At 43.8% G+C, this 57,671-nt stretch carries 52 protein-coding genes and 4 tRNA genes (2 of these 56 cut by a window edge); 23 read left to right on the top strand and 33 right to left on the bottom strand.

From position 1 onward, the window contains the following. Positions 1-899, top strand: the 3' portion of a protein-coding gene (gene lplT, locus ACO0KW_RS04350) for a lysophospholipid transporter LplT (RefSeq protein ID WP_423050992.1). The gene continues 364 nt to the left of window position 1, outside the view; the window shows 899 of its 1,263 coding nt (coding positions 365-1,263); its start codon lies off the left edge, out of view; it ends in the stop codon at positions 897-899. Positions 900-950: 51 nt separating this feature from the next. On the opposite strand, the gene ACO0KW_RS04345 is transcribed toward lplT, so the two are convergent. The 4 genes from ACO0KW_RS04345 to tsaB are packed head-to-tail and all read right to left on the bottom strand — an operon-like array spanning position 951 to position 3,866. Then, positions 951-1,913: a DUF1853 family protein gene (locus tag ACO0KW_RS04345; protein ID WP_423050990.1), complete on the bottom strand. Its 963-nt coding sequence runs from the start codon at positions 1,911-1,913 to the stop codon at positions 951-953. An 11-nt stretch (positions 1,914-1,924) separates the two neighbouring features. Next, positions 1,925-2,662 (bottom strand): uracil-DNA glycosylase family protein, encoded by a 738-nt coding sequence (locus ACO0KW_RS04340; protein WP_423050988.1) that lies wholly within the window; start codon positions 2,660-2,662, stop codon positions 1,925-1,927. Between the two features lie 28 nt (positions 2,663-2,690). Then, on the bottom strand, positions 2,691-3,176 hold the full coding sequence (gene rimI / locus ACO0KW_RS04335; RefSeq protein WP_423050986.1) for a ribosomal protein S18-alanine N-acetyltransferase: 486 nt from the start codon (positions 3,174-3,176) through the stop codon (positions 2,691-2,693). A gap of 3 nt (positions 3,177-3,179) precedes the next feature. Further along, on the bottom strand, positions 3,180-3,866 hold the full coding sequence (gene tsaB / locus ACO0KW_RS04330; RefSeq protein ID WP_423050984.1) for a tRNA (adenosine(37)-N6)-threonylcarbamoyltransferase complex dimerization subunit type 1 TsaB: 687 nt from the start codon (positions 3,864-3,866) through the stop codon (positions 3,180-3,182). A 113-nt stretch (positions 3,867-3,979) separates the two neighbouring features. Between tsaB and ACO0KW_RS04325 the strand changes: the two genes are divergently transcribed. Further along, the gene (locus ACO0KW_RS04325) at positions 3,980-4,399 is read left to right on the top strand and encodes a thioredoxin family protein (protein WP_423050982.1); all 420 of its coding nucleotides are present in this window, start codon (positions 3,980-3,982) and stop codon (positions 4,397-4,399) included. A 104-nt stretch (positions 4,400-4,503) separates the two neighbouring features. Here ACO0KW_RS04325 and ACO0KW_RS04320 read toward each other — a convergent pair. The 8 genes from ACO0KW_RS04320 to ACO0KW_RS04285 form a co-directional block, all read right to left on the bottom strand. Continuing rightward, positions 4,504-4,580 (bottom strand) — tRNA-Arg (locus tag ACO0KW_RS04320). A gap of 165 nt (positions 4,581-4,745) precedes the next feature. Next, positions 4,746-4,822: transfer RNA gene (locus ACO0KW_RS04315), tRNA-Arg, on the bottom strand. A gap of 86 nt (positions 4,823-4,908) precedes the next feature. Further along, a complete protein-coding gene (locus ACO0KW_RS04310) occupies positions 4,909-6,792 on the bottom strand; it encodes a potassium transporter Kup (RefSeq protein WP_423050980.1) in 1,884 nt (627 codons plus the stop codon). A 169-nt stretch (positions 6,793-6,961) separates the two neighbouring features. Then, positions 6,962-7,053: transfer RNA gene (locus ACO0KW_RS04305), tRNA-Ser, on the bottom strand. 113 nt (positions 7,054-7,166) lie between these two features. Beyond that, positions 7,167-8,417 (bottom strand): aspartate kinase, encoded by a 1,251-nt coding sequence (locus ACO0KW_RS04300; RefSeq protein ID WP_423050978.1) that lies wholly within the window; start codon positions 8,415-8,417, stop codon positions 7,167-7,169. Between the two features lie 597 nt (positions 8,418-9,014). Beyond that, the gene (locus ACO0KW_RS04295) at positions 9,015-9,566 is read right to left on the bottom strand and encodes a DUF1415 domain-containing protein (protein WP_423050976.1); all 552 of its coding nucleotides are present in this window, start codon (positions 9,564-9,566) and stop codon (positions 9,015-9,017) included. A gap of 63 nt (positions 9,567-9,629) precedes the next feature. After that, positions 9,630-10,301, bottom strand: coding sequence for a ribose-5-phosphate isomerase RpiA (rpiA, locus tag ACO0KW_RS04290; protein ID WP_423050974.1), 672 nt, complete (start codon positions 10,299-10,301; stop codon positions 9,630-9,632). Positions 10,302-10,395: 94 nt separating this feature from the next. Then, a complete protein-coding gene (locus ACO0KW_RS04285) occupies positions 10,396-11,481 on the bottom strand; it encodes a serine/threonine protein kinase (RefSeq protein WP_423051964.1) in 1,086 nt (361 codons plus the stop codon). A gap of 128 nt (positions 11,482-11,609) precedes the next feature. On the opposite strand from ACO0KW_RS04285, the gene ACO0KW_RS04280 reads away from it, so the two are divergent. Then, the gene (locus ACO0KW_RS04280) at positions 11,610-12,311 is read left to right on the top strand and encodes a UPF0149 family protein (RefSeq protein WP_186923823.1); all 702 of its coding nucleotides are present in this window, start codon (positions 11,610-11,612) and stop codon (positions 12,309-12,311) included. Positions 12,312-12,537: 226 nt separating this feature from the next. Further along, positions 12,538-12,792 (top strand): acyl-CoA-binding protein, encoded by a 255-nt coding sequence (locus tag ACO0KW_RS04275; RefSeq protein ID WP_423050972.1) that lies wholly within the window; start codon positions 12,538-12,540, stop codon positions 12,790-12,792. Between the two features lie 83 nt (positions 12,793-12,875). Here ACO0KW_RS04275 and ACO0KW_RS04270 read toward each other — a convergent pair whose 3' ends face one another. After that, positions 12,876-13,853 carry a 2-hydroxyacid dehydrogenase gene (locus tag ACO0KW_RS04270; protein ID WP_423050970.1) on the bottom strand — a complete coding sequence of 326 codons (978 nt, stop codon included), beginning with the start codon at positions 13,851-13,853 and terminating at the stop codon, positions 12,876-12,878. 274 nt (positions 13,854-14,127) lie between these two features. Between ACO0KW_RS04270 and fdxA the strand changes: the two genes are divergently transcribed. Both fdxA and ACO0KW_RS04260 read left to right on the top strand, forming a co-directional pair. Then, on the top strand, positions 14,128-14,451 hold the full coding sequence (gene fdxA / locus ACO0KW_RS04265; RefSeq protein WP_423050968.1) for a ferredoxin FdxA: 324 nt from the start codon (positions 14,128-14,130) through the stop codon (positions 14,449-14,451). Positions 14,452-14,533: 82 nt separating this feature from the next. Further along, entirely contained in the window at positions 14,534-15,613 is a 1,080-nt protein-coding gene (locus tag ACO0KW_RS04260) for an NAD(P)/FAD-dependent oxidoreductase (protein WP_423050966.1), read from the top strand. A 69-nt stretch (positions 15,614-15,682) separates the two neighbouring features. Here the strand turns inward: ACO0KW_RS04260 and ACO0KW_RS04255 are convergent, their stop codons facing one another. Together ACO0KW_RS04255 and ACO0KW_RS04250 are read right to left on the bottom strand one after the other, a co-directional pair. After that, positions 15,683-16,810, bottom strand: a complete 1,128-nt coding sequence (locus tag ACO0KW_RS04255; RefSeq protein ID WP_423050964.1) for an HD-GYP domain-containing protein — start codon at positions 16,808-16,810, stop codon at positions 15,683-15,685. Positions 16,811-17,008: 198 nt separating this feature from the next. Further along, entirely contained in the window at positions 17,009-21,301 is a 4,293-nt protein-coding gene (locus ACO0KW_RS04250) for a response regulator (RefSeq protein WP_423050962.1), read from the bottom strand. A gap of 403 nt (positions 21,302-21,704) precedes the next feature. On the opposite strand from ACO0KW_RS04250, the gene ACO0KW_RS04245 reads away from it, so the two are divergent. The 3 genes from ACO0KW_RS04245 (at position 21,705) to ACO0KW_RS04235 (ending at position 24,911) form a co-directional block, all read left to right on the top strand. Beyond that, a complete protein-coding gene (locus tag ACO0KW_RS04245) occupies positions 21,705-22,772 on the top strand; it encodes a response regulator (RefSeq protein WP_423050960.1) in 1,068 nt (355 codons plus the stop codon). 174 nt (positions 22,773-22,946) lie between these two features. Continuing rightward, positions 22,947-24,188 carry a polyhydroxyalkanoate depolymerase gene (locus ACO0KW_RS04240; RefSeq protein WP_423050957.1) on the top strand — a complete coding sequence of 414 codons (1,242 nt, stop codon included), beginning with the start codon at positions 22,947-22,949 and terminating at the stop codon, positions 24,186-24,188. A 207-nt stretch (positions 24,189-24,395) separates the two neighbouring features. Then, positions 24,396-24,911, top strand: coding sequence for a C40 family peptidase (locus ACO0KW_RS04235; RefSeq protein ID WP_423050955.1), 516 nt, complete (start codon positions 24,396-24,398; stop codon positions 24,909-24,911). 3 nt (positions 24,912-24,914) lie between these two features. On the opposite strand, the gene ACO0KW_RS04230 is transcribed toward ACO0KW_RS04235, so the two are convergent. The 9 genes from ACO0KW_RS04230 to ACO0KW_RS04190 form a co-directional block, all read right to left on the bottom strand. Next, positions 24,915-25,859, bottom strand: a complete 945-nt coding sequence (locus ACO0KW_RS04230; protein ID WP_423050953.1) for a patatin-like phospholipase family protein — start codon at positions 25,857-25,859, stop codon at positions 24,915-24,917. 94 nt (positions 25,860-25,953) lie between these two features. Continuing rightward, positions 25,954-26,043 (bottom strand) — tRNA-Ser (locus tag ACO0KW_RS04225). Positions 26,044-26,169: 126 nt separating this feature from the next. Next, entirely contained in the window at positions 26,170-28,194 is a 2,025-nt protein-coding gene (locus tag ACO0KW_RS04220) for a putative bifunctional diguanylate cyclase/phosphodiesterase (protein WP_423050951.1), read from the bottom strand. Then, entirely contained in the window at positions 28,194-29,375 is a 1,182-nt protein-coding gene (locus ACO0KW_RS04215) for an EAL and HDOD domain-containing protein (RefSeq protein WP_423050949.1), read from the bottom strand. Before ACO0KW_RS04215 ends, ACO0KW_RS04220 begins: the two co-directional genes overlap by 1 nt. 215 nt (positions 29,376-29,590) lie before the next feature. Continuing rightward, a complete protein-coding gene (gene hemW, locus ACO0KW_RS04210) occupies positions 29,591-30,865 on the bottom strand; it encodes a radical SAM family heme chaperone HemW (RefSeq protein WP_423050947.1) in 1,275 nt (424 codons plus the stop codon). Beyond that, on the bottom strand, positions 30,862-31,446 hold the full coding sequence (gene rdgB, locus ACO0KW_RS04205; protein ID WP_423050946.1) for an RdgB/HAM1 family non-canonical purine NTP pyrophosphatase: 585 nt from the start codon (positions 31,444-31,446) through the stop codon (positions 30,862-30,864). Before rdgB ends, hemW begins: the two co-directional genes overlap by 4 nt. A 42-nt stretch (positions 31,447-31,488) precedes the next feature. Beyond that, on the bottom strand, positions 31,489-32,235 hold the full coding sequence (rph, locus tag ACO0KW_RS04200; protein WP_423050944.1) for a ribonuclease PH: 747 nt from the start codon (positions 32,233-32,235) through the stop codon (positions 31,489-31,491). A 4-nt stretch (positions 32,236-32,239) separates the two neighbouring features. Continuing rightward, positions 32,240-33,175 (bottom strand): PP2C family protein-serine/threonine phosphatase, encoded by a 936-nt coding sequence (locus tag ACO0KW_RS04195; protein ID WP_423050942.1) that lies wholly within the window; start codon positions 33,173-33,175, stop codon positions 32,240-32,242. 74 nt (positions 33,176-33,249) lie between these two features. Then, positions 33,250-34,263: a serine/threonine protein kinase gene (locus ACO0KW_RS04190; RefSeq protein WP_423050940.1), complete on the bottom strand. Its 1,014-nt coding sequence runs from the start codon at positions 34,261-34,263 to the stop codon at positions 33,250-33,252. Between the two features lie 161 nt (positions 34,264-34,424). Here ACO0KW_RS04190 and ACO0KW_RS04185 point away from each other — a divergent pair, with 161 nt between their 5' ends. Genes ACO0KW_RS04185 through ACO0KW_RS04170 form a run of 4 tightly spaced genes read left to right on the top strand, consistent with a single transcriptional unit; the run spans position 34,425 to position 38,578 of the window. Further along, positions 34,425-35,327, top strand: a complete 903-nt coding sequence (locus ACO0KW_RS04185) for a YicC/YloC family endoribonuclease (RefSeq protein ID WP_423051961.1) — start codon at positions 34,425-34,427, stop codon at positions 35,325-35,327. 41 nt (positions 35,328-35,368) lie between these two features. Beyond that, positions 35,369-36,016 carry a guanylate kinase gene (gene gmk / locus ACO0KW_RS04180; protein WP_423050938.1) on the top strand — a complete coding sequence of 216 codons (648 nt, stop codon included), beginning with the start codon at positions 35,369-35,371 and terminating at the stop codon, positions 36,014-36,016. 9 nt (positions 36,017-36,025) lie between these two features. Beyond that, complete coding sequence (gene rpoZ / locus ACO0KW_RS04175) at positions 36,026-36,229, top strand: DNA-directed RNA polymerase subunit omega (RefSeq protein WP_186924105.1); 204 nt, start codon at positions 36,026-36,028, stop codon at positions 36,227-36,229. Between the two features lie 45 nt (positions 36,230-36,274). Beyond that, a complete protein-coding gene (locus tag ACO0KW_RS04170; protein ID WP_423050936.1) occupies positions 36,275-38,578 on the top strand; it encodes a RelA/SpoT family protein in 2,304 nt (767 codons plus the stop codon). Between the two features lie 21 nt (positions 38,579-38,599). Here the strand turns inward: ACO0KW_RS04170 and greB are convergent, their stop codons facing one another. Further along, complete coding sequence (gene greB / locus ACO0KW_RS04165) at positions 38,600-39,154, bottom strand: transcription elongation factor GreB (protein WP_423050934.1); 555 nt, start codon at positions 39,152-39,154, stop codon at positions 38,600-38,602. A 267-nt stretch (positions 39,155-39,421) separates the two neighbouring features. On the opposite strand from greB, the gene ACO0KW_RS04160 reads away from it, so the two are divergent. Further along, a complete protein-coding gene (locus ACO0KW_RS04160) occupies positions 39,422-40,069 on the top strand; it encodes a response regulator (protein ID WP_423050932.1) in 648 nt (215 codons plus the stop codon). Positions 40,070-40,158: 89 nt separating this feature from the next. Then, positions 40,159-41,823, top strand: a complete 1,665-nt coding sequence (locus ACO0KW_RS04155) for a GGDEF domain-containing protein (RefSeq protein WP_423050930.1) — start codon at positions 40,159-40,161, stop codon at positions 41,821-41,823. Between the two features lie 117 nt (positions 41,824-41,940). Here the strand turns inward: ACO0KW_RS04155 and ACO0KW_RS04150 are convergent, their stop codons facing one another. The 8 genes from ACO0KW_RS04150 to ACO0KW_RS04115 all read right to left on the bottom strand — a co-directional run bounded on the left by ACO0KW_RS04150 (position 41,941) and on the right by ACO0KW_RS04115 (position 49,940). After that, the gene (locus ACO0KW_RS04150) at positions 41,941-42,690 is read right to left on the bottom strand and encodes a cephalosporin hydroxylase family protein (RefSeq protein ID WP_423050928.1); all 750 of its coding nucleotides are present in this window, start codon (positions 42,688-42,690) and stop codon (positions 41,941-41,943) included. After that, positions 42,687-43,502 (bottom strand): NAD-dependent epimerase/dehydratase family protein, encoded by an 816-nt coding sequence (locus tag ACO0KW_RS04145; RefSeq protein WP_423050926.1) that lies wholly within the window; start codon positions 43,500-43,502, stop codon positions 42,687-42,689. The genes ACO0KW_RS04150 and ACO0KW_RS04145 overlap by 4 nt, the downstream gene beginning before the upstream one ends. Then, complete coding sequence (locus tag ACO0KW_RS04140) at positions 43,499-43,987, bottom strand: acyltransferase (RefSeq protein WP_423050924.1); 489 nt, start codon at positions 43,985-43,987, stop codon at positions 43,499-43,501. The genes ACO0KW_RS04145 and ACO0KW_RS04140 overlap by 4 nt, the downstream gene beginning before the upstream one ends. 36 nt (positions 43,988-44,023) lie before the next feature. Next, positions 44,024-45,244 carry a methyltransferase domain-containing protein gene (locus tag ACO0KW_RS04135; protein WP_423050922.1) on the bottom strand — a complete coding sequence of 407 codons (1,221 nt, stop codon included), beginning with the start codon at positions 45,242-45,244 and terminating at the stop codon, positions 44,024-44,026. Further along, positions 45,241-45,804, bottom strand: a complete 564-nt coding sequence (locus ACO0KW_RS04130) for a dTDP-4-dehydrorhamnose 3,5-epimerase family protein (protein WP_423050920.1) — start codon at positions 45,802-45,804, stop codon at positions 45,241-45,243. The genes ACO0KW_RS04135 and ACO0KW_RS04130 overlap by 4 nt, the downstream gene beginning before the upstream one ends. Before the next feature lie 100 nt (positions 45,805-45,904). Beyond that, entirely contained in the window at positions 45,905-47,005 is a 1,101-nt protein-coding gene (gene rfbG / locus ACO0KW_RS04125; RefSeq protein ID WP_423050918.1) for a CDP-glucose 4,6-dehydratase, read from the bottom strand. After that, positions 46,969-47,739, bottom strand: coding sequence for a glucose-1-phosphate cytidylyltransferase (rfbF, locus tag ACO0KW_RS04120; protein ID WP_423050916.1), 771 nt, complete (start codon positions 47,737-47,739; stop codon positions 46,969-46,971). The genes rfbG and rfbF overlap by 37 nt, the downstream gene beginning before the upstream one ends. Continuing rightward, a complete protein-coding gene (locus tag ACO0KW_RS04115; RefSeq protein ID WP_423050914.1) occupies positions 47,736-49,940 on the bottom strand; it encodes a tetratricopeptide repeat protein in 2,205 nt (734 codons plus the stop codon). The genes rfbF and ACO0KW_RS04115 overlap by 4 nt, the downstream gene beginning before the upstream one ends. 412 nt (positions 49,941-50,352) lie before the next feature. On the opposite strand from ACO0KW_RS04115, the gene ACO0KW_RS04110 reads away from it, so the two are divergent. From ACO0KW_RS04110 to ACO0KW_RS04075, 8 genes are all read left to right on the top strand, one after another. Further along, the gene (locus ACO0KW_RS04110; protein WP_423050912.1) at positions 50,353-51,843 is read left to right on the top strand and encodes a flagellin; all 1,491 of its coding nucleotides are present in this window, start codon (positions 50,353-50,355) and stop codon (positions 51,841-51,843) included. A 92-nt stretch (positions 51,844-51,935) separates the two neighbouring features. Then, complete coding sequence (locus ACO0KW_RS04105; RefSeq protein ID WP_423050910.1) at positions 51,936-52,310, top strand: flagellar protein FlaG; 375 nt, start codon at positions 51,936-51,938, stop codon at positions 52,308-52,310. A gap of 147 nt (positions 52,311-52,457) precedes the next feature. Next, on the top strand, positions 52,458-54,473 hold the full coding sequence (gene fliD, locus ACO0KW_RS04100; protein WP_423050908.1) for a flagellar filament capping protein FliD: 2,016 nt from the start codon (positions 52,458-52,460) through the stop codon (positions 54,471-54,473). 11 nt (positions 54,474-54,484) lie between these two features. After that, positions 54,485-54,958: a flagellar export chaperone FliS gene (fliS, locus tag ACO0KW_RS04095; protein ID WP_423050906.1), complete on the top strand. Its 474-nt coding sequence runs from the start codon at positions 54,485-54,487 to the stop codon at positions 54,956-54,958. A gap of 3 nt (positions 54,959-54,961) precedes the next feature. Further along, positions 54,962-55,297 carry a flagellar protein FliT gene (locus tag ACO0KW_RS04090; RefSeq protein WP_423050904.1) on the top strand — a complete coding sequence of 112 codons (336 nt, stop codon included), beginning with the start codon at positions 54,962-54,964 and terminating at the stop codon, positions 55,295-55,297. A 3-nt stretch (positions 55,298-55,300) separates the two neighbouring features. Continuing rightward, positions 55,301-56,599, top strand: a complete 1,299-nt coding sequence (locus ACO0KW_RS04085) for a flagellar hook-length control protein FliK (RefSeq protein ID WP_423050902.1) — start codon at positions 55,301-55,303, stop codon at positions 56,597-56,599. After that, positions 56,586-56,891: an EscU/YscU/HrcU family type III secretion system export apparatus switch protein gene (locus ACO0KW_RS04080; RefSeq protein WP_423050900.1), complete on the top strand. Its 306-nt coding sequence runs from the start codon at positions 56,586-56,588 to the stop codon at positions 56,889-56,891. The genes ACO0KW_RS04085 and ACO0KW_RS04080 overlap by 14 nt, the downstream gene beginning before the upstream one ends. 19 nt (positions 56,892-56,910) lie before the next feature. Further along, positions 56,911-57,671, top strand: partial view of a flagellar brake protein gene (locus ACO0KW_RS04075; protein ID WP_423050898.1) — the 5' portion only. 1 nt of this gene lie beyond the right edge of the window; only the first 761 of its 762 coding nucleotides appear in the window; its start codon is at positions 56,911-56,913; the stop codon is cut by the window's right edge — 2 of its three bases fall inside, at positions 57,670-57,671.

Below are 57,671 nucleotides of genomic sequence, written 5' to 3'. Positions count from 1 at the left end.
TAGTCGCCGCCAATGGCTGGATAGAAGGTCTCACTATCAGCTCTATTATTTTAGGCGTAGTTCTTGGAGGCAAACTCGTTGATCCACAGATTTCCGCAAAGTTATTGAGCTTTGATTTTCCTTTGATTGATTTCGGCATCCACACCACCAATCAATCCGCACTCACTGCAATCACCGCCTGCTATATTATTGCCGCCATCTTCAATCGGTATATTCCAGATACAGGTGCTCAATATCAAAAACAAGAATCCAACCCGTTCTGCTTATTACGCGACTTTACGCATTGCTCAATTAAGTTATGGCGCGACAAATTAGGACAAATATCCCTCTCAGTAACAACATTATTTTGGGGGGCCGGTGCCACGCTGCAGTATTTAGTGTTGAAATGGGCGGAAGTGAATTTAAATATGCCCCTAAACAAAGGCAGTGAATTGCAAGGAGTGTTTGCAGTTGGCATTGCGATCGGAGCACTCTTCGCAGCGCGTGTCGTACCACTCAAAAAATCATTATCAGTCATGCCACTAGGCGTACTGATGGGCTTGGTCGTTACCACCATGATTTTTGTCACGAATGTATGGTTCGCCTATCCGCTACTGATTTTTATTGGTGGCTTGGCAGGTTTTTTTGTGGTGCCAATGAACGCGCTATTGCAACATCGCGGTCACGTTTTGATGAGCGCCGGGCATTCAATTGCCGTACAAAATTTCAATGAAAACTTGTCGATTTTGGTATTGCTGGCGCTATATGCAATCATGGTTTCACTGCAACTACATACCCATGTCATTATCGTGATTTTTGGACTATTCGTTGCATCCACTATGTATGCAGTCATGCTTAAGCATAAGGCAAATCAAAAAATATTCGATTCAGTTGCCTTAATTGGGGAACAAAAACATTAGCAACATGAATGTTGTAGCGAATTCATTTGCTATTTCAAATCAATTTTCAAATTATTGATGAATCTGCGCTGCGCGTGCTGGCCAATCGTTAGGCACAACCATGCCACGACAAAACTCCTGCATCACGGCACCATTTTTTTTCAAAATCGCCACCATCACTGGCGAGAAATCCACTTGAAAATGTCTTTGTAGAGTATCTAGGATTAAGGATTTATCGAGCGCTTCCTCAATACCAACCTGTGCTGGCGCCAGCCATTGTAGACGATCTAATTTTAAAGCATACGGAACCGCGAGTTGCTCAAACTCACTCATAGTCCACCAAAATCCCAGACAATGATTTGCGTTAATTCCAGCGACCACTTGCCGATGCTCCGAACTTCGATAAAAAAGCCAACCTTTGATCAATGCACGCGCAGCCACAACCTTGGATTGAATTAATTTCCGAGCAGCGTCATGCTGCGACAGAGTCAATTGGCGTTGCAAAATTTTTTGCATTTTCGCACCCAAACTATCATTCAAATTGGGGCCAACGTAGTCATACACGTTAGCTATCGGTCCATTATCAATGTTTAGTTTAGTCGGGTTTGAGGCATGATGAAAAAGGTAAAATTTCGTCGCCAGTTCAATGTGAAGCAAACCGCCTTCTGCAAATAAAAGATAATCAAATTCGCCTATGGTCTCAGCCTTCTCATTGTGAACTTGAATACCATGTCCATAAAGTAAGCCAACATGATTGAAATAAAACACCAACAAGTCTTCCGCATAATGGCCGAGGCGTAGAAACTTGTGGATCTTTAAGGCTTCATGCAAAGCCGTCGGATGAGCGTCCAGACTAAACAACCATGCACGCAACTGTTCAGGATTGGGCAAATCTAAAGTGGCAATTTGATGCCACCAAATCGCTGAATTTTTATCTAACAAATCCGGGGAAGTTAATAGCCAAGCTAAAGCACGGACGTGTCTATCTTTCAGCTGAGACCATTCTTGATGAAAACGATCCTGATAAGTAATCATGTGATATTTCTCTAAGAAAGAGCATCGTTTAACTTACAAATATCATTCCATACATCTAATTTTTGCATTGGATCTGTCAATAATGCTAGCGTACCATGTGTGACGAAGACAGGAATATTCCGATAAAGGTGCTGCGAAGATCTCAAATCTGGCAACTTAGTTTCTGATGTCAAACCAAGCAGCGCCGCTGCGACACGTTCACCTAGCACAAATATTGCGCGCGGCTTAGCCACTTCAATTTCTTGCCGCAAGAATGAAATGCAAGCATCGACATCATCAAGGCTAGCCACAAGTTCAGATGAAGTTGGTGAGCAGGCCTTAAACATCGAGCTTCGAAAAAATGTCATTGTCGTTCTGAATTCGGATGGCAATGACAATGCGACCATCAAATTTTGAATTAGCTTTTCCTGGGCGTCCAATTGCAATGGTGCCGCAAACTCGCTGACCAACAAAATATCAAGCGAATTTGGCGCGATCGCAAATTGGCTCTTCCCAAAATTCCGGCATAAATTACATTGATTACAGTCTTGTATTGCTTTATCGATCTCATGAAGACTAGAGGAAATTTTAGGCAGCAAAGCTGATGTGTTAGCACCAGTAGATTTACTTTCAGTCATCGATACCAAAGGAGCTCTCTGCAATACCGTATCAGCAAGGACTGCATCATTCGCGGGCGCAGAAAATTCTCGACTCTTCCAAATCTCACCTATACCTAAATTCCGTAAATAGTATTCACGCAAATTGCTCATAGAGCCCCGTTCCTAATGTAATTCACCATTACTGCGCTTCAATCCGCATCACGATAGCGTCCTCACGTTGTCCCTCGTGAGCGGGGTAATAGGCTTTTCGACGCCCTATTTCAAGAAATCCAAATCGCCGATAAATCGCAATTGCCCTCACATTACTCACCCGCACCTCAAGCATAATGGACAAAAAATTTCGTTCTTGTGCGATCTGCAGCATTTTTTTCAACATGATGTGCGCATAACCAAATTTCTGTTTTTGGGCATCAACCGCAAAGGTCAACAAATGAAACTCATCAACTACGGGCATCAGAAAAAAATAAGCAACCAAGTTCTCTTGTCGGTCACGAATTCCCCAAGCATCATGGTGATCATAAAATGAATCTAAAAAATTTCCACGCGTCCAAGGATGCGTATAGACCGCCTCTTCAATTGCTAGTATTTCATCCAAATCATTGATACCGAGCTGGCAAAAACGATATTGATCCATATCAGCGATGGACAAAAACTTTGTGCTCACGATTCAAGTCTCACGCGCCAATGCTCGCTCGGCAGTTGTTTGCGCCACTTTGTTTCGCAAATACAGAGGTTGAGCCTGAGCGGCATCAATTGCCAATCCTTGCTTATAATTTTTCTCTGCAATTTGCAAGGCAAATTGCGCATGTGGCATCACTAGGATAGTTGGAAGACCTTCATCCGCATCTGGCAACGCCAGTCCTTGCCCTAGCACCAAAGTCAGCTTTGCTTCCCGAGCATAAGCTAAGGCAGTAGTTAGATCACTCAGACTTGGCGCTTGAATTTCTAACCAGGCTTCCCCTTCCAAACGATAATGTGCCCAGTAAACCTCATTCATACGAGCGTCTAAACAGCAAACAAAATCCAAGCGTTGTTCTGCAGATTTTGCGGCTTCCGCCATGGCAAGCAAACTTACGACAGGCAAAACTGGAATTTGCAATCCAAATGCCAGTCCTTGTACTACACCACATGCCGTACGCACGCCCGTAAATGCTCCTGGCCCACATCCAAACGCAATCGCATTCAATTGATTCAAGTTCACGCCAGCTTCCTGCAGCAGCTCCTGCAAAGCCGGAAGCAGGCCATAAGAATGTGTTTGCACACCAGACAAGTCACGGCAAATAATATGGTGATTGTGGAGTAAAGCGACAGAAGCGAGATCTGTCGAAGTTTCAATAGCAAGTAATATCGTCATACTGTTATTTTAACCTGTCGCAAGCATTGCTAACAGCGCAAATTCGACATCAATTTTATTCATCGCACCATCCCAAGGATGCAAGGACAAAGCGCTATCGGTTAAAATAAGCCATGAATACAAAAATTTATAGAAGCGACGATTTGGTCGCCATTCAAACCAAACTAACCGAAAGTCAATGGCTGGTCAGCTGCCTGTGTGCAGCTTGGTGTGACACATGTCAAAGTTATCGTAAGGGTTTCGATGATTTGCAAGCACTCCACCTCGATAAGTGCTTCGCTTGGATAGATATTGAAGATCACGCGAATTTAGTTGATGACTTAGATATAGAAAACTTCCCGACGATACTTATCGAATATCAACATCAAGTACTTTTCTTAGGTACGATGATGCCAGATGCTAGCTTAGTTCACCGATTGTTGAACTCATTTGAAGAAACCATACAACAGAACAGTGTCGAATCCATTCATGCGTCGATACAACACCCACTGCCCATAAACTGGAGCTTAAGCAGAAACCTAGAAAGCATCTGAAATTACAGCAAGCAAAAAGATCTAGTTAGCTTTGCCTAGCATTTAACGCAAAATTTAGTCCAAAATGAAAAAAGGGACTAGATTTGCATCTAGTCCCTTAAATCTGGTGCGGCTGGCAGGAATCGAACCCACGACCCCTTGGTTCGTAGCCAAGTACTCTATCCAGCTGAGCTACAGCCGCGAAAAACAAAATTATAGCAGACTGTCACGGAAATATGAAGTAGTCAAAGCAATGATTTTACGAAACAGTCCAGCTTACTTGCGAGCCCATGACCTAGATAGCACTTAACAAAAGATCAATTCAAAACGAAAAAAGGGACTAGATTTGCATCTAGTCCCTTAAATCTGGTGCGGCTGGCAGGAATCGAACCCACGACCCCTTGGTTCGTAGCCAAGTACTCTATCCAGCTGAGCTACAGCCGCGAAAAACAAGATTATAGCACAGCTATTTCAGTTTTATAAGCCCCCACGGCTAAGAATCGTTCAATCCCTGCCTTGCAGCATAGATTTTAGATTTCGACTTGGGCCCCCACCTCAATCACCCGATTACTAGGGATTTGATAATAATCCGCCGCATCACGTGCATTTCTCGACATCGTCACAAATAGACCTTCGCGCCACATTGCCATTCCACTACCTGGACTAGAAATAATCGTCTGACGCGAAATAAAATAGGACGTATCTAAAGGCTCAAAGTGCAAGCCATATGGAGCACACAATTCTAAAGCCTTCGGAATGTCCGGTTCATTCTTAAAACCATAAAAAACGTCAATTTGAAAACAATTATTCCCCAAATCACTCACCTTTATGCGCTCAGAAAAAGGCACCCAGGGAATCTCACGATTATGCAAAGTAATGAAGATGACGCGCTCATGCAATATTTTATTGTGCGATAAGTTGTGCAATAAAGCATGCGGCACACCATCAGCTTCACCACGCAAAAATACTGCGGTACCATAAACACGAACGGGAGGTGAAACAAATAAGGACTCTAAAAATTCTTCTAGCGGAATAGCATGTTTCTTCAAATTATCAAAAACCAGCGCGCGCCCTCTTCGCCAAGTCAACATGACGACACAAATTCCAAAGCCGAGCGCGATTGGAAACCATCCACCACTGAAAAACTTCAAAGCATTTGATGAGAACAAAGAAATATCGATCAACAAGAAAAACATCGTCGATGCAATGCATAACGCCAAATTGTATTTCCAGCCATAGCGAATCACAAAAAAGGTCAGAATCGACGTCACCAACATCGTGCCGGTATTCGCAATTCCATAGGCGGATGCCAAGTTTGAAGCAGAACCAAAACCAATCACTGCACCAACCACCGCTGCCAACTGCAGCCAATTCACAACTGGAATGTATATTTGCCCGATTTCCTTAGACGATGTGTGCACAATCTTCATACGCGGCAAAAAGCCTAACGAAATCGCTTGCTTAGTCATCGAAAACGCACCGGAAATCGTCGCCTGAGATGCAATTACCGCTGCCATTGTTGACAGCACAACTAGCGGATAAATACTCCAGTCACCCAATTGATTAAAGAAGGGATTTTCAACCGCGGTTGGATCTACCATCAACAAAGCGCCCTGCCCCAGATAGTTCAAACCCAATGCAGGAAAAACGATAAAGAACCAAGCCGTACGAATAGGCTTAGCACCGAAATGCCCCATATCTGCATACAATGCTTCCGAGCCAGTAAAGGCCAATACGACCGCACCCAAAGCGATAAAGGCTGCCCAACGATGCAAAAATAAGAATTCAAGCGCATAAATTGGATTAAAGGCCGCTAATATTTCGGGCATACGCAAAATATTGTATAGACCCATCGCCGATAACACCACAAACCATAGCACCATGACAGGGCCAAATAACTTCCCTATCGTAGCAGTGCCGCGTGACTGCACCGCATACAATCCGATCAAGATGATCAAAGTTAAGGGTACGACAAAGGGCTTAAGCGCTGGCGTCGCCACCTTGATACCCTCAATTGCAGACAACACCGTCATTGCAGGCGTCACCACGCCATCTCCATAAAATAAAGAGGCGCCAACAACTCCTAATATCACTAGAGGAAAATAAAGTTTTGAATTCTTGCCGACTGACTCCAAGGTCAAAGCGGCGAGCGCCATGATTCCACCTTCGCCGCGATTACTGGCACGCAAAACCAACGTCACGTATTTGAGCGAAACGATAAAAATTAAACCCCATACGATGAGGGAAACAATTCCAAGAATATTTTCTGGGTTTAAGGCGAGCCCATGCTTGTGATCAAAAACTTCCTGCATGGTATACAGAGGACTAGTGCCGATATCGCCGTAAACAATACCGATTGCAGCTAATGTCAACGCAGACAAGCTGCTCTTAGTGTGATCGTGAGCCAATTGCATTCCTTGTTATTATTGGTGCATTGCACAATAGACGAAGGTCAAACGAAATTCAAGAGTGTTTTACTTAAAAAAGACAGCCTACGCCATAAATAAATTTTATGAAAGTCGATTTATATAAGCCAAAAAGAAAAATGCCCGCTTAACTCTCATTAAGCGGGCACCAATTCTTTGGCGGAGACGGTGAGATTCGAACTCACGATCCAGGTTACCCCAGATGCTTCCTTAGCAGGGAAGTGCCTTCGGCCACTCGGCCACGTCTCCACACTCTCACAACGCCATGCTTACGCAAGGCATTACAAGCGAGACCGTGATCATAGCGGGTAGTTCATCTTTGGTCAACTACCTGCCTAGAAAATCTCGCATGAAAATCGTAATTATGCAGCTTCCAAACCAAATGCTTTGTGCAAAGCACGTACTGCCAATTCCATATATTTCTCATCGATCAAAACAGAGATTTTAATTTCCGACGTAGAAATCATCTGAATATTGATACCTTCGTCCGACAAAGTTCGAAACATCTGTGAAGCGATACCGACATGGCTACGCATACCGACACCAACCACAGATACCTTTGAAACTTTAGAATCGCCAATAATATTACCCGCTCCGATATGCTCCTTGACGCTGGCATTTAATACATCCATCGCTTTGTTGTAGTCGCCACGTGGCACAGTAAATGTGAAATCGGTTTTGCCTTCGACAGATTGATTTTGAATAATCATATCGACTTCAATATTCGCATCCGCGATAGGTCCAAGAATTTGGTAAGCAATACCTGGCTTGTCTGGCACACCAAACACAGTAAGTTTTGCTTCATCACGATTAAATGCGATGCCTGTAATAGTGGCTTGTTCCATATTTGTATCTTCCTCAAACGAAATCAGGGTGCCGGAAATAATTTCTTCGGCTAAAGGCATTAATGGGTCAGTTAACGATGACAGTACTCGAGTGGGCATGCGGTAATTGCCAGCAAATTCTACAGAGCGTATCTGCAAAACTTTGGAACCGAGCGATGCCATTTCCAACATCTCTTCGAACGTCACGGTATTCAATTTGCGCGCATCAGAAACAACGCGTGGATCAGTTGTATACACACCGTCAACATCGGTATAAATCAAACATTCTTGTGCCTTCAAAGCAGCAGCGATCGCCACCGCAGAAGTGTCAGAACCACCGCGTCCTAAAGTCGTGATATTACCCAACTCATCAACACCTTGGAAGCCAGTAATAATAACGATCTTACCTTCGGCTAGATCAGCATTGACCTTAACATCATCAATCGACGCGATCCGTGCTTTCGTGTGTGAAGAGTCGGTCTTAATGGGCACTTGCCAACCCGCATAAGAAACGGCTTTTTTCCCTAAGGCTTGCAACGCGATCGCCAACAAACCAACTGACACTTGCTCTCCAGTAGAAGCAATCATATCGAGTTCACGCGGATCTGGATCGGCCATAATTTCTTTAGCCAAACCAATAATTCGATTCGTTTCGCCTGACATGGCCGATGGTACAACTACGATTTGATAACCTGCATCATGCCATTTGGCGACGCGCTTAGCGACGTTCTTAATGCGATCCGTAGACCCCATCGACGTACCGCCGTATTTGTGGACAATTAAAGCCATAACATTTCAAAAAGAGTGACGAAAAAGGAAGTAAAGCGAGAAAAAGAACGCATGACTTTACATGCTGCTCTGCAAAATAACAAGGCACATCCGCCTATTTTTTAAGCGACAGCAACTGATGAAAAGTAGAAACAAAACAAATTCCCAGAAAAAACAATAGAAACTAGCAACGGTTTTGCAAGAAAAGACTGAAAGCAAGCGCAAGGAAAAACGCCCCACCTAGCATCAAGAGGAATAGACTTTGTGAGATTTGAAGACAATTGAACGACAGTAGCCGGAATTTACACCCATTCCATAACAAAACGAATATTAAAGGAATTAAATAATGAGGTAACACTTACTTGGGCTTGAACTTCATTTCAACGGGTATTTACTCGAAAAAAAGAAATTCACACATAACCAAAACAAATATCGATATAAGGAAAGAATTGCTGAAGTGCACATCTCGATGGTTCATCAGACCATGATTTTTGTAGCGACGGCATTGATCACCTGCCGACGCAGCAAAAATTTACCCATCGAAAATCAAACCAAGCGGGAAAAAGCCAGATCATCCATCCACTTGCTTCGATTCTCACGAATACCTAAAATTAAAACTCAAATAAAAAGTTTCTTCCAAGCGTCGTGCCCCAATGCACGCAATGTTTGCATGTTCTTCTCGTAAATTTGCTCGGCCTCGGGAAAAGCTTCAACCGCCTTATCAATGCTGTCTTCACGCAGCAAATGTAGTGTTGGAAATGGCGAACGATTCGTATAATTGTCGATATCATCAGCCGCTGCATCTTCGAACTGATATTGCGGATGAAAGCTCGCCACCTGCAAAATACCATCCAGATCCAACTCTTCCAAAGTCGCATCAGCAACTTCCAAAAAATCGTTATAGTCGAGAAAATCTTGCATCACGTAAGGATGAATCAACAGCGTAGTATCAACTTTATCCGGATTTGCTTCTGCGAGCGCCTCCAATTCGGCCATTAAATCTTTAATCAACTCTTCAGGCGTCGTCGCATGACTCACAAAATAGCGGATCTGATCCTTAATATGCACGCCTTTAGCAAACGGACAGAGATTTAAGCCTATAACAGCTTTCTCCAACCACAACTTTGTTTGTGCGATGACAGCGTCATCCTTGATTTGTGAATCTTCCATCTTATTACCTCGAAATTATTACTACCGTTAGTAAGAACATTACCACTAACATTGCCACCAAATTTAAAACTGCAAAGTCTTAACGCCATCCACTGTGCCGAGCAGGCAAACAGTCGCACCTTGAGCGGCAAACAATCCCACCGTCACCACACCGACTATATTATTGATCTGTGCTTCTAAAGAGACTGGATCAACTATTTGCAAACCGTGCACGTCGACAATGATATTGCCGTTATCCGTCAACAAAGCAGCACCATCTTTCATACGCAGTTTTGCATCGCCACCGATCACATTCAATGCACGTATCACGGACTCACGCGCCATCGGAATGACTTCTACTGGCAATGGAAATTTGCCTAAAAAATTGACCAATTTGGAACCGTCGGCGATACAGACGAATGATTTTGCAACTGAAGCAACGATCTTTTCACGAGTCAACGCAGCGCCACCGCCCTTGATCATCGCACCACTAGCAGTAATCTCGTCTGCACCATCGATATAAACTGGCATAGCATTAACATCATTCAAATCAAACACTTCAATGCCGTGACCACGTAAACGACTCGCTGTCGCTTCCGAGGAGGCGACAGCGCCTCTAATTTTGTGCTTAATCTTCGCCAGTTCGTCGATAAAAAAATTAGCAGTGGAACCAGTGCCAACACCAACGATTTCACCTTCAACTACGTAAGCAATCGCAGCTTGCGCGACCGCGAGTTTTAATTCATCTTGAGTCATAGATATCACATAAAAGAAAATAATCAGAATGGCGTCATTGTAAACGATGGACGCCTGCAAATAGACGATAAACCAAGCTAGCGAGAATAATTTCTCAGACGCGCAATGGCGCTTCGTCCATCAATGCAATTTGTTCACGCATTTCTAAAACACGATCCTGCCAGTAACGCTGCGTATTAAACCAGGGAAAAGCTTGCTTAAATGCGGGATCGGTCCACCGTTGCGCCAGCCATGCTGAATAATGCAGTAAACGCAGGCTACGCAAGGCTTCAATCAGGTGCAATTCAACCGGATTAAAGTGATAAAAATCTTCATAGCCCATCAAAATATCACATAACTGTCCTTGCATTTCTTGACGCGAGCCAGATAGCAGCATCCACAAATCCTGCATCGCAGGTCCCATTCGACTATCATCAAAATCAACAAAATGCGGTCCCGGTTGGGCACCTACCTCGGTCCACAATACATTTCCCATGTGGCAATCACCATGCAAACGCAAACTTTGTATATCGCCAGCTTGTTGATACGCATTTTTCACTGCCGCCAACATCATGCGCGCAGTCGCCTCGTAAGCATGGACGATGTCAGCGGGAATAAAATCATGCTGCAGCAGATGATCCAGCGACGCATCGCCATAGGTCTGCGGGTTTACCATTGGTCGAAATTGATAAGATTCGCGCGCACCGACTGCATGAATTCGTCCCAAAAACCGGCCTATCCATTCTAAAGTGCCAGCACGGTCTAATTCAGGAGCGCGTCCGCCTTGACGTTCAAATACGGCAAACCGAAAACCCGCAAATTCACGCAAACTATTCCCATTTATATCTGGCAAAGCTGGCACCACAGGAATTTCAGCGACCTCAAGTTGCGTGACAAATTGATGCTCTTCTCGGATTTGTTCATCGCTCCAACGCAGCGGTCGATAAAATTTCACCACTAAAGGCGACGCATCGTCCATGCCCAATTGATAAACGCGATTTTCATAACTATTTAAAGCCAACAATCGTCCATCGCAATGAAAGCCTTGCGCATGCATCGCATCAAATACACAGTCGGGACTCAAAGTTGAAAAATCGACAGGGTTCGGCTGATGATCCGCATCACCGCCCGACTGACTTTCAGTGTAATTTTCAGGCAAATTATTATCAGGATTTAGAATATTTGAGCTCATAGCCCTCATTGTACGTGCTTTCTCACCACGAACCAGAAACAAAGCGCTACACTTCTGCCATTAAGATCGCAATTAAGATAGTTGTACAAAATACGTAGCGATTACATCTAAAAACCACTTTAAGACGAGCAAGTATCATGCATCTGGATGAACCCCTCAGCGACAAAGAGTTTAACGAACTCGACAAATTTTTAATGTCCGACGCCGTCGGCGACGATGGCATGACCATGGATGCCCTGCACGGCTATTTGACTGCGATCGCGCTTGGACCTGAAGTTATTGCGATGACTGAATGGCTGCCTCTTGTATGGGGTCTGCCTGATCAGGGAGAACCGAAATTTAAGAATCCTAAAGAAATGCAGAGGGTTACGAATTTAATCGCCCGCTTCATGAACGAGATTCAAATAACCTTTGAAGTAGCGCCGCAAGAATTCGAACCATTATTTTGTGTAATGGAAGAAAACGGCAAAGAATTAATTGATGGCGAAACATGGGCCTGGGGCTTTTGGGAAGGCATGCAATTACGCGAAGAAGCTTGGGAAGCGGCTTGGGAATCCCCCACCATCGCACCACTATTAGAGCCGATCTACCTGCTAGGCGCAGAAGAAATCGAAGAGGAAGAAACAAAGCTAGTTGATACACCCGAAAAATGCCATCAACTTGCCTTAAAACTGGAAGCATCTATAGGGGAAATCCGACGTTTCTGGGCGCCACTGCGCAAATCCGGTGTCGCTACCGTGAAACGCGATGCGCCCAAAGTCGGCAGAAATGATCCCTGTCCTTGCGGCAGCGGCAAGAAATACAAAGTATGCTGCGGCGCCGAGCCGACGATACATTAATGTAGTTGACGTAACGGCTTCACTAAAACGCCAGAAAGATTTGGCGTTTTTTTCTTACATCACATTTTCGTAGCGTGCGAAATCACTTTCTGATTTGAGGAAATCTTCTATAGGAAGGATGTGATAATACTGTTAAGCTAGAATGTAGAAGCAAGCCTAGATCATATGCAATTAAAAATCGCAGTTAAAGCTTCGGCCCCACCCCTTTCAAGCAACAGGAGATTTTATGAGCCTCGTCGACCAATTTAATCAAGCTCAGGCTGATTCCAAAAATTTACCGGAACGTCCTGACAATATGACTTTGCTGAAGATTTATGCACTCTTCAAACAAGCCAGCACTGGTGATGCCAGTGGCGAACGTCCTGGCATGACCGATTTCGTTGCGCGCGCCAAGTTTGATGCCTGGGCAGAATTAAAAGGCACCTCTAAGGATACGGCAATGCAGGAATATATTGATCTAATAGAGTCTTTAAAAGACTAAAAATTATTTAAGTTTCACTCTATAGAAATTAAGCTGGCACTAAGCAGAAGTGCTAGTGCCCATTTCATTTATGGAGTACGCATTTAGAATGTATGCGCATCGCGGTTGAGTAAGTCTGGTGGTACCTCACCACGAACGGCCGCGATCACGTTGGTGATAGCACGATTCACCATTGCTCTGCGAGTTCGCTCTGATGCGCTCGCAATATGCGGTGTTAATACGACGTTTTTCAAACCTAAAAAATCAGGATGAAAACGCGGCTCATTTTCAAACACATCCAATCCCGCACCCGCAATTTGCCGATTTTGCAAAGCCGCAATTAAGGCAACATCATCCACAATTCCACCACGTGCGATATTAATCAAGGTAGCGCTTGGTTTCATTTGTGCAAGTTCATTGGCGGCGATACTGTGATGTGTTTCAGACGAATAAGGCAAAGCCAAAATCAAGTGATCAGACTCACGCATTAAGGTTTCTTTATCGACATAGCGTGCGTGATGCGCGACCAATTCTTGTTCAGCGCTGAGCCGACTTCGATTATGGTAAATCACTTCCATACCAAAACCTGCGGCACGGCGCGCAATCGCTTGTCCGATGCGGCCCATTCCCAAAATTCCCAGTCGAGACCCAAAGATATCCGCGCCCACAAAAAAATCTACGCCCCATTTTTTCCATTCTCCGGCCCGCAAAAAATGTTCGGCTTCAGTGACCCGGCGCGCAGTTGCCATCATGAGTGCCCAGGCAAAATCGGCGGTGGTTTCATTCAACACATCAGGAGCATTGGTTGCCATCACCCGATACTGCGAACATGCTTGCAGATCAAAATTATCGTATCCGACCGCGATCGTTGAAATTATTTTCAATTCAGGCAACTTTGCCAGTAATTCTTGATTAATTTTGGCACTTGAAGTGCAGATCATGCCAAATTTGCCTTGTAAACGATCTGCCAGCTCCTCAGGTGAAAAGATGCTGTCTTGTTGATTTAGCTCAAGCTCAAAATATTTATTCAAGCGAACCAGCTCATCTGGAAACATCGCTCGCGCGACCAGTAATTTCGGCATAGAATATTTCATAGATTTTTGCAGTAAAAAGGCAGAATATAAGTGATAAAGTCGATTATACGGCAGTCAAATGCACTTACTAGCCCTCACTATCCAGATGTAGAAAACACAGCGCTAGACTGAAGCGATTGCCAGAAACTACATTTACTTATGCTAATTTTATCTAAGCCGCAATTGTGAGTTGGGACGATTTGCCTTAAAATACAAGGCTTTGCAGCTACGTCCAAATTTCCAGTAGCGCTTCACCTTCGATTTTCTTCTTGATAGGCCTGTTATGACCCACGTTGTGACCGAATCCTGCATCCGCTGCCGTTATACTGACTGCGTTGATGTTTGCCCTGTGGACTGCTTCCGTGCAGGTCCAAATTTTCTCGTAATTGACCCGGATGAATGTATCGATTGTGCTGTCTGCGTTGCAGAATGTCCAGTCAATGCAATTTATGCCGAAGAAGACGTACCAAAAGATCAAATGCCATTCATCAAAATCAACGCCGATTTGATTCGCAGCTGGCCGTCAATCACCAAAACGACAACGCCGTTAGCTGATGCCGATGATTGGAAAGATGTGAAAGACAAATTGCAATATTTGGAGCGTTAATTTTTTGAGCACCAGTTTTGCATGATTAGCACAGCGGTTACAGCGAACCGATTTGCCCATTTTTTAAAGAATATAAAGTCGTATGGATAACAAACAAAACTCAACAACAGTAACTGCAGCAGGCGTGATTGAGGCGGATGCCGTCATCATCGGCGCAGGTCCAGTTGGTCTGTTCCAAGTCTTCGAACTTGGCTTACTCGAAATCAAAGCACACGTGATTGATTCTCTGCCGGTAGTTGGCGGTCAATGCGTTGAATTGTATCCAGACAAACCTATCTACGACATTCCAGCAGTGCCAGTGTGCACTGGCCAAGAGTTGACAGACAATTTGCTCAAGCAAATTGAGCCGTTTGAACCAACTTTCCACTTGAATCAAGAAGTTACTTTGGTTCAACGTCGTGCCGATGGTCGATTTGATCTAGAAACATCTTTAGGAACTAAGTTCATCACGAAAACTATTTTCATTGCAGCTGGTGTCGGTTCTTTCCAGCCACGTACGTTGAAAGTAGAAGGCATTGAAGCATTTGAAGGCTCACAAGTTTTCTATCGTGTCAAAGACCCTAGCCGCTTCGAAGGGCGCAATCTGGTGATCTGCGGTGGTGGCGACTCTGCTTTAGATTGGGCCTTGGCATTGGCTGGAAAAGCGGAATCCGTGATCGTATTGCACCGTCGCGATGACTTCCGTGCTGCACCAGCGTCTGTGTCGAAGATGAAAGAAATGTGCGACAACTTCGAGATGCAATTGATTATTGGTCAAGTGACTGGCATTGAAACCAAAGATGACAAATTGGCGGAAATCAAAGTCACCGGCGCAGATGGCGTGACACGTCGCTTGCCACTCGATGATTTGTTGGTGTTCTTCGGTTTATCACCAAAACTCGGCCCTATCGCCGATTGGGGTTTGGAGATTGAACGCAAGCAATTAAAAGTCATGGACACCGAGAAGTTTGAAACCAACGTGCCAGGCATTTTTGCAGTTGGTGATATCAATACTTATCCAGGCAAGAAGAAATTGATTTTGTCAGGTTTCCACGAAGCCGCATTAGCAGCTTTTGGTGCCGCACCGTATATTTTCCCTGACAAGAAAATTCACATGCAGTACACAACGACTTCACCGAAATTACACAAAATCCTTGGTGTCGAATCGCCAGTCTTTGATTAAGCAGTTTAAATTTTCAACAAAAAAAGCGCAAAGTATATTCTTTGCGCTTTTTTTACTTTTAAAATCACACTAAAACACTTCTGTTTCACCAGCTTCACTTTCTTGATATCGCATCGCAATTTCTTTAAATTCATCTGTAATTTTCAGAAATACATCTAGAATATCAGGGTCAAAATGTGTATCACGGCCTTTACGCATGATATCGATCGCTTCTTCATGGCTAAACGCAGGCTTATAGACCCGCCTTGAAATCAGGGCATCATACACATCAGCTACTGCCATTAATCTAGCAGAAATTGGTATCGCATCGCCAGCAAGGTTTTCTGGGTAACCAGAGCCATCCCATTTTTCCTGATGAGAATACGTAATCTCACGTGCGAATCGAAGAAATTCGTTACTTTCTCCTAAGTATCGCTCAACTGACAAAATCGTCTCACGACCATAATTCGTGTGTAACTTCATCACCTCAAACTCTTCCGAAGTCAACTTCCCAGGTTTGAGTAAAATATTATCTGGAATTCCCACCTTACCAATATCATGCAAAGGTGCAGATTTATACAACAGCTCGATATTCTCATCAGTTAATTCAGCAGAGAAGCGCGGCATGAATTTCAGTTGTCTGGCCAGTGCAGCGACATAATTCTGCGTACGCCGGATATGATTTCCTGTCTCATTATCACGCGTCTCGGCAAGTGATGCCATCGCCATAATGATGGCGTCCTGCATTTTCGCTAACTTCCGTGTTCGGTCTTTGATCAATCCCTCAAGATTCTTATTTTGATCCTGCAAAAGATTACGAGCACGCACTAGGTTAAGTTGAGTCGCGACGCGCGCTAAGACAATCGGAGGACTTACTGGCTTACTAATATAATCAACCGCACCTAACTTTAACCCCATTTCTTCATCTGACACTTGACTTTTTGCTGTCAGAAAAATGATGGGAATTTGATTGGTTTGCGGATTAGCTTTCAAGTGCCGACAAGTTTCATAGCCGTCCATCTCGGGCATCATAACGTCAAGCAGAATCAAATCTGGACTAGGGTCTATCGACGCAATATGTAAAGCTTTAAGCCCATTCGTCGCAATTTTTATTTTGTATTTATCCTTCAACAAAGCAGAAAGCAAAGTAATATTATCGGGCGTATCGTCGACAATTAAGATTACCTGCTTTGCATCTTGATCGTGAGTTTCATTCATAGTGCACCTTAGAATAATTGGGTGTTCAATTCACAGTGATCAATTCATCGTCTTTAATTCAACGCATCGTTCCACCTGTTCGAAACTACTTCCCATTTTAATAAATTTCGGTTGTGAAATAGCGGATGCACCTGATTGCTTCTATATCTCTTAGCATCGCAGAAACAAACGCTAGGCGAGCGCCTTACCGCCAAAATTTCATTCAAGATTCAGTCCTATCATATGTGCATTACCTTTCATAATCGATTGAATGACATCGAAATCATATTGGGAAGCGGCACGCATAATTTGTTTTTGCACACTAGCACCAAACGCAATATTCAACTCTTCGCTAGATTCACCAAGTAACTCTAAAGCTTCTGCATCATAATTGGCCACCAATTTATAGCAGGCGCGTAATTTGGCATAAATTTCTTCCGTCGACAAATTTTTGTTCTCGCCAAATTCCGTCCCTGGGTTTCCTACATTGCCACCAAATTCAGTATTGAGACAGACTTCTATCGCGGTAATAGTAGAGTGCAGCTGACGTTCCGCAACATCTAATAGGTTCTCTATTTGTTCATATAAAACTAAGCCTTCGATCTGAGATTCAATCCTCGCTGCAAGCAGCTGCACGTCAGCACCGATCAAACCCGCTACCCCTTTCAACGTATGTGCAACCATCTCCGCGGTTCTATAATCTGAATTGTGTAAAGCTTCGCGTATTTTACTAACCGCGTTTCGCTGATCAAGGGCAAATAATTTCAATAATTTAAAATAGAGTTGCCGATCTCCCATCGTTCGACTTAATCCCAAGCGAGTATCGATACCTTGAATACTCAGTGACTTGTCAGTTATCACTGAGGTCAATGCAATTCTGTGATCCGAATTGGACACCACATAAGAACTACACCAATCAGCTACTGCCTGATACAACTCGTTGGGATTGATTGGCTTAGCGATATGCGCATTCATGCCAGAATCAAAACATCGCTCACGTTCAATCAGCAGCGCATGTGCCGTCATCGCAATGACCGGCAACTCTTGAAATCGTATATTTTCGCGAATTAGTCTTGTCGCCTCATGCCCATCCATCTCCGGCATTTGTACATCCATCAAAACCAGTCCGTAGTGATTTGGTTCTAAGGAAAATAATCGCTCGATTGCAACTCGTCCGTTCACGGCAACATCTACCAGAATATCGGCGGCCTCCAATAACTCCTTGGCGATTTGTTGATTTACCAAATTGTCCTCGACCAGCAACACGTGCAAATTTTTACACTTAAAAGCACCGTGTAATGAACTTGCCGAATTAAAGTGCCGATAAAACGAAAACATATTTACCAGACAATCGAACACATTCGACGAATTGAAAGGTTTATCTAGATACGCATCGGTGATCGTTGCCTCTTCACGATAATTAAGACTTTCACGTGCTGTCGCACCTACCAAAGCAATTTTTGGCAACATTCGGAATGGCGCAAGGCGTATCTGTGCAATCAACTCCGCGCCATCCATATCGGGCATGTGTAAGTCCACAAACACGGCATCAAACTGTCTATTTTCGCGTTCCGCGCCTGACAAAACGGCCATTGCCTCTTGCCCCGAATAAGTCAAAATACTCCGAATGCCGTAGTGTGCTAGTTTGGCCCCCAATAACTTCGCGGCATGTGGATGATCATCGACAACCAACATATTGAGTTGATCAAATAATTCGTGATTGACTTCGGTTGAAATCGGATCAACTTTAACAAAAGGGAGTTCGAAGCTAACGGTGGTTCCTAGTCCTAATTCACTACGCAAGGTAATTTCACCGGACATCAAATTCACCATGCCTTTTGAAATCGACAAACCTAAACCGGTACCGCCAAATTTGCGCGTGGTCGATTCATCACCCTGACTAAAAGGCATAAATAATTTTGCTGATTGCGCTTCACTCATGCCAAGACCTGTATCACGCACCTCAAATTGCAAACGCACTTTATCGAATTCGCTTGAGCTGACACGACAGAGAACACAAACCTCACCCTCTTCAGTAAATTTGATCGCGTTATTGATTAGATTAATCAGCACTTGCCCAAGTCGTAACGGGTCTCCCTTTAATCTTTTTGGGACCTCAGATTGAATATCAAATAAGTATTCCAATCCTTTTTGCTCGGCTTTTTCGCTCGTGACTACCGCGACACTATTAAAAACCTCGTCAAGGTCAAACTCCACTTCCTCGATATCAAGTTTTCCAGCCTCAATTTTTGAAAAGTCCAAAATATCATTGATGATCCCCATTAAAGACAAACCAGCTTTATGAATTTTTTCGACGTAATCTTTCTGCTTAACAGTCAATTCTGTTTTCAAAGCCAAATGTGCCATACCGATAATCGCGTTCATAGGCGTGCGAATTTCATGACTCATATTAGCTAAGAATAGAGATTTCGCTTCAGTTGTTTCCTCCGCATGGCGACGCGCCAACTCTGAAACTTTCAACTCATTTTGCATCTGCAACGTCTGCAAGCGCATCTGCTCATCCATACTAGCTTTGAGTTGTGACTCAAGTAATTTACGTTGGGTTAAATCAGATACAAATGAAAGCGTCGCGGCTTGACCTTCCCATTGAATCAATACAGAGGAAATCTCGACCCAAATCAGTTGGTGACTAAGCCGATTCTGCAAACGTATTTGATAATATTGCTCAACCGGTTCACCACGTAAGCGGCGCGTATGCCGCTCCACCACGACGGGGACATCATCACGATAGATGGATGAAGTAAAAGCCATACCGATCAATTCTTCATGGGTATAACCGGTCAAAGTTTGAATAATTCGATTTGCAAAAGCTATTTGTGCGTTTTGCACAACGATAATACCCTCGGTCACATTATCGATTAGTAAGCGATAGTTGTACTCGGATTTATGCAAATCATCTTCAAGTTGACGACGAGCAGAAATATCCATCACAACCCATACGGTACCGTAGGACAAATCATTCTTGTTCACCGCGCGGCCAGAGAATTGCACCCAAAAAATGGCGCCATCACTGCGTCGCATTCTTAGTTCAGTCTCAAATGCCTCACCGCGCAAGACAGCCTGACTAACTGCCGCGCCGCTTTCTAAATAACTATCTCGCGACGTATAAAATGGTTCTAAGGAAGCCCCTAAGACCTGTTCACGCTCTACGCCAAATATTTGACACAAAGGAGTATTTACCCACTGCACACGGCCCTCGCTATTTAGAAAAATCATGCCAACAATAGAGTTTTCCAAAATAGTTTCGCGTTCAGTTAACATGCGCTGCAACTCGTCCGCTAAAGATTTTCGCTCTATTGTTATGCGTTCATTCATGCGGCGATCATGTTCAGCTTCCTTGAACTCATTTCGAATTTTCAGATTTTCACTTTGAATCTTGCTAGCACGTTCCTGAACACGCAAAAACAATACTTGATGTCGTTTCTGTTCTAGATATGCCTCTTGCCAGCGCTCTAATTCTGCGTAAATTTCTGATAGCTCATTGATGGCACACAAAGGCAAGTGGTTGTAACCACTTTCACCTAATTCATCGATCGCATGTCGCAATTGCGCAATCGCTTGATCGTACTGGCCGAATTGACGGTGCAAGTAACCGCGCACCCACCAGATGTAAGGCTTCAAATGCGGATCTTCGATCGCATCGATGGTCGTCAGTGCTTTTTCGCTAAAGTCGGTCGCAGCTTGTAAGTTACCGCGCATTGCCAATGTATAAGCCGCGACGGACAAATAAAAAGATCGATAGGAGTTAATGTGCACCGCATCGATAGTCTCATTCTCTATATACGGCGCAATGACACTATATGCCTCATCAAATTTACCAAGCGCTATTTTGCATAAGGCCAACATGGTCGAACTAAACGGCAATAACCATTTTTCCAATGAAGATGGGGCGACATCACAAGCTACCTGCAAAAATTCCTCAGCATCAAGTGGATTCCCCGTCACATACAAAACTTCGCCTAGGTTTGCAGTTATTTGTGCGATCCGACTGGCTGAATTAATTTTTCTAGCCTCGTCCAGAGCCCAATAGAAACAACGAATCGCTTGCACTGTTTCGCCTCGCTCTTGGCTGACAATTGCAATAATATTCAAAGCGAGAATCAATAATCGAGGTGAAACGATTGCCAGCTTTGGTCGCAATCTTTTCTCCGATACATCATAAGCCGCGAGCACACTGCCTTTTTTTCTGAGAACAATCACTAATCCGGTGTCAGCAAAAAAAGCGCCGTCTGGAGCATCATCATTGGAAAATAAAAACGACAAACGTTCAAATGAAGCGATCGCTTCTTCCAAATTATTTTGAAAATAATCTGCAAAAGCAAAAATAATATCCGCGCCTGCGATCAACTTTTGATCATTCTTACTTTCACCCTCAGTGCGCATCGCACGCGCCATTGTGCGTCCGTCAGAAATAGAGTCTCTGAGCACATCGACGCCATCTAAAGATCGCTCTATCCAATTAGTATTAGTATCCGAAGAAAATCCGTGCATAACTTATAGAAGTTAGATTATGAGTGTCAGTTGAAAGTAGTTGCGTGGAAATGTGCACTTGATTCTATCTTGAAAGAAGTAATAAATACATTGATCCCAGTATCAACAATAAAAATACAGAAATAAGAATTCTCTAATACAACAGTCAATTAGCATTTAATTACGTATTCAATTTAAAATACATCAAACAATTCCTTTATCAATTGACCGCCTATTTTTCTGCCTTCATTTTTGAAATATTTAGTTAGATAATCGGACGCAGAAATTAACCATAATTTGAAGCTTTGTTGAATCTGACTGCAAACATTCTTCATACTTTGTTTGAGCAGATTTCTAAAACGTCTTATTGACCTTACGTTGAAACTGACTTCTTCATAGATCATGCAATTCGAGTGCAAATAAATTGACTACAGCCCCAACAACCCACCATATACTTCTGGCCGAAGACAACGATTTCAACCAAGAAATTGTGGTTGAACTACTGAATGAAGCGGGCTACGCAGTTACGGCCACAAACAACGGACAAGAAACGCTGAAAGAATTGTATGCAAAGCCTAACGATTTTTATCAATTAATTTTGATGGATCTCGAAATGCCAGTGCTTGATGGTCATCAAGCGACAATCGAAATACGCAAGAATCCTCAGTTTGAACATATTCCTATCATAGCGATGACAGCACATACGCAAGAAAATACCAAAGTTCGTTGCGCACAAGAAGGAATGCAGGATTACATTAGTAAGCCATTTGATCCAACTGCTTTGTACAAAATTATTCATAGATGGAGTAACGGAATTCGCGAGCAAGCATTTACTACGAACAATAAGGTCGATGTGAATAATTCTGACGATGAGATGCCGTGTTTCAACTTCAACACAATCGATAGCCAACGTGGTGTTCAACTATCAGGCAACAATATAAGCCTTTATTTGCAGTTGCTTCGACGATTTCAAGTGTCTCAGACAGACACTTTATTCAAATTAAGTGACCTTGAAGGAGTCGATTTTCACACGACTGAATTTAAACGAATGATTCATACGCTGAAAGGCGTCAGTGGCACGATAGGAGCATCACAATTAGCCGATCTCATAGAAGAGTATGAAGTGAGCTTAGATTCAGTTCCGGACGGTCAGTCCCCGATGACGAATGCTAATGTCTACCTACTTTCGATATCAAACCTATTGCGTATGTCTCTTGACGAGATTCGCCAATTTTTTACTTCACAAGGTCCGGCCCCAATTAAAACCGATGCTGCTTCCAGTACACCGGAAGAACTGCACTTTCTGGTTGAATCACTAGTAAAACTATTAGAATCTGCTAGCACCGATGCCATCGATTATTTCGACGAACACAGGCTGAGCTTCGAACAAGCATTTGGACATCAGCACGCCTCTCTCCTGTCCGCAAGCATCAATCAATATGATTTTGATCAAGCAATTTCACAATTACGCTCTCCTGGTACAGATAAATAGCACAATGAAAAATGAATATAACAACCTATTTATTAATCATTGTAACTTAAAATATATTTATGACGCAGTGCAATAATTTAGCGTTATACTAGGAAATATCGTTGTCCATTGCAGGTATCCACAAAATCCTGACAATCGGAAAGCAATTCCGTCAATCACCAGGAAAATGCGAACATGCTTTATCAATTCCATGAATTAAATCGCTCGTTTTTGACCCCGCTTACTAAGTGGGCTGAAGCTTCGTCCAAATTATTTGCGAACCCGATCTCACCATTGGCTTACACTCCTTATTCTCAGCGTATGGCGGCAGCTTACGAGCTTGTTTATCGCTTAGGAAAAGAATATGAGAAACCAGAATTCAATATTCAATTCACAAAAATTGGTGAAGAAACCATCGAGATTGTTGAAGAAATTACCGTTTCCAAACCATTTTGTAAGCTGATTAATTTCAAGAAAAATTTTCCTGAAACAAAACGTAAATCAGCGAAATTGGAACAGCCGCGGGTTTTGATTGTCGCACCATTGTCAGGTCACCATGCTACCCTCTTGCGTGATACTGTGCGCAGTTTGTTGCCAACACATGATATTTATATCACCGACTGGATTGATGCTCGGATGGTGCCGCTGTCAGCTGGACCATTTCATCTACACGATTATATCTACTATGTGCAGGAATTTATCCGTCAATTAGCACCAAACTTGCATGTTATTTCAGTGTGCCAACCAACAGTTCCCGTTTTGGCGGCAATTTCATTAATGGCAAGTGAGAATGACCCTGCTTTACCAAAGACGATGACTATGATGGGTGGCCCGATCGATGGTCGCAAATCGCCGACGCAAGTGAATACACTTGCAACAGAGAAAAAATTCTCTTGGTTTGAAAATTCGGTTATCTACAATGTGCCGGCTAATTACCCTGGATTTGGTCGCAAGGTATATCCAGGTTTCTTGCAACATGCTGGTTTTGTCGCCATGAATCCAGATCGCCACGCACAAAGCCATTGGGATTTTTATCAGCATCTTGTGCAAGGTGATGATGAATCTGCAGAACAGCATCGCAAGTTCTATGACGAATACAATGCCGTGTTGGATTTACCTGCGGAATACTATTTAGAAACAATCAAGACAGTATTCCAAGAATTCAGTTTACCGAGGGGAACTTGGGAAGTTGAAGGCAAATTAGTTCGCCCACAAGACATCAAAACCGTCGCATTGTTCACTGTTGAGGGTGAGCTTGACGATATCTCGGGGCCAGGTCAAACGCAAGCTGCGCATGACTTATGCTATAACATTCCCCCCTCCATGAAACAAGATTTCGTCGCGCCAGGCTGTGGCCACTATGGCATTTTCTCAGGCCGCAAATGGCGTGATATTGTTTGTCCAAAAGTAATTGCTTTTATGAACGAACACGCCTAAATTATCTTAAGGGCAATAGCATTAGAGTATCAAAAGAGCGGATTTTTCCGCTCTTTTTCATTTTCAAGTGCCCAAAATTGGCTGCATGATCTAATTCAGTTATACTCGACCCTTTCCATAAAACAAGACTGAGCAAGCATAATCGATCAAGTTGACGATTTTACTCGTCAAAGCTAGTCGAAATATCAGATCATTTTTTGAAAATTCATGAAAAAAATCAGGCCTGTTTTAGTATTTTTAGGATTGTGTCTCTACTGGCAAGTTGCACTCGCACAAACAGAGACACACACTGAAAATTCAAAGACGTTTTCTGCGTTCAAAGAATTACGAGATCGCACTTCAGATCTTACAATCAATGCCATGAGCTTACTAGGCATTAAATACAAACGCGGTGGCGACACACCAGAGAACGGACTTGACTGCAGTGGCTTCGTGAGATTTGTCTTCAAAAATTCGAACGAAACTGAATTGCCAAGAACGGCGAAAGAAATTAGCGGCAAAGGTGATCGAATTGACAGTAAAGATATCAAACCAGGTGATTTAGTATTTTTTAATACCCTGAAAAAGAGTTTTTCCCATGTAGGGATTTATTTAGGTGATAGCAAGTTCATCCATGCACCATCAGCGGGTGGCAAAGTTCGGATCGAAAGCATGAATGTTACGTATTGGAAAAAACGTTTCAACGGCGCACGTAGAATCAACGAAGAAGAAATCAAGAATTAAGATCTATTTTTCTTGAAAAGCGCGGATTTTTTCTTTAAGTTCAGGGATCAGCGCCAATGCAGCCTTTTCACCAGCCAATATAGCCAAATTGCGACCATTAAAGTCACTTCCCTTCATAGTCGGGAGGTCTGGCTTAATCACCACGTCAGCATTCTTCAGTTCGAATTGATTCAAACTTTGCCCCATAATGGTAAAGGTCTGCATCAACACCTCCAAAGAACTCGTTGCAGCCTGCCCCTCAGGAGCAGAAGAAATATTCACGGCAATTACAATATCCGCCCCCATTTCACGCGCAAAACGAACTGGAACAGGCGAGACCAATCCACCGTCTACATAATAGCGTTCGTTAATTTTCACTGGTTGAAATACGCCCGGCACCGATGAAGAAGCACGTACCGCTAAGCCAGTATTCCCACGCTGAAACAGAATTGGTGTCCCAGTATTCAAATCTGTGGCAACTGCGCCAAATGGCTTCTTAAGTTTTTCAATCGAAGACTGCCCAACCATCTTATTGACATAATTTTGCAAGGCTTCGCCTTTCAAAACACCGCTACTTTTCGAGAAAAAGGGTAATGACCAATCCGAAATTGTCGCCTCATCCATTTCTAAAGCCATTTTTTGCAAAGCAAATCCGTTATTACCGGCTGCATACATCGCACCGACCACACTACCGGCACTGGTGCCGACCACCAAATCAGGTACTATACCCTGCGCCTCTAACACCTTGATAACACCAATATGCGCAAAACCTCTAGCCGCGCCGCCCCCTAAAGCCAAGCCAATTTTTACCGGGCGAATCGATTTTTGCACCACTGACAACTCTGGTTTGGCTATTGGCTTCACTGTGGGAGTACTCAAAGGAACGGAGCTCGCACACCCCACAAGCGAAGCGGCACAAATCAATATCAGGGAAAAAGGGCGAGAAAAATAAGCGAACAAAGTACGCATAGTTTTTATGATAATGGGGAAGTAAAATGATCGTTTCCAGCACAGACTGCACTAAGGAAAGAGGGTGTTCTCTATTGAGAAAAAATAGCTAAATTGGCGGAAGCGGTGAGATTCGAACTCACGAAGGGCTCTCACCCTCGCTAGTTTTCAAGACTAGTGCCTTCAACCGCTCGGCCACACTTCCGTCTTTAGCTTTTGATAAAAAATCAGCCACTTTCGCAACCAATCTTCTAAGCCAAAAATTATATCTGATTTTTGGAAAATTGGGTGATGTTTTTGAAGATCGTAAGAAAAAATAAAAGAAATAACTTCAGTCATCAAATGTTGGGAGGCTAAATTTTTTGGAAATCAAACCTGAAAATTTTTCGACCTCCAATGGCCTCGAAAATAAATACCCTTGTATTTCATCGCACCCCATCTTCTGTAAAAATCCGAACTGCTCGCGATTCTCAACTCCTTCTGCGATCACTCTATGCTTCATCTGCTTCGCCATGCTAATAATGGCGCTAGCAATCGCACAATCATCAACATCATCAGGAATTCCCTGAATAAACGAACGATCAATTTTCAAGGTATCAATCGGAAACCGTTTTAGATATGACAAGCTAGAAAATCCCGTACCAAAATCATCTAATGCTAATTTAACCCCTTGTGCTGTAATCTCTGCCATGATTTTGACGACACCATCGGCATTTTGCATCAACATACTTTCTGTAATTTCGAGCTCTAACCAAGAGGAAGAAATCTGATGTTTTATGAGAGCCAACGCTACACGTTCTGGGAGCGATGTTGTAAATTCTTTCGCGGAGACATTCACAGCAATTCGAAACGGCAAAATTCCTGCATCTTGCCAAATCTTCGCTTGAGCACAAGCTGCGTCTAATACCCAAGCGTCAATTTGTAGGATTAAATTTGTTTCTTCCGCAACGGGAATAAATTCCAAAGGAGATATCACACCATCTTGCGGATGAGCCCAACGAATCAGTGCCTCTGCACCTAAAACCTCGCCGCTATATATATCGACTTTCGGTTGGTACAATAAAAAGAATTCATTCCTTTGCAACGCCCTACGCATCCCTGATTCCAGATACAGACGCCCAGAAATCATACGATTCATTTCGACATCATAGAACGCATAGTTACCGCTAGATTTTTCATTTTGCCGTTTTGCCTTAAACATCGCAATGTCAGCTTTTTGCAAAAGCTCTTCAGCATCAATACCATCTTGTGGATAAATACTGATTCCTACGCTAGCCCCCAACCTGAGCTCATGTCCGTCAATCTGAAAAACCGGCTCCAATGTTGCCAACATTTTTTGCGCCACCAAGCCTGTGTGGAAATGTTGCTTTATGTCTTGCAGGGCGACGGCAAATTCATCACTTCCGAGTCGTGCAATGACATCGTTCTCCCGCAATGTCGATCGAAAGCGGTCGGCAACCTGTTGCAACAAAAGATCGCCGATTCGATGACCCAAGGAGTCATTGATCGGTTTAAAGCGATTAAGGTCGATGAACATCACAGAAACCGACGCATCGTTTCTTTGACTTTGCTGTAGATTATTGTCGACCAATTTTTTAAACAATGTACGATTAGGCAAATCTGTTAACGGATCGTAATAAGCTAAATGATTAATTTTCTCTTCTGAACGCTTGCGGTCCGTGATGTCACTCAAATAGCCAATCATGCCAATCGGCTGAGACATTTCATCGCACAACATTGACAGACTCAGACTAGCCCAAAATATCTCACCACTTTTCTTACGTCGACGAACTTCCATTTCTCGCCCACCGTGTTCGAGAAAAATGTCACTCCTTAATTCATCGTCTGCATCGTTTTGCTCATACAGAAAAAGTATATTTTGACCTATCGCCTCATTTGCTGAATAACCAAACAACTTCTCCGCGCCTAAATTCCAACTCAATATAAAACCCGCTAGATCCATCGTGATCACTGACTCATGAATTTGATCTAATATTTGAGTGTGGATTGATTGCGCACGAATCGCGGCGTCGAATCGCGAATACAAAGCTAATCGAGAAGAAAATAATTTTGCAGTAATTGAAGTAAGATAATTGAGCTTTGCGAGATCTACTTCGGAAATTTTCCCTTGTTTTCCTGAAAGCACATAATAGTTTTCCGCGCAAATTTGCTGACAAATTGTACCGGCAGTGAGCGTGGGTAAATATTGAGTAAACTCAATATCGCTATCTTCAAAAATTAATTTAACGACGCGATTTAATGCGCCCGCCAAATCACTATCACTGTAGCAAAAAATTGCTTCGGAGAGTTCCACACCAAGAGAAACATCGTTTTGCAATTCAAATAACGGATACATTACATATCCTGACAAACTTGGTTAACCCAGCAGTATGCCTGGACCATAGTTTCGAAATAAGTTTCGGCACTCAGATCTGCAGTTTGAATAGCGGCTTCACAAGCCTGCGAGATAGGCCGATCCGCCAGCTCAACTAATCGCAAACAATTCCCCAACGAACCGCGCCTATCCAACAATGCGTCACGCACCTCATCTGTCAAACTTAAAGGCTTTAATATTTCCCACAATGGACAGGCAAACAGCAAATCCAATAAAGAAAACATTCCGACCATGAAGGCTGAATCTTGCGCATCTCGATCTCCGCCGTGTTGACGACAAATTTCTTCCATCATACTGGCTCTAAAAGCAGCTCTGAGCATTAATGGATTAAGGCTAGTACCCTGCCCATTCTGGCGCGCGTACAACAAAAGTTGCAACCATCGTTGTAACTGACGGCGACCGAGTAAGTTAATCGCCTGAACAAAACTATTCACTTTCACCGTCTGCGCAAATGCTGCAGAACTGACCAATTTAAACAACATAAAAGACAAGGCTGGATCTTGCTTAAACAAATTTTCCAGCTCTTTCGCATCAGCATCTTTAGACACCAAACCCAATAATTTTAAAAGGCGCGATCTTGCTGTCGGATCTGCAGTTCGTGCTTGATTCGTGGGAGAAAATGCAAAATTCCCCGAAAACAAGCTAAAGCCCGCATTATGTGCAAGCTCGAAACTTTGTACTGAATGCAAATTTTTCGCCAAGTGCTGGCTATGCTGGAGGCTAAATATCCACGGCTGTACATGAGAAGGCACACCCGATTCACAATTAACCGCAATTCCTCGTGTGTCTGGCCACAACAACTGTGCTTTAGAATTAAAATCATCGATCATCAGCCGAACACCAGACTGATGCAAGTGCTTCAATCTTTGTTGTACTTCCTTAGACTCACAATGCGATTCACGTACACACAAGATGAGCGACTTTGCATAATCACGTGTTTCAAAATCGAGAGGTAAATTCGAGGGAGTGTCGATTGGCGCAAAAAATAGGAGAGGTGCGAGCTTTTCAAAAAAACCAATTTGGCTCAAATAAGTTAGTAAAAGCAGGCACTGCTCATCATTATCTTCAAGAAAGCTCGGCATCAAACCAAGTATTTTTTGCTGCCCATTTACGATTGGCAATAAAGTAGCAATTGGAATCATTAAATCCACATTCCCCATCATCTAAGTTTTTATAATCAAGTGCTCTAAAGCAATTTATATCCTGATAGTAAGTTGGAATTTACACAATTGCAAGTGCATTTGAACCATAGCGATTGAAATGTTGATCATGTGGGAAATGCAAGACATGAATCGAACGAAAATTAGGCAAATTTGCGGTAAAAACGTGAATAATTCGAACGCCGCACACAGCACATCTACAAGAACATTTGTTGCAAGTCATTCAAAAATCGACGCCCGAATTCAGTGGGACGGATTTTGAGATGATCTCGGAATAATAATCCCCGTGTTTCAGCTTGATTGAGTGCAGATTCGATGGAGTTAAGCAATAAACCAGTACGCTCGTAAAAAAGTGCTGTGTCGAAACCCTGATTCAATCGCAAGGCATTCAACATAAATTCGAATGCCAATTCATCTTTCGCTATTTCATAACTTTCTTGAAGCAAGTTGCCTGATTTAGCACTTTCCATGTACATCTTTGGCTGCTTGTGACGCATCTGCCGGATAATACGATTTGGAAATGATAGTTTGGAATGTGCTCCAGCGCCCACCCCTAGGTAGTCACCAAAATTCCAATAATTCAAATTATGGCGCGATGCTTTGCCAGGCTTGGCAAATGCTGATACTTCATAGTGCTCATAGCCAGCAGACGCCATTCTGTCTTGAATTTGATCTTGCATTTCAGCACTCAAATCATCGTCAGGAATCGCTGGGGGAAATTTCGCGAAATAAGTGTTTGGCTCCAACGTCAAGTGATACAGAGATAAATGATTGGGATTGAAACGCAATGCCATTTCCACATCGGACATCGCTTCCGCTAAAGTTTGCTGCGGCAGAGCAAACATTAAGTCGAGATTGAAATTCTCAAAATTCTCTTGTGCGATGGCGATCGCACGTTGTGCTTCATCACCATTATGAATACGACCCAAAGCTGACAAATGGCGCGAATTAAAGCTCTGAATACCGATCGATAGGCGATTGATTCCACTTAATCGATATTTTTTGAACTTCTCAGCCTCAAAAGTTCCTGGATTGGCTTCCATCGTAATTTCAGCAGAAGAATCTATCGGCAACAAGGTTCGCACATCTGATAATAGTCGATCTAGTCCCGCCGCCGACATCAAACTGGGCGTACCACCGCCGATGAAAATTGTATAAATTTTCCGGCCCCAAATCATCGGCAATGCCAACTCCAAATCAGTTCTGACCGCGTCTAGGTAGGCATTTTCATCAAACTGATTTTTAACTTCATGCGAATTAAAATCGCAGTAGGGACACTTCTTTACACACCAAGGAAAATGGATGTACAAAGACAGTGGCGGTAACGACTGCAAATTGATTGACCCCGGACTCAGATAATTCTGCTGTACTTGGGCAGGTATCTCGCTGAGTGCAGTTTGTTTGTTCTGCCTGCGTTGCCCAGCCTCGCCTATTGCATTTGAGGTGACAGGTATAGGCTTAATTGGGATCATCTTAATTTCTTGAGTAATTCTTGTAAGGCTTGCGCTCGATGTGACAAGGTATTTTTTTGTTCAGGGCTTAATTCTGCGACCGTTTTCTTGAGTTCAGCTAGATAAAAATAAGGATCATAACCAAACCCGCCCTCACCTCTTGAACTGTGAATAATCTCGCCATACCAACGACCATCGGCAATCACTGGCTGCGGGTCACTCTCCGAACGCACATAAACCAGTACGCAATAATAGTAGGCAGAGCGATCTGCCTTATCTAGCAAGGACTCAATAAGTTTTTCATTATTACGCTGATCCGACTTTGGCTCTCCCGCATAACGTGCAGAGAAAACTCCAGGCGCGCCACCCAAAGCATTCACACAAATACCAGAATCATCAGCAATCGCTGGCAAGCCGGTGAGACTAGCGGCATGACGCGCCTTTGCTAAAGCGTTTTCCACAAAGGTGAAAAAAGGTTCTGGTGCATCCGGCACTCCCAATTCTGCTTGGGCATGTAAATCCATCCCCAATGGAGAAAATAGCTGTTGAAATTCTCTGAGCTTGCCAGCATTATTTGAGGCTAATACGATCTTTTGCTTCATGTTTTTTGTCTAATGTGCATTCAAGTATGCGTCAAACCAACATCAAATTACTGTCAAACCTAACACCTGTTTTTGTTTCGCAATAATGTCTTGTATGCCACCCTGCGCTAAATCTAATAATTGATTTAAAGTACCCCGGTCAAATGCCATACCTTCTGCTGTACCTTGCACTTCAATGAAGTGTCCATTTTGATCCATCACGACATTCATATCGGTGTCGCAGTCGGAATCCTCCAGATAATCTAAATCCAGAACCGGAACTCCTTTAAAAACTCCAACCGAAATCGCGGCCAAGAATTGTTTTACAGGAATCTCCATAATTGCGCCCTGCACCTGTAATTTTGAAAAAGCATCATACGCGGCTACCATCGCACCGGAAATGGCTGCTGTACGAGTGCCGCCATCAGCCTGAATAACATCGCAATCTAAATGCAACGTACGCTCACCGAAGCTTTCCAAATCAAATGCAGCGCGCAAAGAGCGTCCAATCAGTCGCTGGATTTCTTGGGTCCGGCCAGATTGTTTTCCTTTGGCCGCCTCCCTATCCATTCTGGTATGTGTAGATCGTGGCAACATACCGTATTCCGCAGTCAACCAACCCTGACCTTTACCCTTCAAAAAACCGGGCACTTTGTCTTCAATCGACGCTGTGCAGATCACTTTAGTATCCCCGAATTCGACTAGTACAGATCCTTCTGCATGTTTTGTAAATTGACGGGTAAAATTAATTTGGCGCAAAGCATTTGCAGCACGTCCACTTGGACGTTTTCCAACGAATACATCTGACATAAATTTAGCTTTTATTAGTTAATTTGGTTGAATTATGAATCGCATTACGAATTTCATCGATCGCTTTTTCGATTTCTTCGTCATTGAAGATATCCGATTCAGCGTCCTCCTCTTCACCATCCATGGGAACTTGTATCGTCGTAGCGATCGAACCTATCGGTAAGGTGTTGGTCGAAACAATGGAAGAGTTTTCAAGGATATCATTGCCCTCCCACATCATCGCTAATGCAGTGGCATTGTCACCCTGACGACCAGCAATTTCAACCGCGGAGCGTACCAATTCGGGGATCGCTCGTACGATAGTTTGCTCATGCAAACGTTGCGCCAACATGTGATCGGGCAACACACCCCATAAACCATCGGAGCACATCATAATCAAATCACCCGCTTGCAAAGTCGCGCGGCGCGAAAGCTCAACAATGGGAGCATTTGGCGCCCCCAGGCAATTGAACAATTTATTTCGATCCGGATGCGTGTTGCGCTCGGATGGATCAACTTTTCCTTGCTCAATTAAAGTTTCCAAACGCGAATGATCTTTGGTGCGCAATAGAATTTGCCCATCACGCATCCAATATAACCTTGAATCGCCACAGTGAGCCCAGTAAGCACTACCATTTTGAATTAAACAGGCAACGATCGTAGTACGAGGTGTTTCCGGTAGATTTTTTAATTCGCGAAAACGATGTATTTCGTTATGTGCGGATAAGAAGCCCTTTTCCAGGAATCGTTCGGGTTTATCGATCATCGGATGCGCTTGCTTTTGAAATAGACTGCCGATGGTTTGCATTGCAATTGTCGCAGCCATCTCACCCATGATGTGACCGCCCATGCCATCGGCCAGTAGCAATAAAATGGCATCACGGGTAAAGCTATAACCCATGCGATCCTGGTTGACTTTACGCCCGCCGATATGACTTTCTTGATAGACTGAAAAGCGCATAAATTGTATTATTTCAAGTATAAATTAACTTCAAAAATGCAGATGGAGTAACGAAAGGCTTTTCTGAGAATGATTTAAGAAATCGTATCTTCCTGTATCGTCGTAAAATCCTTATCTTCCGATTCCTTAGCATTCTTTCCAACAAGAGCGGAAATCTTCAATTTAGCTCGCTCAAAAAATCCTATTTCACGTTGCGGTTGTGCTTTCACGGTCAGTGCCTTTTGTAGTGCAAAAACACTTTGTGGACGCTCCATCGGATCCAACTTCAAACACATTCGCACAACATCGATCAATTCCGAGGAATACGTTCCCTCTAGTTTCTTATAATGCGCTTCCATTTTATCGTTGGTTTTGCGCTGATCGGCAGGTTGTGGTGGCGCTCCGACCATACAAGCAAACATCGACGCACCAATGCTATAAATATCCGTCCATGGCCCGAGATTACTATTCTTTACGTACAGTTCAGGCGCGGCGAATCCTGGCGTATACATCGGGTACAACTTCGGCATATCCGTCTTCAAAGTTTGTCGGGCCGCACCAAAATCGAGCAGTATCGGTGTACCATCCATACGCAGATAAATATTGGCAGGCTTGAGATCCAAATGTAACAGTTTATTGGTATGCACCTCTCGCAAACCATTCATCACCAAATTAAACATTTTACGAATAAACCGCTCAGATACCAGAGGCTTCTCCCCTTTATCGCGGCGACGCAAAATATGCTCTTGCAATGACCTCCCTGATTCATACGCCATGACCATGTAGACAGTTTCATTGGCACGAAAAAAATTGATAACGCTGACGACGTTCGGATGGGAGATTCGAGCTAAAGCTCTGCCTTCCTCAAAAAAACACTTTAAGCCGATACGATAGACAGGGAAATTTTCCGCGGAAATCGCAGGAACCAATTCGCCAGTCTGGCGTAACGCCAATGAACTCGGCAAATATTCTTTAATGGCAACCGCATTTCCATCTTCATCGGACGCGAGATAAACAATACTAAAGCCACCAGAGGCAATTTTCTTTACAATACGGTATCCGGCTATTTCTAAGCCGTCCGGCAATGGTGCGTTATTTTGTGCTGCCATAATAAATGTGGTCCCACTTTGAAAATAGCTGATGAATTATTTTATGCATTGTACAGTGTCACTTTTGTCGCATTGGTGTTTGCAAAGCAAATAGTTAATCAAACAAACAACGATTCGCATAATCACAACGAAACAAAGGAATTCAATTGAGCATTTTTAGCATGACTGGCTACGCTACCAGCACCAAAGAGACTGACAATGGCACAATAACGATAGAAGTAAAGAGTGTCAATTCGCGCTTTCTCGATCTACAATTTCGCATCAATGACGAATTCCGTGCAATCGAGCCCTTATTTCGTGATGCGCTAACCAAAAAATTAGCGCGTGGCAAAGTGGAATGTCGCTTTAGTTTTGGCAAAAAAACAGGTGACGATAAACAAAAAAGCCTGAATCAAAATGTATTGGCGCAGCTAAAGGATTTTCAGGCCACATTGAAGACGCACTTCCCTAGTGCTGCTGATTTTAGCGTCAACGATCTTTTACGTTGGCCTGGAGTGATAGAAGAGTCTGAAATCAGTTCAGAACATTTGCAAGAAACAATCAATGCCGTTATCGAGAGTACTATAAGAGAATTTATTGCTAGCAGAGAGCGTGAGGGTGCTGCACTGGCGAGCGTATTACTGCGTTGCGTTGATGAAATGGATGCAATTGTTTTAAGAATCACGCCATTATTACCTATAGTACTGCAACAATTTCAACAAAAATCGATTAACCGACTCGAGGAAGCCCTAGGTTTAGCGATAGACAAACCTGAACTCAGCACCGCCCCTAGCATTTCACGAGATGAAGTATTAGACCGAATTCGTCAAGAAGTGACCATGTATGGTATTAAGATTGATGTTAATGAAGAATTAGCCAGACTTTCAGGGCATTTGACTGAAACTCGTCACATCCTAAAGAAAGGTGGACAGGTAGGCAAACGTCTTGATTTTATGATGCAAGAATTAAATCGTGAAGCAAACACCTTAGGCTCTAAAGCCGCACTCAAAGAACTCGCGGATGCATCGATGGAGTTAAAGTTGCTAATAGAACAAATGCGTGAACAAGTCCAAAATCTCGAATAAGCTTTCAATCTCTTTTTTATCTATTTTATTTGTGAGTTGATATGCCATCCAGCACCTCTACTTCTGGCAGTCTTTTTATGGTTTCCGCACCTTCCGGCGCTGGAAAATCATCCCTCGTCAATGGACTATTAAAGCTAGAACCAAAACTCAAATTGTCTATTTCTTTCACCACTCGCCCCCCACGCCCGGGAGAAGAAAATGGTCGCGAATACCATTTCATCTCTGCCGACGAATTTCTAAAACGCAAAAACCGTGGTGAATTTATTGAATTTGCCGAAGTTCATGGCAATTACTACGGAACTTCAAAGGTTTTAATTCAAGAAGCAATGCGGGCAGGCACCGATGTTTTACTGGAAATTGACTGGCAAGGGGCACAACAAGTTAAAAAGCAATTTTCCTATGTTGCCAGCATTTTCATTCTTCCGCCTTCAATCGAGGCTTTAGAAGAACGCTTAAACAAGCGCGGGCAAGACTCAAAGGAGGTCATTACCAGAAGGATTTTGGCTGCTGGGGGCGAAATGGCGCACGCTCCAGAGTTCGAATATGTTATCATCAACCAAGATTTCGATTTAGCGTTATCAGACTTGAGTGCTATCGTAAAAGCTACTCGCTGCCGGACCTCTCAACAAACTGTGCGCAATACTGCACTTTTTGCCCAGTTAGGCATACAACTAAATACCACGTTCTAAGGAAACATCATGGCTCGCATCACCGTTGAAGACTCTCTCAAACAAATTCCGAATCGCTTTCAATTGACTCTGTGCGCGACTTATCGTGCACGTCAATTATTGCAAGGTCACACCCCAAAAGTAGAAGCAAAAAATAAGCCTACGGTTGTTGCTTTGCGTGAAATTGCCGAAGGAAAGATCGGTATTGAAATGTTGAAAAAAGTCCCGTTTTAATTACGAATTGCGCGGCTAACGTGAAACGGCTAGGGATAATCAGTTATGAATTTGCAAGACGACAAATTATCCAGTGCCGTTCCAACGCAAGCCGCGGTAACAGTTTCAATTGTGGCTGATAGTAGCGCGCCACAAAACAGTAAGAAGACTCGAATCAACAATCACTCTCCAGTCTTACCCGTCCAGAACGCATCCGTTGCCTCGATTACGGGTCTCACTACCAGACTTGCAGAATATCTCTCCCCCGCCGATCTTAAGCAGGTCAAAGAAGCCTATCGTTTTTCTGACGAAATGCACTTAGGCCAGGTTCGCAAATCCGGCGAACCTTATATTTCGCATCCCATCGCAGTCGCAGAAATTTGTGCAGAATGGAAGCTTGATGTACAAGCCATTATGGCCGCCTTGTTGCATGATGTGATGGAAGACCAGGACGTCAAAAAAGACGAACTAATTGAACGCTTTGGTGCGCCAGTCGCGGCCTTGGTGGACGGTTTATCCAAGTTAGAAAAGATCGAATTCCAAAGCCACATCGAAGCACAGGCTGAAAATTTCAGAAAAATGCTACTGGCTATGGCGCGCGATGTGCGGGTCATTTTGGTGAAACTAGCAGATCGCTTACACAATATGCGAACACTAGGGGTAATGTCACCAGAAAAACAGCGACGAATTGCCAGTGAAACAATGGAAGTGTATGTTCCCATCGCGCATCGGTTAGGACTCAACAATATTTATCGCGAATTGCAAGATTTATCGTTCGCGCATATTTATCCCATGCGTTATCGCACCTTGGCAAAAGCGATCAAAGCAGCTCGTGGCAATCGTCGTGAAGTCGTCAATAAGATTATGGCTGCGGTGAAAACCACATTAGCGGAAGCAGGTTTGCAGTCGCAAGTAGATGGCAGGGAAAAAACCCTATACGGGATCTACTGCAAGATGCGAGATAAGCAGTTGAGCTTCTCACAAGTTTTAGATATCTATGGATTTCGCGTGGTGGTTGATAACTTCCAAAATAGTTATTATGCACTTGGCGTTTTACATGCTTTATACAAACCGATGCCTGGTAAGTTTAAAGACTATATTGCCATTCCGAAATCAAATGGTTACCAGTCTTTACACACAACTTTAATTGGTCCTTATGGTACCCCAGTTGAATTCCAGATTCGCACAACCGAAATGCATAGAGTAGCTGAGTCGGGTGTTGCTGCGCATTGGCTTTATAAAAATGAAGATGCCAGCCTGACCGACTTGCAACAGCGTACGCATGCATGGCTACAATCTCTGCTCGATATTCAAAAGCAAACAGGTGACTCTGCTGAATTTTTAGAGCATGTCAAAATTGATTTATTTCCGGATTCAGTTTACGTATTCACGCCGAAATCAAAAATATTTGCCCTTCCGCGCGGCGCAACAGCCTTAGATTTTGCCTACAATATTCACACCGATATTGGTGACCAGGCGATCGCGACTCGCATCAATAACGAGCCGGTGCCGCTACGGACAGAATTGAAAAATGGCGACATTATTGAAATCATCACTTCGCCTAACTCGCGTCCGACCCCAAACTGGTTAACCTACGTTCGAACAGGCAAAGCACGTTCTGCAATTCGCCACTATCTTCGCACGATTAATTTGAACGAGTCGACGGAGTTGGGCAAACAATTGCTGGCGCAGGCCTTAGTTTCCTTGCATTTAAATCCTGAATTGCCAGACACTCTAGTTGATAAATTGCTCAATGAATCAAGTGCCAACACCTTAGAAGAGTTACACACCGACATCGGTATCGGTAAACGCATGGCTGCGTTGGTAGCTCGCCATATTCTGGATCTGGTCGAAAATGATTCACCATCGATTCCGTTCCAGCATATCGGCGACGAAAAATTGAGCAAGCCAGATCCTGTTATTATTTATGGTAGCGAAGGTGTATCGGTTCAATTATCACCTTGCTGCCTCCCAATTCCTGGTGACAATATCGTTGGTCAACTCAAACGCGATCAAGGTTTGGTCGTTCACAGCAGCGACTGTAAAAATGCCAAACGTATGCAGGTGAAAGAACCAGATCGTTGGATTGATGTGACTTGGGGTGATGATCTGAATCGCCGCTTCGATTGCCGTATTTCTGTGCTGGTCAATAATGAACGCGGTGCTCTGGCACGTATCGCTGCTGAAATTGGCGAGGCAGACGCAAACATTATTCACGTCAATATGGAAGATGGCGAATCAAAAGATATGACGAAATTACACTTCACGATACAAATTGATGATCGAATTCATTTAGCGCGCATCATTCGCAATGTAAAACACTTAAACGGTGTCAGCAAAATTCGTCGAGAATACGCCTCTAACTCTTAGTCTACGGTTAAAGTAAATCAGTTAATTCTTCGCAGGATAATGGACTTCAAGAATCACCAATTCATCCGTACCGTGCGGCGTTCTTAGAGTTACTGCATCACCTACTCTAGCTTTGGTGAGCGCACGAGCAACCGGTGATATCCAACTGATCTTGCCATTTAGGGGATCAAATTCATCGACGCCGACGATTCGAATTGTTGTGACCTCTCCATTTTGATTTTCATACGTCGCAGTCGCTCCAAAAAAGACTTGATCGGATCCATGATGTACGCTCGGATCAACGATTTCTGCCAAATCTAGGCGCTTCGTTAGGAAACGAATACGCCTATCAATTTCTCGCAATCGGCGCTTTCCATAAATATAATCACCATTTTCAGAACGATCACCATTCGATGCTGCCCATGACACTATTTTCACCACTTCAGGGCGTTCGTTATCAATCAAGTTGAGCAGCTCCGTCTTCATTCGATGATGCCCTTCTGGCGTCAAATAATTCTTCACACCGGGTGGAATTGGAGGGGCGCCAAATTCCTCTTCATCATCTTGATCAGTCTCTTTGACAAACGCTTTACTCATCTTTTACTCACATCCACATCAAATTCAAAATAGTCACTGATTTTACTCTCTTCACCGCTTCGCTTGAGGATGTCCCGCAACTAAATCACCGATACGAAAATATCCGCAATCAATGCGCAAAAAAAATCGCGTCATTCGCATTACAGAAAATTACGCATTCGCATCGCAAGATACTTTATTTCCTATGTGCATCATGCAATAATGACTCGCACCAAGCACGTCATCGTATAAGCTAACACTTGATTTAAAAAGTCAGAAAGACCTGGCATGACAGAAGAAGCCCGCATCAAATTACTCCTTGTAGACAATCACCCTGTAGTGCGTGCGGGAATACAACATTTCATACGACATACAAACAGTATCCAAGTCGTAGCGGAAGCCAACAGCGGTCAAGAAGCTTTAAAAATTGCGCGCCAAATTGAAGTCAGCATGATTTTGATAGAGATCGCTCTCAACGATCGCAATGGTATCGACATTTTAAAACAGATAAAACGCGAATTTCCAGAGATTGCTGTCATTGTATTTTCATCTCATCGCGAGGATCAATATGCAATCCGTGCATTGAAAGCCGGTGCAGCTGGCTTTCTCAACAAACATGCAACGGAAGCAGAACTACTCCATGCGATCAAACAGGTCGCGTCTGGCTTAAAATTCATCACACCTGAGCTTGCACAGGAAATGGCTAACAATTTGAATCACGAGCATGCAAATGAGCCGCATAAGACCTTATCAGACCGAGAATATCAAACGATGATTATGATTGCATCAGGCAAAAGTGTGAGTGATATTGCAAAAGAATTATCCTTATCGGTTAAGACAATCAGCGAATATCGCTCAAGAATTTTATTGAAGATGAAATTGCGCCACAACGCAGAATTAACACATTATGCAATTAAGAATGAACTGGTAGAATAAGATTGAAAGCATGGCGTTGTCGCATACAAACAAGAAAGCCATGTGCCATCTACCGCAACAATTTCATTGATTTTTGCTGAAAGCGCATCATGTCCGACAAGCAAAACACGACAGCTCCGAAGTCCCCTACCGATATCGCCCGTGAAACCTTCAAACGACTTGCATTGGAGCGTATCGCGCCAACACCTGAAGCGTACCGAAAAATCTACGTAGAGATTTCCGGAGATGTCGAAGATCCTTCTTCCAAGACGGACGTTTCAAAAGTACAGGTTCCAAATCCGACATCCTCTGAAGCAGAAAATCTATTAAGTGATTTTGCCAAATCCCTACAAAAATCAAGCGGTGACTTGGCAAGTTTCGGACATCGTTTTGGACGAGCATTAGCGTCAAAAAATTGGAGTGAATACGCAAAGGCTCTCAGCGAACTTGCGGAGAAAGTAATTGCAAAACCAAGTACCATAAACCTTAGTAGTCTTGTCGATCCGTTACCGCTTTCGGCAGCACCGCCACCAAAAAAGATCTCCTTAGTCGACGACGATGGCGCCCCAAATCAAAAAGAATCCATACTAAGAGATCTCCTTTTTAGAACCTTAAGTATGGCACTGACATCGTTACTCAAAACTACGCCGCAATTGGCGGAGGAATCAGGTTCAATTAGCCAGGCAATTAAAGTAGCAGGGAGCGAATCCGAACTTAATCACATTGGTGCGCGCCTCAAGCAGCTGTGCTTTCAGATTGAATTAAAGAGCGGCGACACAGCAGAACAACAGGAGCTGTTACTCCGGCTCTTCGCATTATTACTAGAAAATGTGCGTGAATTACTTGATGATGACAATTGGCTACGTGGACAAATTGAAGTCGTACAGAACCTGATCGCTGGGCCCATCGACCATCGCGCGCTGCAAGAAGCAACTCGTAGCCTAAAAGATGTGATCTATAAACAAGGTGTACTCAAGCACAGTCTTGCTAAATCGAAAACCTCGGTCAAAAATATGATGGCGACCTTCATTGATCGCCTCGATGTTATGACCAATTCAACCTCCATTTACCAAGAAAAAATTGATCAATACTCACAAAAGATTAGCAATACTCGTGATTTGCATGAAGTAGAAGATATTATTCACGGTATCCTGAACGAAACACAGACCATACAAAGTGAGGCAAGTCGATCACAGCAAATCATGTTGGCGGCACAGAAGGAAGTCAAAGAAGCGGAAGTCAGAATCAAAGAATTGGAAGATAAACTCGCGCAAATGAGCGAGTTGGTCAGAGAGGATCAACTTACCGGAAGTCTAAACCGACGCGGTTTGGATGATGTATTTGAGCGTGAAGCCGATCGTGCGGATCGTCGCGGCAACCCGATGTGCGCAGCCATGTTAGATCTCGATAATTTCAAAAAATTGAATGATACGCATGGCCATGCAGCGGGTGACGAGGCTCTGATTCATGTCGTCCGAATCGTCAAACAAACCCTAAGATCAATCGACGTGATCGCTCGTTATGGTGGAGAAGAATTTCTGATCGTCATGCCAGAAACAAGCCTTGAAGAGGCTGCGCGTGCAATGACCCGCGTACAACGTGAACTTACCACGCATTTTTTTACAGCCAATGATCAACGCTTATTCATTACGTTTAGCGCTGGCGTTGCGCTACGTGCACCACACGAAGCGCAGGATTCCGTTGTTAAACGCGCAGATAAGGCGATGTACGAAGCGAAAAAATCTGGAAAAAATCGGGTAACTGTGGCGAAGTAAGTTCAAACCTATTAGGGCACATCGAAACTCACAACAAGCAAAAGACGGGCCAAACGAAAAGCGGCATCATTGCCGCTTTTTTCTGCGCCCCGGTCTGGGGACCATTTTTATTGGGCCTTAGTTGATACGCTTCAAAAAACCATCCGGTGCAACCGTAATCTGTAACTTGTGGTGCATATTGGCATCAATTACAAACTCCGAATGGGATTCCAAATATTTATGCACAGCCGTCTTCGGACTATTACCTGGACTCCACGGGCGGTTATCAAATACATCAGCGGGTACGTCCTCAACAAAGGTATCAAACACGACACAATAGCTATCTTTGCTGACCAAACCTGCGTAGGCATTCAATTCTGCCAGCACGTGTTCGTGAGTGTGATTTGAATCCAAAAAGACCAACACTTTCTTTTTATCTTTGACCAGCTCATGCACTTTCGCAACGATGTCATCTGCCACGCTAGATCCCTGCAACATCGTAATGCGCTTTGACATAGGATGCTGCAAGATCGCTTCGCGATTGTGCTCACGAATGTCGATATCAATACCAATCACGAAAGCCTCAGGATTACCGCCGCAGGCAGCATTCAATTCTAATAGGGAAGCGGAATAAATAATCGATCCCCCATGCGCAATGCCTGTCTCGATGATGACATCAGGCTGCACGGTCCAAATCAATTCTTGCATCGCCATCATATCAATAGGATTTTGAATAATCGGTCTACCTAACCACGAAAAATTGTAGACGTATTGGCGACGCATGCTTTGCTCCAACCAATCTCTCGATTGTTTTTGAAATTCGACATCTTGTGCCAAAGCCTCTACACGTGCTTCTCGTTCTTTTTCGAATTGCTGTATTGGATTCATAATGTCTCACCATAATGTTGAAGAAGACTTGGCAAATCACGCACCAAATCACAAGTTCTACTACCAAATTTTGCTTTTATTTTTTGCGTATCAATACGCGGAAATTTAATTGACGGTGCATTCGACTCAAATTCACAAACCACACTGGTATTTGTCAAAAAATCGGCGATCATTTGATTCGAAACATTCACACCTGAAGCCAAGTTAAAAATGCCATTGCCACCATCTAATGCTATGTGAGGTAAAGCTGTGACGACATCATGCACAGAAATATAATCTTTTTCAGATTCTGGCGCGCTACGAAATCGCACATGTTTATGTCGTGCTGCGGCATTCAATATTTCTGCCAAAAAATTTTGCTCCGGCATCTGCAAACCATAGACGTTGGACAGACGCGCGATGCGAACTGAACGTCCACTCTGCAAACACAAGCTTTCCCCCATCAATTTAGAGAGATTATAAAGATCACCGGCGACTTCAGGATTGACCAATAAAGTTGTATTTTCAGAAGTTGATGCCGCATTTGCGTAAACACGTGTGCTTGACAAATAAGTCAATGAATCAAACTCACCCAACTTCAGCCATTGCGCCAAATAGCTAACGTGCGCTTCTACAGTATCAAATGGACGTTCACGAAAATCAGCCGTCAGACCAGCGCAATAAAAAATATGCCCCACGTGCCTTTTAGGAATCGTTAAATCTGTTCTTGAAATCACATCGCAAACCCATCCTTCAGCGCGTAAATGTGCATCCAAATGACGTCCGACGAATCCATGCCCACCAATCAATGTTGCTAGCGGCTTCAAACTCATTCACGCCACCCCAGATGTTTTAGTGGATTGCCAGCCTGAATTGAGTATGCAGGAATTTCACCGCGAACTAAAGAGCCGGCGCCGATCACACAGCCTGTGCGCAAAATCGCACCGTCAAGAATCACCACATTCGCACCTATCCAAACATCATCCTCAATCACAATACCACCACGACTAGGCAAAAATCCTTGCTGATTAATCCGACGTGATTTGTCTTTATACGCATGATTCACAGGCGCGAACGTGCAATTGGCTGCAATCGCGACATCATTTCCTATTTGAATTCCATTCCCGGTATATAAAACGCAACCGGAATTAATTACAGTTCTCTCACCTACGGTTAGATCTCCACTTCCCCCAGCAGGTTTTATTTTTACAAAACTATCCAGGCTAGCGTGCGCAGCAATCACGATACGAGTGCCACGTATCGAATCTTCGATATCGGCAAGTTTAGAAACCTTAGCAAGTGGATGAATTTCAATCAAGGCGACTACTCCCCAATAGATATCTTTTACTACCCTTCAAAATATTCTCAATTGCGGAATGGCAATCACAAACTGTGCGCCCCATTCGCGTACAAAAGATAATTCTTGCGTGATTTCCTGTTCCAAATTCCACGGAAAAATAATAATTCGATCTGGGCGCTGTTGCTTCAAGTATTCAATATCAACAATAGGCACGCGACTACCAGGCAGATATTTATTTTGCTTCTGTGGATTTTTATCGACAACAAATTGCATCAAATCGTTACGTATGCCTGCAAAATTTAAAAGCGTATTGCCTTTTGCTGCTGCGCCATATGCAGCAACTGATAATCCATCGCGCTTGAACTGAATTAATTGTTCAAGCAAAGCGTATTTCGCACGCTCAGCATTGTTTTGAAAATTAAGGTAAAAATCTCGACCTAACATACCGGCCAAGCGCTCTTGCTCAAGACAATCTGCGACACGCTCAGAAATCGCATGATGCGAACCGTTTTGTGCATAGACACGCAAGCTACCACCATGTGTACTTAACTGCTCCACATCGAATACATGCAAACCATTCGACTCAAATATTTTTTTCACCGCCGTCAAAGACAAGTAGGAATAATGTTCATGATAAGCCGTATCAAATTGATTCAACTGCACCATGTTCAATAAATGTGGAAATTCAAAAGTCGCAACGCCAGTTGGCTTTAATAAACATGCAAACCCACGTACAAAATCGTTGATATCAGGTACATGCGCCAACACATTATTTGCGGCGATCAAATCAGCTTGTTTTCCTTGCTCGCGTAAATGATTGCCCAATGCTTCACCGAAAAACTCTTCAACAATTTCTATGCCGCGCTGCTTCGCCACTGCCGCAGTGCTAGTCGTTGGCTCAATCCCATAGCATGGAATTCCTTGCGCTTGCACATACTGCAAAAGATAACCGTCGTTAGCCGCGATTTCTACGACTAAGCTATCCGCGGTCAATGAAAAACGTTCTTGCGTTGCCAGCACATAGGCTTTGGCATGCGCCAACCAGGAACTGGAATAAGAACTGAAGTAAGCGTAGTCTTCCGTGAACAATAATTCTCGTTGTGCAAAATCCTCTGTCTGTACCAAAAAACACGATTCGCACAATAACAAACGCAATGGAAAATAAGATTCTGGTAAGGACAATTGCGCTGGTGTTAAATACGAGTTGGAAGGCGGCGCAGTGCCTAAATCCAAACAGGCCACATCAAGCTGACTTGAGCAATGACGACATTTCAAAGTTTGACTCCTTCAAAATCTTCTGTAAGAAAAGCAAAAGCAAGATCGCGTTCGGATCTTTGCGCGATCGTTATTGGCCAGACTAACTGCAAGCGCGGATCTAAAATGTTCAAGCCTGCTTCGTTCAGTGGCGCATAAACCGCACTATGGCAATAAAACATATCAACGTTTTCGCTGAGAGTTTGAAATCCGTGTGCACACCCCGGTGGTATTAATACGCTGCGATGATTTTGTTCCGACAATTCGATCGTAACATGCTGTAAGAAGCTCGGCGATCCGTGTCGCAAATCGACCACGACATCCCATACTGCACCGCGAAAACACGACACTAGCTTACTTTCTGCAAACGGTGGCAGTTGATAATGCAAACCCCGCACCGCACCTTTCTGTGCTGTGAAGCTATGATTCACTTGAGCGATACCATTTTCCCAACCCAAGCTCAACATCGTTTCGGCACAAAATAGGCGTTCAAAAAAACCGCGCTCGTCACCACGCTGAACACGCTCGATCATGTACAAGCCTTGAATGGAGGTTGCCTGACTCTGTAATCCGCTACTCATGCTCACATGAATTCCCTTTGCTTCAACCAATCTGACTACAATCTAATTTCACTGCTAGCTTCAAAAAAATGGTTATTTCTTTGAAGCAGTTAAATGATCCCTATGCTGTGGCTAAATAGGATTCTATATCTGCTTCACACAAGGCAAGTGCATCGGCGCCATCTAAGTAGGCTTTATACCATTGCATGCTTTTATTAATAGCCTGTGCAAGTTGCCAGCGCGGACGTATCCCTAGTTGAGTTTGTGCCAGAGCCGTGTTTAGGTGTAACAAGTTTGCCTCATGTGGCCCTTCAATCAACTCGGCAAAATCGGTAGCACCATATCCAAACGCCTTTTGCGCATGTTCAATAACTTCGCGCACACTCACTGCATCGGCGGCATCGGGTCCAAAATTGTAAGCTTGCCCGAGCTCAGTCTGCCCACACATCCTTTGCGCCAAAATCAAATAGGCGCACAAGGGCTCTAAGACATGCTGCCATGGCCGGACTGCATCGGGTCGACGAATATCTAAAGTTTGATTGCTCTTCCAGGCACGAACTGCGTCCGGAATTAAACGATCAGCGGACCAATCGCCACCACCGATTACATTGCCAGCTCTCGCAGTCGCAACGCCAATGTGCTGCAAAAAGCATTGTCTATAGCTACCAACCAAAATCTCGGATGCGGCCTTACTAGCACTGTATGGATCATGTCCACCCAAATGATCGCTCTCTCGATACGAATGCCCTGTCTCATTATTCTTATACACTTTATCAGTGGTTACGATCACCATCGATTTGATAGAGGTTTGCGTCCTGGCAGCTTCTAATAAATTCAAAGTGCCAACAAAATTACTCGTCATCGTCTCAACGGGGTCAACATAACTTTGCCTGACTAAAGCTTGTGCTGCGAAATGAAAAACAATTTCAGGTTGTACTCTTTTTAACCATGCGTTCAATGCCGCAACATCACGTACGTCACCGATCTCGCTATCAATAAGCTCAGCCACTTTCGCACTAGTAAACAAATCCGGCGTCGTGGTAGGTGCCAAGGCGTAGCCATGCACCTGCGCACCTAAATGCGCTAATAGTATTGCCATCCAACTGCCTTTGAAGCCAGTATGACCAGTCAGCGCGACACGACGTCCGCGCCAGAAATGCGGATCTGGATTGACCAACGCAGCATTCACCAGCATTTCCAAGGTGCTCTCCCACTTTGCCATAAGTCTTCCAGCATATTTTTCTCGCGCAGCGTATCCATAGGCTGCCAAAAGCCGGCATGTTCGAAGGCCATCAGCTCCTGACTGCTTGCCAAACTTGCCAATGGCTCAGATTCCCAACTGGTCGCATCCTCAGCGATTAAATCGATAACCTTAGGCGACAAAACAAAAAATCCACCATTAATCCATCCACCATCTCCACGCGGCTTTTCGATAAATCCTTTGACGAAATCACCATCACGCTCCAACGCGCCAAACCGTCCAGGCGGCAATACGGCGGTTACGGTCGCCAATTTCCCATGCTGTTTATGAAATGCCAATTGCTCAGTGATATTCACATCCGACAAACCATCACCGTAGGTAAAGCAAAACGCTTCCTCGTCTTTTAGATACTTTGCCACCCGCTTTAAGCGCCCACCCGTCATGGTGTCGTCACCGGTATCGACCAATGTGACGCGCCATGGCTCAGCATGATGTTCATGGACTTCAACCTGATTGGTTTTCATATCAAAGGTAACATCGGACATGTGCAAGAAATAATTCGCGAAATATTCTTTGATCAAATAGCCTTTATAGCCGCAACAAATCACGAAATCATTTACCCCATGTGCGGAGTAGGTTTTCATGATGTGCCATAGAATGGGATGCCCACCAATATCAATCATAGGCTTAGGCTTTAAATGCGTCTCTTCGGAAATGCGCGTTCCTAATCCACCTGCTAAGATCACTGCTTTCATGCTGCACCTTTCTCACAATAGAGTTGCCACATTTGACGATAGGCTTTTTCTACAGACCGCGCAAATGCATCTTCGTTCATTAACATTGATGCCTCCATTTCTTGGCGCATGGTTTTACGCATTCGTATCAGCCCGTCAACGTCATGAGCCAGAATGATCGCCTTTTGTGCGTATTCCTCTTCACTCGTAGCAATCCACTCAGGACGTCCCATGCCCACTAATACGCTGGAACCAATACGTCCGACTGGTGGTCGGTCCTGCAAGGTAACGAATGGAATGCCCATATACAAAGTTTCCAACAATGTTGTCCCAGAATTATGCGGGAAACAATCCAGACCAATATCGATACGCTTTAAGACTTCCCATGACGGCGAACTAAACCCGATATCCAAGCGTGAACGCTCAATCCCATACTGCATAAAGCGCGATGCCATTTCTTCCTGCACTAAAGGGTCTTTGAAGTCACCACTATTAATCACCAAACGTGAATTTGGCATCGCATCTAAAATCGCTGCCCAAATTCGTACGACACGATGATTAATCCTAGTAGTTCTCGATAGGCTGCCGAATGTCACAATGCCGGTTTGACTAGCAGGCGAATCATTCAATATCGCTAGACGCGTATCGGGTCGGTACACATACGCAGGACCATCTAAACGCCAAATTTTTTCAGAAAACAAATGATCGCAATCGTCGGTGACACTTGGACTGTCTGTCATAAAGTAATCAACCGCACTTAAGCCAGTGGTGTAACCATACTCCAACCAATGCAAAGAAACAGGCGCAGGCTTTTGCGCGAAAATCATCAAACGGTTTGAGTTGGTATGTCCTGACACATCAATCAGGATATCGATGCCATCAGCACGAATGCGCTCTACAGCTTGATCATCCGTCATACTACGAATAGGTATCCAATGATCGACGAGTTTTTTATAATGCTCTGTCACCTCGTCTTCAAATGGAATTTGTGCATAAGCAAAGATTTCCACCTGGCTTCGATCATGCTTTTCTAGCAACGGAATCAAAAAGTATTTGCAAACTTGATTATAAAAAGATTGACAGACATACCCTATTTTGAGGCGTTTTCCTGGTACTTTATCGTTGGTAAATGCCTGCCATTTATCTCTGAACTGTATGGCAAACCGCTGATCAAACTCTCTATATGCATTGAAAATGACTTCCGCAGACAAATCAGGGTGGTAGTTCAAGCAAAATAAGACGTTGGTGTAAACTTTTCGATTGAAGGTCGAATGTTCATCTGTTCTAAAAGAAACAGCTTGAATATAGGCCTCAATTGCAGCATCAAGATATCCACCATCTCTTAACGCATCACCATAAGCCGCCCAAATTTCTGGAATTTTGTCATTTAATTGAATTGCGCTGTTGCTACAGTCGATCGCTTGCTGGATTTGTCCAGCATGTCTATAAGCCTCAATTAAATTAGGGTAAACCTGATGCAAATCAGGCTGGATCTGTAATGCCTGATGATAAACCTCTATCGCCGATTCGCATCGATCCAAAGACCGATAAGTCAATCCTAAATTATTGTATAAATAGGCCATCCCTGGGGCTAACTGAATCGCCCTAGAAAAACTCTCGATTGCTTCTTCATATCTGCCTAAGAAACGATATGCATTCCCCAGATTATTGTAGGCGGTTGCCATTTCTGGTGCTATAGCAACTGTGCGTTGCAAAATTTCCAAAGACTCGGCACAACGCTCGAGAGAAGTTAATGAGCACGCAAGATTATTCAACACATGTGGATTGTTCGGCAAGATTTTCTCAGCATGCAAAGCTGCGTCGTACGCGGCTTCAAACTTCTGTTGCTCTAAGCATGCAATTGATAAGTAATCCCAGGCGATCCCATCTTTGGGTCGCAAGTTGACCAACCAGCGACTAGCCTGCTCTAAGAGTGCATATGATTTTCGCGTTACGAAACGATTCAAAATAGTGTAATACGCCTTTGAATCAATCACCATCTTGTGCGAAATAGAAAACGCCTTCTGCAAATGCGCAATCGCATCTTCATCTTGGTCGCAATTAAAATAAACTTTGGACAACAATAGATGGGCCTCTTCATTTAAAGGGAAGCGTTGAATCACCCTTAAAGCGACTTGTTTAGCTTCTTCTAATTTGCCCGCTTTTATGCAGGCTTGAGCTTCACGCAAGACTACTTTTGGATCAAAACCAGATTTACTCATCGCATACTCTTTCGTTTATGGGTTAGCCATCAAAGTCTAGCTATCTTTTACCAGTTAATCTCTAAATTCACAATTCACGACACAAGTTGAACAACATCACGGGCGCACTACTTGCGCATCGAGAACAGAAATTGCCGACTTTTTAGCATTTTACAAACAAAGTTTCACATCAGATCGAACAAAAAGAAGCTAAAAAATTGTTCAAATCAGGCCTTAAGTATTTTTAAAAGCTGTCGTCTAACGGATTAACAAAAAAAACTTAAGCACAAAAATTAATATTTATTTTGAGCAATTTCCTCAATTTTTTTATTTCCCGCCCGTTACCTGTTTCAACGACGGTGCAATGGTCAACAAGACAGACCGAAGTTCAAGCTAAACGTCGAGTCGAATTAACCAAGTTAGGAGAACCATCATGGCTTCATATATCAATACCAACATCGCGTCTTTAAATGCACAACGCAATTTATCGACATCCCAAAGTTCATTGAACACATCCTTGCAACGCTTGTCTTCTGGCTTGCGTATTAATAGCGCAAAAGACGATGCAGCAGGTTTGGCAATCTCTGAGCGTTTGACGTCACAAATCGGTGGTTTGAATCAAGCTGCTCGTAATGCTAATGACGGTATCTCTCTCGCTCAAACGGCTGAGGGCGCTTTAACTCAAATTGGCTCTAACTTACAACGTATTCGTGACTTGGCTGTTCAGTCTGCCAATGCATCTAATAGTGTTACTGACCGTGCAGCGTTGAACAATGAAGCTTCACAGTTGATTTCTGAAATTAACCGCGTTGCTAGCAATACTAACTTCAACGGCGTTAATCTTCTGGATGGTTCTTTCTCTGCACAAACTTTCCAAGTTGGTGCAGACGGCACAGCTAATGATCAAATTAGCATCGCTTCGATCGCCAGTGCAAAATCCTCTGCTTTAGGTGTTGGTGCATCGTCTAGTTATGCGACAACAGTAGCAGGCGCAGGCGCAGTCACTACGACAGCCTTAGCCGCTGGCGAACTCTCTATTAATGGTTTCCAAGTTGGCGCATCAGCTGCAGACGGTGTTTCCTTCTCTAATTCTACTGGTAGTGGTATCTCAAAAGCTGCTGCGATTAATGCGATTAGTGGTAGCACAGGCGTAACAGCCACTGTTGGTTCAACTACTGTAGCAGGTACAGCTTCAACTAGTGCAACAGCAATTGCATCAGGCGACCTTACTATCAACGGTGTGAACTTAGGCGCTTTGAATGCATCTACATCTGGAGCACAACGCGGTGCTCAGGTCGCAGCAGCAGTCAATGCAATTAGTACACAAACTGGTGTTACAGCGACATTCAACACTACAACTGGTGCGGTTGCACTGGCTGCAACTGATGGCCGCAACATCACAGTAACAGCAAGCACCAATGCTGCTGCCGCTGCGGCGAATACAGGTATTACTGTATCTGCCACCGGTGCAACAGATGTTTCAACCTCCACTTTGAGCCTATCCTCAAGTAGCTCAGCTGGTGTGACTTTGGCAAATGGTACAGGCACTGGTTTGACAGCAGCCAATTTGACTGGCGGCTTCACTTCAGCAACAGTGACAGTTGGCGCAGGTGTGTCCTCACTGAACCTGGGTACAGCAGCGGGGGCGACCGCAGCGTTGACCACCATCGATGCCGCATTGCAATCAATCAATACGTCTCGAGCTTCTTTAGGTGCTTACCAAAACCGTTTCTCATCGGCGGTTTCGAGCTTGCAAACAACCTCTGAAAACTTGACAGCTTCACGTAGCCGTATCCGTGACGCAGACTTCGCTTCTGAAACAGCAACACTGACACGTGGTCAAGTATTGCAACAAGCAGGTACAGCGATCTTGGCTCAGGCAAATGCGTTACCGCAAGGCGTGTTGGCTCTGTTAAGAGGTTAAACAATAATGTAGAGCATCACATTATTCATTGATGTAGACTGTCCCCTGCCCAAGTTCTTTGGTCGGGGGAATTTTACTTAAAGGAAAAGATCATGGACATTCAATCGATAGGCAGAAATTCGCCGTCAGGATCACTGATCACAGAAAAACTTCCGCCCCCTCCTTCCACCGCTATCGCTAACACTCAGAACGCGACTGCAGCAGAAACATCGACTGCAGTGACTCAAGCGGCGAAATCACCTACTGCAAGTGAAATCAACAAAGCAGTAAGCGATATTAATAAGATCATACAGTCGACAAACCAAAATCTTGAATTTACTGTTGATAATGACGCGAATGAGGTCATCGTCAAAGTTGTCGATCAACAGACAAAAGAAGTTTTGCGACAAATTCCTACTCAGGAAGCGCTAGAGATAGCTAAATCACTCGATAAATTGCAGGGACTACTAATTAAACAAGAAGCTTGAGCTGCTCCGCTTACCTTTGACCATGCACATTGCTAGCTACGCGGCCAGTATTGCAAGGCGAAAATAGATAGGTAAATGTCCCTCTAAAGTCTGATTTGCTTTTGCCGTTAACTTGTATAGTAACGATACTTACAAAAGGGGAACGTGGTGGGCATACAATCAACCGGAGTTGGCTCTAACTTAGATGTGAATAGTCTCATCACTAAGTTGATGCAGATAGAGAGTCAGCCATTAACGACCCTAGCAAAAAAAGAAGCGAGTTATCTTGCGAAACTAACGGCCTACGGATCTTTAAATGGAGCACTTAGCTCATTTCAAAGTAGTTTTGTTGGATTAAATAGTACCGCTGCTTTTCAAAATCTGACTGCGAATGTCGGAGATGCCTCTATATTAAGTGCAAGCACGACCAGTGTTGCAACTGCAGGCAATTACAACGTCAACGTTACTCAACTGGCGAAAGCACAAACCATTTCGAGCGCGGGTCAAGTCAGCACCACAGATACTATCGGTTCAGGAGCTTCGACGACAATCTCATTTCAGTTTGGCACCATCAGCGGCGGAACCTCAAGCAATGGTGTTTATACTGGAGCCAGTTTCGTACAGGATGCGAATCAAGCAATTGGTACTATCACCATTAACAGCGCAAACAATTCTTTGCAAGGTATTCGTGATGCCATCAATTCTGCTGGCGCAGGCGTCAGTGCATCGATCGTTGGTGATGGTTCTGCCACGCCGTATCACTTGGTTCTAAGTTCGAATAAAACTGGTTTGACCTCTAGTTTAAAAATTGATGTGAGCGGCGATGCCACATTGCAGTCATTACTAACGTACAACCCGGCCGGTACACAAAATCTAACTGAAACGACGACTGGGCAGAATGCGAACTTGTCGATCAATGGCATTAATATTACCAGTGCGTCAAATACGGTTAATGATGCTATACAAGGTGTACCGATAACACTTTCAAAAGTCGGAAGCACGACACTTGCATTAAACAATAATACATCCGGCGTATTAAATTCTATAAACACCTTTGTTAAAGGTTATAACGACCTCCAAGCGACTTTTAAGTCGCTGACCGGTTACGATTCATCCACAAAAAAAGGTGGTGCCTTGACTGGTGATGCTGCCGCTCGTGGTGCGCAGTCCCAAGTAAGAAATGCCTTGTCTTCTGCGGTCAATGGTTTAGGTGGAAGTATTACGACACTATCATCGATAGGCATTAGCTTTCAAAAAGATGGCACATTAAGTGTTGATTCGACTAAATTACAAGCAGCAGTAAATTCCAATTTCAAAGAAATCAGTGGCCTATTCGCTACGATAGGCAAAGCGACGGATAGCTTGGTCAGTTACAGCACATCCAGCACGACAACAGCACAAGGTAGTTATGCTCTAAATGTGTCGGCATTAGCCACTCAGGGAAGTCTGACCGGCGATTTAGATCTGACAGCAGGCAGCACTACTATCGATCCGAGCACCAGCATCAATGTCACGGTGGACGGCACTAGCGCTGCCGTATCACTTGCGGCTGGCACTTATACCGCTAGCCAACTAACGACGTTATTGCAAACCTCAATTAACGGCAACAGCGCTTTCACAAGCGCGGGCATAAAAATTGCTGCCTCTACGACTGGCGGCGGTTTTCTAAAGTTGACTTCAAATAGCTATGGCAGTACATCAAATGTTACTCTGGCCAATGGTACTGGAACTGGCATATCAACGCTAACGGGAACGATTTTTAGCGGTGCACCTGGAACAAACGTTACCGGAACTTTTAATGGCGTTGCTGCGACAGGAGCGGGACAGTTTTTAACTGGTAATGCGGGTTCTGCGGCGGATGGTTTGAAAGTTATCGTTGCGGGCGGCTCGACTGGAGATCGAGGCACAGTTCACTTTTCTAAAGGTTACGCAAGTCAATTGAATAGTCTATTCGGGACTATTACGGGAAGCGGCGGCAGTATTGCCAGCACCACTGACGGCGTCAACCGCTCTATAAAAGACATCGGAAAACAAAGGGAAGTGCTCAATAGCCGGCTGATTGATACTGAGGCACGTTACCGAGCTCAATTTACCGCGTTAGATAGAATCATAAGCGGGTTAAATAACACGAGTGCATTTCTGACGCAGCAACTTTCCGCATTAACTGGCAGCAGCAGTAAATAAAAAGGATTTTTATGTTTGGATCTTCTAACTCACATGGCGCAAATGCATACGCAAAAGTTGGCATCGAAACGGGCGTTATCTCTGCCAGCCCACATAAGCTGATAGTGATGCTTTACGACGGTGCAATAGTTGCATTAAACAACGCAGTTCAGCACATGAAAAATAGCGACATCCCAGCAAAAGGCCATTCCATTTCAAAAGCTATCGCTATTATTGAAAATGGTCTGCGTGCTAGTCTGGATAAAAAGGCAGGCGGTGAAATTGCAGAAAGTTTGGATGCCTTGTATGAATACATGAGCAATCGCCTATTGCAAGCCAATATGAGTAACCAGCCAGAAGGATTAGTCGAAGTACAAAATTTACTGCGTGATCTGAAATTTTCGTGGGAAGCAATTGCTCCAAACAATAATCAAATCAATGCAGAAGTCCCACCACCGCCTGCTGATCCGCTCGCTCCACGTCGCGCAACTTTTTTTAAGGCATAAACCATGAATAGTTTTGAATTGATTAATGTGTATGAAAAAGTCGCGCAGATTACTGCAGATATGCTGCTAGCGGCAAGAGCTAATGACTGGGAATTATTAAGTCAATTAGAAGACAATTGCAGTGGTCAAATCAGTACCTTGAAAGAATTTGAAGGACCGACTGAATTACCTATAGAATTGAAGACAAAGAAAATCATGATCATTAAACAGATTCTTGCAGACGATCGTGCCATTCGTGACATCACCGAGCCATGGATGCAAAATCTTGCCAATCTCATGAAGAGTTCCAGTACAAGTCGAAAACTTTCTCAAAGCTATGGTGCCAATCAAATTGGATAGTGAATGTCCATTAATTTCCCACGTTTAGATCCAAACCTTATTATTACAACTGGTGTTGAAGGTCCCACTAGCATCAAGCCAATTGAGGCGATCAAACAAGATGCGATACAGAAACTCTTTCAAAATGGCATAGGAAAACAGATCCAAGGCGAAGTGTTAGCGAAATTGGGGGACGGCAGTTTCGTCGCAAATGTTAATGGTACGCCAATGCGCTTGGCACTCCCGACTGAAACGCAAATCGGTGCCAAGCTCTCGCTCACACTTTTACACTTGACACCCCGGCCTGTTTTTTTACTCAATGGACAGCATCAAGTCGCGTTACTTAACAATGAAAAAGCGCCTCAAGCCAACAGTTTAACGCTGCGTCACGCTAAAGAAATAGGTCAAGACAGTTATCTGCAAACCTCACCAGACTTAGGTGTAGACCTTCAGAAGTCATCAACTGCTCAAGCAAACAAAAACTCTACATCGCAAACCAATATAGCCAAATCAGAAGCGCCATCGATGTCGCAGTTGGATACGGTCTCAAATTTTTACGATACAAAAAAACCAATCATTGACGCTATTTCCAATCAATTTGTCGCTCCAGAAAATGTCAGTTCAAAGACAGAACTTAGTACAGCAGGTCAGTTGATCAATAAATTACTCCAGGAAACTAGCCAATCAGCGAAGGAATTAAGCATTTCGGGGAAAACACCATTACTGACTGAGATCTCTCCCTTGCCCTCGGGAACACAGTTGGCACGGCACTTAGAAACACAATTACGTCAAAACATCAGCAACAGCGGTCTATTTTATGAATCGCATGTCGTAGATTGGGTTATCGGCAAGAAAACTAAAGATCAACTACAAAACGAACCACAAGCACAAATAGCGTTGAATTTAGAAAACTCCCTCCTTACAGATAGCGAGAATCAACAGCATACAAATTTGGCACAAATAATTCATCAGCAATTAGATGTTCTAGAACACCAAAAACTCAGTTGGTCTGGACAGCTTGCCACCGAAATACCGATGCAATGGACTATAGAAGAGTCGCCACCAGACTCCCACTCACCTCTCGCTCAAAACTCGGTAGATAGTCAGCGCTGGCATAGTTATTTGCGGGTTGAGCTGCCCAATCTCGGGATAGTCGCGGTACAAATCAATTTAGATTCTGGAAAATTTCAACTCGATATGCAAGGAGAAAATCTCGCTGCAATACCTATTCTACGAGCGCATTTTGGAACGCTAAAAGATGCTGTAGAGAGTACCGGAACAACGATTCAGTCCATCACGGCACGGCATCATGAGCAAATCTGACCAACCTATTAGAAGTGCTGTTGCTCTAAGCTATGGACAAGAAGATAAGGCGCCCAAAATTGTCGCCAAAGGAAAAGGGCTAGTGGCAGAAGAGATCATTGCACGCGCTAATGAGCACGGCGTCTTTATCCATCAGTCGCAAGAGTTGGTTAGTTTGTTGATGAAAGTCGATTTAGATGACAACATCCCGCCTGCGCTGTATCGAGTGGTTGCAGAACTACTCGCTTGGCTATACCATATTGAGAACGAGCTAAGCGCATCCAAACCGCCGCCACAACCACCATTACAATAATCAAAAGATAAGAAGCTCTATGCAAGCCACATTCCCATCATTAGGAACCGAAAACCAAAGCCCATACCAAGTTGAATCTAGAAGAGAAATCATCGCTTTGTTGCGTGGCTTCAAAGAAAAAAATCAATTAATTAGTATGTACATCAATAATGGTTCTGAAGCATTTATTACGTCAATACTTGATGTTGATGACACCAATAACACTGTGATCATTGATAGTGCCCCTAATAACGAAGCCAATCAAAGGATTGTAGAGGCGTCTCAGGTTTTTTTTGATGGTTTGCTCGACAGAATCAGCATTCAATTCTCGTCATCCAGATTGCAGAGGACGACATTTGAGCGTCGACCCGCCCTGCAAATGCCGATTCCGGCTACTTTGATCCGCCTGCAACGACGTGAAAACTATCGGATAAACACTCCCGTATCTCACCCGATCAAGTGCTTAATTCCAATTGAAATTGAATCAATCGCACAGACCGCTCGATTTTCACTCGTTGACATCAGCTGTGGTGGAATTGCCTTACTAGATGATCACCGCTTATTAAATATTACGGTTGGTTCACGCTATGCGGACTGCCAGATTAACTTGCCGGGGATTGATGCGATTGAGAGCCTACTTGAAATTCGCAACTCACAAGACTTGACGTTATTAAATGGCAGAACAACGCGCCGGATTGGCTGTGAATTTGTGAATCTGTCTAGCCGAACTCTGGCAAACGTACAGCGTTACATTATGAATTTAGAACGTGAACGCAATGCCAAAATCACTGGCATTAGCTA

Origin of the sequence: Undibacterium sp. Ji22W (genome assembly GCF_049340305.1) — a bacterium.
GTDB lineage: Bacteria > Pseudomonadota > Gammaproteobacteria > Burkholderiales > Burkholderiaceae_D > Undibacterium.
This window is presented reverse-complemented; position numbering and strand designations above follow the sequence as displayed.

Bases quoted from the DNA above. Each gene is read 5' to 3' on its own strand.
- ACO0KW_RS04090 (WP_423050904.1), top strand. From the start codon at position 54,962: ATGAATAGTTTTGAATTGATTAATGTGTATGAAAAAGTCGCGCAGATT.
- ACO0KW_RS04215 (WP_423050949.1), bottom strand. From the start codon at position 29,375: ATGATTCCAATTGCTACTTTATTGCCAATCGTAAATGGGCAGCAAAAA.
- rfbF (WP_423050916.1), bottom strand. From the start codon at position 47,739: ATGAAAGCAGTGATCTTAGCAGGTGGATTAGGAACGCGCATTTCCGAA.
- ACO0KW_RS04155 (WP_423050930.1), top strand. From the start codon at position 40,159: ATGTCCGACAAGCAAAACACGACAGCTCCGAAGTCCCCTACCGATATC.
- ACO0KW_RS04105 (WP_423050910.1), top strand. From the start codon at position 51,936: ATGGACATTCAATCGATAGGCAGAAATTCGCCGTCAGGATCACTGATC.
- ACO0KW_RS04190 (WP_423050940.1), bottom strand. From the start codon at position 34,263: ATGGCAGCACAAAATAACGCACCATTGCCGGACGGCTTAGAAATAGCC.
- ACO0KW_RS04295 (WP_423050976.1), bottom strand. From the start codon at position 9,566: ATGGAAGATTCACAAATCAAGGATGACGCTGTCATCGCACAAACAAAG.
- ACO0KW_RS04340 (WP_423050988.1), bottom strand. From the start codon at position 2,662: ATGAGCAATTTGCGTGAATACTATTTACGGAATTTAGGTATAGGTGAG.
- ACO0KW_RS04325 (WP_423050982.1), top strand. From the start codon at position 3,980: ATGAATACAAAAATTTATAGAAGCGACGATTTGGTCGCCATTCAAACC.
- ACO0KW_RS04270 (WP_423050970.1), bottom strand. From the start codon at position 13,853: ATGCCGAAATTACTGGTCGCGCGAGCGATGTTTCCAGATGAGCTGGTT.
- rfbG (WP_423050918.1), bottom strand. From the start codon at position 47,005: ATGGCAAAGTGGGAGAGCACCTTGGAAATGCTGGTGAATGCTGCGTTG.
- ACO0KW_RS04145 (WP_423050926.1), bottom strand. From the start codon at position 43,502: ATGAGTTTGAAGCCGCTAGCAACATTGATTGGTGGGCATGGATTCGTC.
- ACO0KW_RS04255 (WP_423050964.1), bottom strand. From the start codon at position 16,810: ATGAATGAAACTCACGATCAAGATGCAAAGCAGGTAATCTTAATTGTC.
- rph (WP_423050944.1), bottom strand. From the start codon at position 32,235: ATGTCAGATGTATTCGTTGGAAAACGTCCAAGTGGACGTGCTGCAAAT.
- ACO0KW_RS04275 (WP_423050972.1), top strand. From the start codon at position 12,538: ATGAGCCTCGTCGACCAATTTAATCAAGCTCAGGCTGATTCCAAAAAT.
- rdgB (WP_423050946.1), bottom strand. From the start codon at position 31,446: ATGAAGCAAAAGATCGTATTAGCCTCAAATAATGCTGGCAAGCTCAGA.
- greB (WP_423050934.1), bottom strand. From the start codon at position 39,154: ATGAGTAAAGCGTTTGTCAAAGAGACTGATCAAGATGATGAAGAGGAA.
- rpiA (WP_423050974.1), bottom strand. From the start codon at position 10,301: ATGACTCAAGATGAATTAAAACTCGCGGTCGCGCAAGCTGCGATTGCT.
- ACO0KW_RS04110 (WP_423050912.1), top strand. From the start codon at position 50,353: ATGGCTTCATATATCAATACCAACATCGCGTCTTTAAATGCACAACGC.
- ACO0KW_RS04345 (WP_423050990.1), bottom strand. From the start codon at position 1,913: ATGATTACTTATCAGGATCGTTTTCATCAAGAATGGTCTCAGCTGAAA.
- ACO0KW_RS04160 (WP_423050932.1), top strand. From the start codon at position 39,422: ATGACAGAAGAAGCCCGCATCAAATTACTCCTTGTAGACAATCACCCT.
- ACO0KW_RS04185 (WP_423051961.1), top strand. From the start codon at position 34,425: ATGACTGGCTACGCTACCAGCACCAAAGAGACTGACAATGGCACAATA.
- ACO0KW_RS04195 (WP_423050942.1), bottom strand. From the start codon at position 33,175: ATGCGCTTTTCAGTCTATCAAGAAAGTCATATCGGCGGGCGTAAAGTC.
- fliS (WP_423050906.1), top strand. From the start codon at position 54,485: ATGTTTGGATCTTCTAACTCACATGGCGCAAATGCATACGCAAAAGTT.
- ACO0KW_RS04170 (WP_423050936.1), top strand. From the start codon at position 36,275: ATGAATTTGCAAGACGACAAATTATCCAGTGCCGTTCCAACGCAAGCC.
- ACO0KW_RS04285 (WP_423051964.1), bottom strand. From the start codon at position 11,481: ATGAGGGCTATGAGCTCAAATATTCTAAATCCTGATAATAATTTGCCT.
- ACO0KW_RS04240 (WP_423050957.1), top strand. From the start codon at position 22,947: ATGCTTTATCAATTCCATGAATTAAATCGCTCGTTTTTGACCCCGCTT.
- ACO0KW_RS04300 (WP_423050978.1), bottom strand. From the start codon at position 8,417: ATGGCTTTAATTGTCCACAAATACGGCGGTACGTCGATGGGGTCTACG.
- gmk (WP_423050938.1), top strand. From the start codon at position 35,369: ATGCCATCCAGCACCTCTACTTCTGGCAGTCTTTTTATGGTTTCCGCA.
- ACO0KW_RS04220 (WP_423050951.1), bottom strand. From the start codon at position 28,194: ATGTATCCGTTATTTGAATTGCAAAACGATGTTTCTCTTGGTGTGGAA.
- ACO0KW_RS04235 (WP_423050955.1), top strand. From the start codon at position 24,396: ATGAAAAAAATCAGGCCTGTTTTAGTATTTTTAGGATTGTGTCTCTAC.
- ACO0KW_RS04130 (WP_423050920.1), bottom strand. From the start codon at position 45,804: ATGAGTAGCGGATTACAGAGTCAGGCAACCTCCATTCAAGGCTTGTAC.
- ACO0KW_RS04230 (WP_423050953.1), bottom strand. From the start codon at position 25,859: ATGCGTACTTTGTTCGCTTATTTTTCTCGCCCTTTTTCCCTGATATTG.
- tsaB (WP_423050984.1), bottom strand. From the start codon at position 3,866: ATGACGATATTACTTGCTATTGAAACTTCGACAGATCTCGCTTCTGTC.
- fdxA (WP_423050968.1), top strand. From the start codon at position 14,128: ATGACCCACGTTGTGACCGAATCCTGCATCCGCTGCCGTTATACTGAC.
- ACO0KW_RS04260 (WP_423050966.1), top strand. From the start codon at position 14,534: ATGGATAACAAACAAAACTCAACAACAGTAACTGCAGCAGGCGTGATT.
- ACO0KW_RS04150 (WP_423050928.1), bottom strand. From the start codon at position 42,690: ATGAATCCAATACAGCAATTCGAAAAAGAACGAGAAGCACGTGTAGAG.
- ACO0KW_RS04115 (WP_423050914.1), bottom strand. From the start codon at position 49,940: ATGAGTAAATCTGGTTTTGATCCAAAAGTAGTCTTGCGTGAAGCTCAA.
- ACO0KW_RS04250 (WP_423050962.1), bottom strand. From the start codon at position 21,301: ATGCACGGATTTTCTTCGGATACTAATACTAATTGGATAGAGCGATCT.
- ACO0KW_RS04310 (WP_423050980.1), bottom strand. From the start codon at position 6,792: ATGCAATTGGCTCACGATCACACTAAGAGCAGCTTGTCTGCGTTGACA.
- rpoZ (WP_186924105.1), top strand. From the start codon at position 36,026: ATGGCTCGCATCACCGTTGAAGACTCTCTCAAACAAATTCCGAATCGC.
- ACO0KW_RS04085 (WP_423050902.1), top strand. From the start codon at position 55,301: ATGTCCATTAATTTCCCACGTTTAGATCCAAACCTTATTATTACAACT.
- ACO0KW_RS04080 (WP_423050900.1), top strand. From the start codon at position 56,586: ATGAGCAAATCTGACCAACCTATTAGAAGTGCTGTTGCTCTAAGCTAT.
- hemW (WP_423050947.1), bottom strand. From the start codon at position 30,865: ATGATCCCAATTAAGCCTATACCTGTCACCTCAAATGCAATAGGCGAG.
- ACO0KW_RS04280 (WP_186923823.1), top strand. From the start codon at position 11,610: ATGCATCTGGATGAACCCCTCAGCGACAAAGAGTTTAACGAACTCGAC.